The sequence below is a fragment of the Saccharopolyspora terrae genome, assembly GCF_004348435.1.
Lineage (GTDB): Bacteria > Actinomycetota > Actinomycetes > Mycobacteriales > Pseudonocardiaceae > Saccharopolyspora > Saccharopolyspora endophytica.
In genome coordinates this window covers 112812-154432 of sequence record NZ_SMKS01000008.1, presented here as the reverse complement: position 1 = coordinate 154432, position 41621 = coordinate 112812, and the positions used below count along the sequence as shown (strand labels likewise).

General features: G+C 70.5%; 39 protein-coding genes and 1 tRNA gene (1 of these 40 only partly in view). 20 read left to right on the top strand and 20 right to left on the bottom strand.

From position 1 onward, the window contains the following. The first annotated feature begins 470 nt into the window (after positions 1 to 470). A complete protein-coding gene (locus E1181_RS08260) occupies positions 471 to 653 on the top strand; it encodes a MerR family DNA-binding transcriptional regulator (RefSeq protein WP_235876615.1) in 183 nt (60 codons plus the stop codon). 457 nt (positions 654 to 1110) lie between these two features. On the opposite strand, the gene ku is transcribed toward E1181_RS08260, so the two are convergent. Both ku and E1181_RS08245 read right to left on the bottom strand, forming a co-directional pair. Continuing rightward, on the bottom strand, positions 1111 to 1911 hold the full coding sequence (gene ku, locus E1181_RS08250) for a non-homologous end joining protein Ku (RefSeq protein WP_268952443.1): 801 nt from the start codon (positions 1909 to 1911) through the stop codon (positions 1111 to 1113). 704 nt (positions 1912 to 2615) lie between these two features. Continuing rightward, the gene (locus tag E1181_RS08245) at positions 2616 to 3095 is read right to left on the bottom strand and encodes a hypothetical protein (protein ID WP_132673359.1); all 480 of its coding nucleotides are present in this window, start codon (positions 3093 to 3095) and stop codon (positions 2616 to 2618) included. 106 nt (positions 3096 to 3201) lie between these two features. Here E1181_RS08245 and E1181_RS31340 point away from each other — a divergent pair. The 3 genes from E1181_RS31340 (at position 3202) to E1181_RS08235 (ending at position 4515) form a co-directional block, all read left to right on the top strand. Continuing rightward, positions 3202 to 3388: transfer RNA gene (locus tag E1181_RS31340), tRNA-Pro, on the top strand. A 129-nt stretch (positions 3389 to 3517) separates the two neighbouring features. Then, positions 3518 to 3976, top strand: a complete 459-nt coding sequence (locus tag E1181_RS08240) for a TspO/MBR family protein (protein WP_132673358.1) — start codon at positions 3518 to 3520, stop codon at positions 3974 to 3976. A 59-nt stretch (positions 3977 to 4035) separates the two neighbouring features. Then, complete coding sequence (locus E1181_RS08235; RefSeq protein WP_132673357.1) at positions 4036 to 4515, top strand: DUF1203 domain-containing protein; 480 nt, start codon at positions 4036 to 4038, stop codon at positions 4513 to 4515. Here E1181_RS08235 and E1181_RS08230 read toward each other — a convergent pair whose 3' ends face one another. After that, complete coding sequence (locus tag E1181_RS08230; RefSeq protein WP_207922049.1) at positions 4516 to 5433, bottom strand: EamA family transporter; 918 nt, start codon at positions 5431 to 5433, stop codon at positions 4516 to 4518. Between the two features lie 68 nt (positions 5434 to 5501). On the opposite strand from E1181_RS08230, the gene E1181_RS08225 reads away from it, so the two are divergent. The 3 genes from E1181_RS08225 to E1181_RS08215 all read left to right on the top strand — a co-directional run bounded on the left by E1181_RS08225 (position 5502) and on the right by E1181_RS08215 (position 9148). Further along, a complete protein-coding gene (locus E1181_RS08225; RefSeq protein WP_132673355.1) occupies positions 5502 to 6038 on the top strand; it encodes a CGNR zinc finger domain-containing protein in 537 nt (178 codons plus the stop codon). A 46-nt stretch (positions 6039 to 6084) separates the two neighbouring features. Beyond that, complete coding sequence (locus E1181_RS08220) at positions 6085 to 7920, top strand: S9 family peptidase (protein WP_132673354.1); 1836 nt, start codon at positions 6085 to 6087, stop codon at positions 7918 to 7920. Between the two features lie 160 nt (positions 7921 to 8080). After that, complete coding sequence (locus E1181_RS08215; protein WP_132673353.1) at positions 8081 to 9148, top strand: NADH:flavin oxidoreductase/NADH oxidase; 1068 nt, start codon at positions 8081 to 8083, stop codon at positions 9146 to 9148. Between the two features lie 45 nt (positions 9149 to 9193). Here the strand turns inward: E1181_RS08215 and E1181_RS08210 are convergent, their stop codons facing one another. Together E1181_RS08210 and E1181_RS08205 are read right to left on the bottom strand one after the other, a co-directional pair. Continuing rightward, positions 9194 to 9733, bottom strand: a complete 540-nt coding sequence (locus E1181_RS08210; protein WP_132673352.1) for a Dps family protein — start codon at positions 9731 to 9733, stop codon at positions 9194 to 9196. Between the two features lie 82 nt (positions 9734 to 9815). Next, positions 9816 to 10373 carry an NADPH-dependent FMN reductase gene (locus E1181_RS08205; RefSeq protein ID WP_132673351.1) on the bottom strand — a complete coding sequence of 186 codons (558 nt, stop codon included), beginning with the start codon at positions 10371 to 10373 and terminating at the stop codon, positions 9816 to 9818. Between the two features lie 171 nt (positions 10374 to 10544). On the opposite strand from E1181_RS08205, the gene E1181_RS08200 reads away from it, so the two are divergent. Next, positions 10545 to 11612 (top strand): alpha/beta hydrolase, encoded by a 1068-nt coding sequence (locus E1181_RS08200; RefSeq protein WP_132673350.1) that lies wholly within the window; start codon positions 10545 to 10547, stop codon positions 11610 to 11612. Between the two features lie 97 nt (positions 11613 to 11709). Here the strand turns inward: E1181_RS08200 and E1181_RS08195 are convergent, their stop codons facing one another. Both E1181_RS08195 and E1181_RS08190 read right to left on the bottom strand, forming a co-directional pair. Continuing rightward, on the bottom strand, positions 11710 to 14169 hold the full coding sequence (locus tag E1181_RS08195; protein WP_235876612.1) for a helix-turn-helix transcriptional regulator: 2460 nt from the start codon (positions 14167 to 14169) through the stop codon (positions 11710 to 11712). Positions 14170 to 14290: 121 nt separating this feature from the next. After that, entirely contained in the window at positions 14291 to 15646 is a 1356-nt protein-coding gene (locus E1181_RS08190; protein ID WP_132673349.1) for an Hsp70 family protein, read from the bottom strand. Positions 15647 to 15947: 301 nt separating this feature from the next. Between E1181_RS08190 and E1181_RS08185 the strand changes: the two genes are divergently transcribed. The 3 genes from E1181_RS08185 (at position 15948) to E1181_RS08175 (ending at position 21731) form a co-directional block, all read left to right on the top strand. Then, positions 15948 to 17693 carry an IniB N-terminal domain-containing protein gene (locus E1181_RS08185; protein WP_132673348.1) on the top strand — a complete coding sequence of 582 codons (1746 nt, stop codon included), beginning with the start codon at positions 15948 to 15950 and terminating at the stop codon, positions 17691 to 17693. A gap of 175 nt (positions 17694 to 17868) precedes the next feature. Continuing rightward, positions 17869 to 19680, top strand: a complete 1812-nt coding sequence (locus E1181_RS08180) for a dynamin family protein (RefSeq protein WP_132673347.1) — start codon at positions 17869 to 17871, stop codon at positions 19678 to 19680. Then, positions 19677 to 21731, top strand: coding sequence for a dynamin family protein (locus tag E1181_RS08175; RefSeq protein ID WP_132673346.1), 2055 nt, complete (start codon positions 19677 to 19679; stop codon positions 21729 to 21731). Before E1181_RS08180 ends, E1181_RS08175 begins: the two co-directional genes overlap by 4 nt. A 22-nt stretch (positions 21732 to 21753) precedes the next feature. On the opposite strand, the gene E1181_RS08170 is transcribed toward E1181_RS08175, so the two are convergent. The 5 genes from E1181_RS08170 to E1181_RS08150 all read right to left on the bottom strand — a co-directional run bounded on the left by E1181_RS08170 (position 21754) and on the right by E1181_RS08150 (position 26214). Further along, a complete protein-coding gene (locus tag E1181_RS08170; RefSeq protein ID WP_132673345.1) occupies positions 21754 to 23226 on the bottom strand; it encodes a gluconokinase in 1473 nt (490 codons plus the stop codon). Between the two features lie 56 nt (positions 23227 to 23282). After that, positions 23283 to 23588 carry a Uma2 family endonuclease gene (locus tag E1181_RS08165; RefSeq protein ID WP_165944549.1) on the bottom strand — a complete coding sequence of 102 codons (306 nt, stop codon included), beginning with the start codon at positions 23586 to 23588 and terminating at the stop codon, positions 23283 to 23285. Further along, positions 23588 to 23830 carry a hypothetical protein gene (locus E1181_RS08160; protein WP_132673343.1) on the bottom strand — a complete coding sequence of 81 codons (243 nt, stop codon included), beginning with the start codon at positions 23828 to 23830 and terminating at the stop codon, positions 23588 to 23590. Before E1181_RS08160 ends, E1181_RS08165 begins: the two co-directional genes overlap by 1 nt. Before the next feature lie 66 nt (positions 23831 to 23896). Continuing rightward, complete coding sequence (locus E1181_RS08155; RefSeq protein WP_132673342.1) at positions 23897 to 24949, bottom strand: aspartate-semialdehyde dehydrogenase; 1053 nt, start codon at positions 24947 to 24949, stop codon at positions 23897 to 23899. Then, the gene (locus E1181_RS08150; RefSeq protein WP_132673341.1) at positions 24949 to 26214 is read right to left on the bottom strand and encodes an aspartate kinase; all 1266 of its coding nucleotides are present in this window, start codon (positions 26212 to 26214) and stop codon (positions 24949 to 24951) included. The genes E1181_RS08155 and E1181_RS08150 overlap by 1 nt, the downstream gene beginning before the upstream one ends. Positions 26215 to 26619: 405 nt before the next feature. On the opposite strand from E1181_RS08150, the gene E1181_RS08145 reads away from it, so the two are divergent. Both E1181_RS08145 and E1181_RS08140 read left to right on the top strand, forming a co-directional pair. Next, positions 26620 to 27732, top strand: coding sequence for a glycosyltransferase family protein (locus tag E1181_RS08145; protein WP_235876609.1), 1113 nt, complete (start codon positions 26620 to 26622; stop codon positions 27730 to 27732). A 111-nt stretch (positions 27733 to 27843) separates the two neighbouring features. Beyond that, positions 27844 to 28434 carry a nitroreductase family protein gene (locus tag E1181_RS08140; protein WP_207922052.1) on the top strand — a complete coding sequence of 197 codons (591 nt, stop codon included), beginning with the start codon at positions 27844 to 27846 and terminating at the stop codon, positions 28432 to 28434. An 86-nt stretch (positions 28435 to 28520) separates the two neighbouring features. Here the strand turns inward: E1181_RS08140 and E1181_RS08135 are convergent, their stop codons facing one another. Then, on the bottom strand, positions 28521 to 28757 hold the full coding sequence (locus E1181_RS08135; protein ID WP_132673338.1) for a hypothetical protein: 237 nt from the start codon (positions 28755 to 28757) through the stop codon (positions 28521 to 28523). A 3-nt stretch (positions 28758 to 28760) separates the two neighbouring features. Continuing rightward, positions 28761 to 29186 carry a DUF2269 family protein gene (locus E1181_RS08130; protein ID WP_132673337.1) on the bottom strand — a complete coding sequence of 142 codons (426 nt, stop codon included), beginning with the start codon at positions 29184 to 29186 and terminating at the stop codon, positions 28761 to 28763. A gap of 85 nt (positions 29187 to 29271) precedes the next feature. Between E1181_RS08130 and E1181_RS08125 the strand changes: the two genes are divergently transcribed. From E1181_RS08125 to E1181_RS08115, 3 genes are all read left to right on the top strand, one after another. Continuing rightward, entirely contained in the window at positions 29272 to 29601 is a 330-nt protein-coding gene (locus E1181_RS08125) for a PadR family transcriptional regulator (RefSeq protein WP_132673336.1), read from the top strand. Beyond that, a complete protein-coding gene (locus E1181_RS08120; RefSeq protein ID WP_132673335.1) occupies positions 29598 to 30221 on the top strand; it encodes a permease prefix domain 1-containing protein in 624 nt (207 codons plus the stop codon). Before E1181_RS08125 ends, E1181_RS08120 begins: the two co-directional genes overlap by 4 nt. A 224-nt stretch (positions 30222 to 30445) precedes the next feature. Continuing rightward, positions 30446 to 31540 (top strand): aminotransferase class V-fold PLP-dependent enzyme, encoded by a 1095-nt coding sequence (locus tag E1181_RS08115; RefSeq protein WP_235876607.1) that lies wholly within the window; start codon positions 30446 to 30448, stop codon positions 31538 to 31540. 6 nt (positions 31541 to 31546) lie between these two features. Here the strand turns inward: E1181_RS08115 and E1181_RS08110 are convergent, their stop codons facing one another. Together E1181_RS08110 and E1181_RS08105 are read right to left on the bottom strand one after the other, a co-directional pair. Next, a complete protein-coding gene (locus E1181_RS08110; protein ID WP_235876604.1) occupies positions 31547 to 33403 on the bottom strand; it encodes an FUSC family protein in 1857 nt (618 codons plus the stop codon). A gap of 84 nt (positions 33404 to 33487) precedes the next feature. Next, positions 33488 to 33838 (bottom strand): hypothetical protein, encoded by a 351-nt coding sequence (locus E1181_RS08105; protein WP_132673333.1) that lies wholly within the window; start codon positions 33836 to 33838, stop codon positions 33488 to 33490. 251 nt (positions 33839 to 34089) lie between these two features. Between E1181_RS08105 and leuA the strand changes: the two genes are divergently transcribed. Next, complete coding sequence (gene leuA, locus E1181_RS08100; RefSeq protein WP_132673332.1) at positions 34090 to 35883, top strand: 2-isopropylmalate synthase; 1794 nt, start codon at positions 34090 to 34092, stop codon at positions 35881 to 35883. 192 nt (positions 35884 to 36075) lie between these two features. Here leuA and E1181_RS08095 read toward each other — a convergent pair whose 3' ends face one another. Next, complete coding sequence (locus tag E1181_RS08095; RefSeq protein WP_132673331.1) at positions 36076 to 36705, bottom strand: DedA family protein; 630 nt, start codon at positions 36703 to 36705, stop codon at positions 36076 to 36078. Between the two features lie 435 nt (positions 36706 to 37140). Here E1181_RS08095 and E1181_RS08090 point away from each other — a divergent pair, with 435 nt between their 5' ends. After that, positions 37141 to 37353, top strand: coding sequence for a hypothetical protein (locus E1181_RS08090; RefSeq protein ID WP_235876619.1), 213 nt, complete (start codon positions 37141 to 37143; stop codon positions 37351 to 37353). After that, positions 37350 to 38966, top strand: coding sequence for an alpha-amylase family protein (locus tag E1181_RS08085; RefSeq protein WP_132673329.1), 1617 nt, complete (start codon positions 37350 to 37352; stop codon positions 38964 to 38966). The genes E1181_RS08090 and E1181_RS08085 overlap by 4 nt, the downstream gene beginning before the upstream one ends. Here E1181_RS08085 and E1181_RS08080 read toward each other — a convergent pair. Then, positions 38955 to 39866 (bottom strand): LysR family transcriptional regulator, encoded by a 912-nt coding sequence (locus tag E1181_RS08080; RefSeq protein ID WP_132673328.1) that lies wholly within the window; start codon positions 39864 to 39866, stop codon positions 38955 to 38957. The two genes, E1181_RS08085 and E1181_RS08080, sit on opposite strands and share 12 nt — an antisense overlap. A 72-nt stretch (positions 39867 to 39938) precedes the next feature. Here E1181_RS08080 and E1181_RS08075 point away from each other — a divergent pair, with 72 nt between their 5' ends. Continuing rightward, the gene (locus tag E1181_RS08075) at positions 39939 to 40838 is read left to right on the top strand and encodes an EamA family transporter (protein ID WP_207922048.1); all 900 of its coding nucleotides are present in this window, start codon (positions 39939 to 39941) and stop codon (positions 40836 to 40838) included. 220 nt (positions 40839 to 41058) lie between these two features. Here the strand turns inward: E1181_RS08075 and E1181_RS31335 are convergent, their stop codons facing one another. Together E1181_RS31335 and E1181_RS08070 are read right to left on the bottom strand one after the other, a co-directional pair. Continuing rightward, positions 41059 to 41235, bottom strand: a complete 177-nt coding sequence (locus E1181_RS31335) for a hypothetical protein (protein ID WP_165944548.1) — start codon at positions 41233 to 41235, stop codon at positions 41059 to 41061. A gap of 79 nt (positions 41236 to 41314) precedes the next feature. Beyond that, on the bottom strand, positions 41315 to 41621 hold the end of the coding sequence (locus E1181_RS08070) for an ABC transporter ATP-binding protein (protein ID WP_132673327.1). It continues 779 nt past the right edge of the window; the window shows 307 of its 1086 coding nt (coding positions 780-1086); its start codon lies off the right edge, out of view; its stop codon occupies positions 41315 to 41317.

Sequence of the window (41621 nt, the reverse complement as noted above, 5' to 3'; positions counted from 1 at the left end):
AACACCACCGTGCCGTGGCCTGCCGGTACGACAAACTCGCCCTCCGCTACGAAGCCACCGTGCACGTCGCCACCATCGACATCTGGCTCCGCAGCCTCACCAAGATCGGTTCCTAAACAGCTCCTAGCCCGCCTCTTCATCACGCGGCGCTTGAGTCACCTGCTTGGCACTCCTCGTGTTGGTGGAGTCCGGGCGAATCGAGAGGGCCAGCTGGTGAGCGCTACGAACGTGCCAGTCGAGTGCATCCAGACCCATCGCGCCAAGGTCCACCAAAACGCGACCGCAGCGATGCCCTCTAACCGGGCAGACGTACCACTCCCGATTGTCGATCAGTACAACGTCTAGCTCCACCTCGCCCACCCCAAATCGGACAACCGTGGCAATCGTGGTGAACGCGAGTATAGGGCTTGATCACGGCATACATGGCAGATGATGAGCGTTCACTCGAAGGGACGCATACGGTCCGATTCGTGGCGGACGAGCTACTGACGTCAGGTCAGGTCGCGAAGCGTCTCGGAATCAACCCGAGCACGCTCGCCCGCTATGTCCGCGAGGGGAAGCTCAAGCCGTCGTTGACGCTGCCCAGCGGGCACCACCGCTGGACCTGGGAAGACGTGCTCGAACAGCTGAGGACCCAACAGGGCGAGAACTAACCGCGCGAGCGAGGGCTCACCGCGTGCGCTGGCACCCACCACAGGTGCCGAACCCCGCCAGCCTCAGGCGCCACGCCTCGCTGCAGACGAATACGAACCTCGCCCCACCAGCGGCCATCGGTGTCCCGCCGCCAGGCGACCAGCTCGCCGTCCACAGTCGCCTGCATGTCCCATCCGTTGGGCAGCTCTGAGCCGGATTCTGCAGGTCGGACCGCGAATGCCGCAGCGAGGTCCACGCGCACGGGCACGGGCGGGCGTCGCTCCCTATCGTCACCCGGGCGTGGGGGCGGATGGGCTTGGACGCGTTCGAACATGTGGTCTAGTATCGCTGATGTGTGCCTCGACAGCACACCCGTTCACCGAGGTAGGGGAAGTGCCGACGGTGGACACGACAGCGCCCCGCGCCACCTGATCAAGGCGACGCGGGGCGCTTCGTCGTCCGCTCGCCCCTGCTCCTTCACCCGGTCTCACGCTGCCCAGCGCTGCGCGCCTGGCGGGCCTGGTCGAGGCTGACTCGCAGCGCCTCTTCCAGATCCGCAGTCTCCTGCGAGCGGGGCTCCGGTACGGCGATCTGGCGGTGGGCGAGCTTGGCATCGATCAGTGTCTGCAGGGCCTCGCGTGAGTGGTCCCGGTAGCCGATGGGGTCGAAGGTCGCGCTCGACAGCGACAGGACCAGCTGTTCGGCCATCCGCTGTTCCTGCTCTCGGGGTTGCGGTGCCTGGTCGGTGAGCCATCCGAAATCCGGTTCCCGCACCTCATCCGGCCACAACAGCGTGACCAGGCTGATCCCTGGCCCATAGGGCCGCAGCAGCGACAACCGCTCCCGAGTGCGGATCGCCACCCGCCCCAGCCCCACATGACCGGTCTCGGTCATCGCGTCGCGCAGCAGGCCGTAGGCGCCGAGTGCGACCTGGTGCGGCTGCAGGAAGTACGAGCGGTCGAACAGGATCGGATCCACTGCGCCGGTCGGGACGAACTCGGCCACCTCGATGGTGTGCGCACTGGGCAGCGGCAGCTCCGCCAGCTCGTCCTCGGACATGACCACCATGCGGCCGTCGGGCAGCTCGTAGCCCTTGGCGATCTCCTCCCACGGCACCCGGCGATCCTCCGCGGTGCAGACCCGCTCGTGACGCACCCGAGCCCCGTCGGTTCGGTGCACCTGCCGGAAGCTGACCGAGCGCGACTCCGTCGCCGCCGCCAACCCAACCGGGATCGCCACCAGCCCGAAACTGATCACACCGTTCCACAGCGTCCTCACAGCGCCAGCCTGCGCCCAGCCAGCAAGCCCACCCAAGGCCCTTCGACCCTTCACACCCGATACCGTCCGCCGACACTGAATGCCACCTGCCTGCGGGCGGAAGGACGACCAGGCCGCTGGCCGCCCGCCAGTCCACTGACATCGACGATGACCCGTCCCCAGGCAGGGCCATTCAACAGCGACGAAAGCTCACCGAGCTTGGGAACCCGAAGGCCGCCGCTGAGTCCGGGGCGACACGTCCCCCGATGAACAGCCTCCGGTGGCAGTGGCGCGAGAAGATCGCTGCATGAGCTCAACGAACCTGATCGACACTGAGCGCGCCGCACTCGACCGAGCCGCGCAGCGCCAAACCACCAGTGCGCTTGCGGAAATGCTGGCCGAGGCCGACCGGTTGGGCCTGCCGCCCCTGACCTGGACCATCTCGTCGGGCTTGTCCCGCGCACTGGCTGGTCGCGTGCCGGACGTCGACCCTGCCCCGCACACGACCCTGCGGGCATGGGCGGCCTTCTGCGACCTGGGGATGCCGAAACAGCACCGCGCGGTCGGCCACTGCCCGCACGACGAAGAGGTCGTCATCTCGGTCGAGTACGACCCCGAGATCCAGGACCCACCGCAGCGCTGCCCCCGGCCGATTCCGCCGGCGAGCTTGCGCTCACCTCCACACCCGGTCGGTGCAGAGGCAAAGCGCTCGCCGGGTCAGGAGGTCACGGGGACCAGGGCTTGGCGGAGGTGTTGTAGCGATGCCGGAAAGCACCGGCGAGGCGGATGGACACGGCCCGGACCTGTTCTGCCCAGGCGTCGAACACCTGCAGCGGCGAGGTGCTGGTGTGCTCGTTCCACAGGCCCACCACGGACTCGCGCGCGATGATCTCGCCCAGCACCGACCGGACAGGTTCGCTGCAGCCGGCGGCGACGTTGAAGGCGATCAGCGGCAGATCCATGGCGTCGGCGAAGGCATCGCTGTTCACGATGGGCTCCTCCAGCCACTCGCCCGCGCCAGCGATCTGCTGCCCCAGCCCATGTAGTGCGAGTCGCTCCTCGGCGGCATCCAAGACCTTCTTCTGGTCCTCGGTGTGGTGCCGCACGCCGCACTTGTTGTCGTCGTCGGACCAGACCAACAAGCTGGCCAGGTCAATCAGCTGCGTTAGGTCGGTGCGCACGTCATGCCTAATTCCAAGATCCATATCCTGAGCGTAACCACGAGAGGTGACACTCCGTGGCGGTTTCCGTCGTACCCCGGGCGTCACGACTGTGGATTGGAGCGAGGGTTGGCGACGGCACACCGTCGGCCGGGGTGCTGGATCAGCAGTTGGGAGAAATCTGGGAGAGAACTTTCTCCCGGAGGGCAATGCGGGCACCTTGAGACCAACGCAGACCAACGGCTCTACCTGCGAATACGGCAAGCGCGCGTGCTCACCGCCGATCCGGATCTTCGTTCGGGTCGAAGAGGTCGTGGGTTCAAATCCCGCCACCCCGACAAGGCAAAGGGCCTGGTCAGGACTCCACAAGGAGTTCAGACCAGGCCCTTTTCCTATGCCCAATGACCTCGTAGGACGAGCTTGGTTCCGCGTGGGCGGGTTGAGTTTGGTGGGGTGAGAATCGCTGGATGCGGTGGCGTGCGTTGGTGGGAAGCGGGGTTGCGGTCACGGCTGCTGCGGTCGTCGGGGCGAGTGCGGTGGATGCCGATGGGGTGTGGTTCCGGGAGTTGCGCAAGCCCCGGTGGCAGCCGCCTCCGCAGGTGTTCCGGGCGGTGTGGACCGCGCTGTACGCCGACATCGCCGTGTCCTCGGCCGTCGCGTTGTCCAAGCTCCCGCGGCGTTCTGGTTTCGTGCCCGCCCTGACCGCGAACCTGCTGCTCAACGCCGGTTGGACCTGGGTCTTCTGGGGCGCGCGGCGTCCCTCTTGGGCGGCGGTGGAGGCCGCTGCGCTGACCGCGAGCTCGGTCGACCTGCTCGCGCGGACGGCGCGCGCCGATGCGCGAGCCGGGGCCGCCCTGGCGCCCTACGTGGCGTGGTGCGCCTTCGCCACCGCGCTGTCGACGGCGATCGCCCGCCGCAACCCCTGAACCGGCGCGATGGCCGATTTCCGCCGGATTCGGGTGCTCCCGGCGACGACGATCGGGGCATGGATCTTCGAGTGCTGCCGATCGCCGAGGGAGTCCTGGCCGAGCTGCGAAGCGTCGACGACGCAGGACGCGGGATAGAGCCGTTCATCGATGAGGCCGGAGGAGCACCGCTGCGGTGCTGCCTGCGTCGGGTGCGCGCCGGCGAGCGCGTGGTCCTGGTGAGCTACGCGCCGCTGCGGCGGTGGGCCGCCGAGAACGGGGTCGCGCCCGGGGCTTACGACGAGGTCGGGCCGGTGTTCATCCACGCGGACACCTGCGCCGGGCCGGACGATCCGGGCTGGCCGGAGGAGATCCGCGGGTCGCGTCGGGTCCTGCGCGCCTACTCCGCCGAGGGCCGGATCCTCGGCGGCTGCCTGCTCGACGGCAGGACCGGGCTCTCCGAGCAGACCGCTTCCGACCTGCTGATGGATCCGGCCGTGGCGTTTGTGCACGTCCGCGCCGTGGAGTTCGGGTGCTTCCTCTTCGAGGTGCGGCGGTGATCAGGCCATGTCTCGGTCTCCGAGGCGGACCAGGACGACTCCGGTGATGATCAGCAGGGCGCCGACGATCACCGCCGGGCCCGGTCGCTGGTCGAGGAGCAGCCAGGCGAACAGGGCGCTGGTGACGACCTCGATGAGGGCGACGAAGGAGGCCAGGCGGGAACCGAGGCGTCGGGTGGCGGCCGTCCCCGTCGTGTAGGCGATGGCCGCGGCGATCACTCCGAGCGCCACGAGCGGTGCCCACCAGGGGGTTTCGCCGATCGCGTAGACGGCCGGGGCGAAGTTCGCGTGCATGGGCAGGACTCCGATCGCACCGAGGACCGCCAGGATGACCGCGGACAGGACCAGGCCCGCGCCCGCCAGGGTGATCGGCGGGAGCACGCCGTCGGTCTCGCCCGAGACCAGGAAGTACGCGGCGTTGCCGATCATCGCCGCGAACGCCCACGCCGCGCCCGTCCACGCGATGTCCGCGCCCGAGGCCAGGTCCAGCGCGAACACCAGTCCGGCGATGGCCGAGCACGCCCCCAGGACCGTCAGCGGTCGCGGCCGCTGGCCTCGCCGCAGCCACCACCAGCCCACGATCGCCACCGGGGCCGTGAACTCGATGAGCAGCGCGGGAGCCACGTCCATCGTGCTCACCGCGGAGAAGTAGCAGAACTGCGTGCCCGCCATGCCGAGCGCGCCGTAGATCAGCACCGGGCGGGCCTGCGCGCGCAGCAACCACCACCTGCCGCGCAGCGCGATCAGCGCGAACGGAGCCAGCGCCAGCGCGCCGACGCTCAGCCGGGCCAGCACCACCGCGCCCGGGCTCCACCCGGCTTCGAGCAGACCGCGCGCCAGCGCACCCGAGATGCCGAACGAGGCCGCCGAGAGCAGTGCGAGCAGCAGCCCGCTGACCAGCCTCGAAGGAACGCGCACACCAGCGCTGTCATCTGCTAACCGAGTCATGGCAAATGACGCTATGGACGAGGGTGTAATATGTCAACATGATTTTTGGCCATGACACGGAGGCGGCGCTGCAGGCTGCGGTCTCGCTGGTCAACAGCGCCGAGGACCCCGACTCGCTGACCACCGTGCAGGCCGTCGACGCCTGGTTCGCCGAACACCGCTACACCGGGCGCCACGACCGCGACGAGACCGAGCTCGACGAGCTCCGCGCGCTGCGACCGGTCCTGCGCGACCTGCTCACCACCGACCGCGACCGGGCGGCGGAGCTGGTCAACGCCATGCTCGCCGAGGCGGGAGCGCTCCCCCAGCTCGTGCGGCACGGCGACGAGGACTGGCACCTGCACGCGATCGACACCGACGCCCCGCTGGCGCGCCGGGTGATCGTGGAGGTCGCGATGGCGATGGTCGACGTCGTGCGGCTCGACGAGATGTCCCGGCTGTCGGTGTGCGCCGACGAGAACTGCCGGGGCGTGGTCATCGACCTCACCCGCAACCGCTCCCGCCGCTTCTGCACCACCGCCTGCGCCAACCGCAACGCCGTCGCCGCCTACCGGGCCCGAAGCAAGAACCGCTGAGACCGGGTGCACGCACCCGCCGAGCCGATCGGGCAGTATCGGGGACGTGAGCACCTATCCCGAGGCGAAGACCCCCAGCGCGCTGTTCGACGACCCGGAGCGCGAGGCCCGGTGGCGGACGCGGTTCACCGCCCCGCGCGTGTCCCTGCCCGACTGGGCCCGGGACGCGCCGCAGCGCAGCCTGTACGTGTCGAACTTCAGCGGCACCTGGGAGATCTACGCCTGGGACCGCGACTCCGACGAGCACCGCCAGGTCACCGACCGTCCACAGGGGACGTTCCACGGGACGTTGTCGGTGGACGGCGGCCAGATCTGGTGGTTCGACGACACCGACGGCGACGAGTTCGGCACCTGGAAGGTCCAGCCGTTCGAGGCCGGTGACCCCGAGCCCGCCGTCCCCGGAACCCACCCCGGCTACCCGGCCGGGCTGGAGCTGGGCAGCTCGGTGACCGGGCTCGGCATGTCCACCGATGACGGCGTCACCGTGTGGGTGGTGCGCGATGGCGGCTCGCCCGAGGTGCTCTACGAGCACGAGCAGGACGGCGGCCTGTCGGCGATGTCCTGGGACGAGACCATGCTCGTCATCTCGCACTCCGAGCACGGCGACTCCCGCCACCCCGCGCTGCGGGTGCTGCGCACCGACGGCTCCGAGGTCGCCGAGAAGTGGGACGGGCCCGGCAAGTCGCTGGACGCGCTGGAGTTCGCGCCGGTCACCGGCGACCCGAGGCTGCTCGTGCTGCACGAGCGCCGCGGCAAGGAAGAGCTCCTGATCTGGGACGTCGTCACCGACACCGAGACCGAGATCGAACTGGACCTGCCCGGCGAGGTCTCCGCCGACTGGTACCCCGACGGCAAGGCGCTGCTGATCGCACACACCCAGCACGCGCGCACCACCATGCACCGCTACGACCTGGACTCCTGTGAGCTCACCGAGCTCGCCACTCCCCCCGGCACCGTCGCGGGCGCTTCGGTGCGGCCCGACCACGCCGTGGAGTACGTGTGGTCCTCGGCCGCGACCCCGTCGCTGGTGCGCACGGTGTCGTCCACCGGCGACGACCGGGTGCTGCTGACGCCGCCCGGCGAGCGGCCGCCGGGCACCGCACCCGTGACCGACGTGTTCGTCGAGGTCCCGCACGGCCCGAACGACGCGGTGCACGCGCTGGTCGCGCGGCCGGAGGGCGCCGGGGACGGCCCGATCCCGACGGTGTTCAGCCTGCACGGTGGCCCGCACGCGGCCGACGAGGACCGGTTCTCCGCCTACCGCGCGGCCTGGCTGGACGCCGGGTTCGCCGTCGTGGAGATCAACTACCGGGGCTCCACCGGCTACGGCTCCGCCTGGCGGGACGCCATCGAGGGCAGGCCGGGCACGACCGAGCTCGAAGACGTGGCGCTGGTGCACGACTGGGCGATCAAGTCCGGCCTGACCACACCGGCGCTGAGCGTCGTCGCGGGCGCGTCGTGGGGCGGTTACCTGACGCTGCTGGCACTGGGCACCCAGCCGGAGCGCTGGGCGGGCGGTGTCGCGGGCGTGCCGGTGGCCGACTACGTCTCGGCGTTCGCCGACGAGATGGAGCCGCTGCGCGCCTACGACCGCGCCCTGTTCGGCGGCTCCCCGGAGGAGATCCCGGAGGTCTACGAGACGGCCTCGCCGATCACCTACATCGACCAGGTGCGCGCGCCGGTCCTGGTGCTGGCCGGCGACAACGACCCGCGCTGCCCGATCCAGCAGATCCTCAACTACCTGGACCGGCTGGGCGAGCGGGAGATCCCGTTCGAGTTCTACCGCTACGACGCCGGACACGGCTCGCTGGTCGTCGCGGAGACGTTGCGGCAGGTCGCGACCGAGATCTACTTCGCCCAGCGGGCGGTCGGCCTCGCCTGAGGCCCGTCACCGTTCGAATTTCGCGCGAAATTCGAGTCCGAAAGATTCGACTCGAACTTCGCGCGAAATTCGAAGCCCCCCGCCTGGAGGCGCGGTGTCGGGCCGGGTTGTGAGGAAGACCCCTCGTCGGGGCCGGAATATCTCGTTCCGCGCGGTCGTCATGCTCGGTGTGAGCCATCTGTTTGAACCGATCAAGCTGCGTGATCTGACCGTCCGCAACCGCGCGTGGGTCTCGCCCATGTGCCAGTACTCGGCCACCGACGGCGTGCCCAACGACTGGCACCTGGTCCACCTGGGCCAGTTCGCCATCGGCGGCGCCGGTCTGGTCATCGCCGAAGCCTCGGGCGTCGTGCCGGAAGGCCGCATCACCCCGCACGACACCGGCATCTACAACGACGAGCAGGTCGCGGCCTGGCGCCGGATCAACGACTTCGTGCACGCGCAGGGCGCCGCCACCGGCATCCAGCTCGCGCACGCGGGCCGCAAGGCGTCCACCGGTCAGCCGTGGGCCGGCGGCGCCACCGTCGACGAGTCCGAGGGCGGCTGGCAGACGGTCAGCTCCACCGGCAACGCCTTCGGCGACCTGGCCGCTCCGCGAGCCCTGACCGCGGAGGAGGTCGCTGAGCTGCCCGAGAAGTTCGCCGCGGCAGCGCGTCGCGCCGACGAGGCCGACTTCGACGTCGTCGAGCTGCACTTCGCGCACGGCTACCTGGCGCACCAGTTCTACTCGCCGCTGGTCAACGACCGCACCGACTCCTACGGCGGCAGCTTCGAGAACCGGGTCCGGGTGCTGCTGGAGATCACCGACGCGGTGCGCGCCGCATGGCCGGAGGGCAAGCCGCTGTTCGCCCGCCTGTCGGCGACCGACTGGGCCGAGGGCGGCTGGACCGGCGACGACTCGGTGCGCCTGTCCAAGCTGCTCGCCGAGCGCGGGGTCGACCTGATCGACGCCTCGACCGGCGGTGCGATCCCGGACGCGAAGATCCCGGTGCGCTCCGGCTACCAGGTCCCGTTCGCCCGGCAGATCAAGCTGGAGGCCGAGGTCCCGACCGCCTCCGTCGGCCTGATCACCGCTCCCGAGCAGGCGGAGGAGATCGTCGCCTCGGGTTCGGCCGACGCGGTGCTGCTCGGCCGCGAGCTGCTGCGCGACCCGCACTGGCCGCTGCACGCCGCCGACCGGCTGCGCGCCGACAACATCTGGCCCGTCCAGTACGAACGCGCCCGCTGACGTACCGGGTGGGGAAGCTCGGCCCGAACTTCCCCACCCGCTCGTTCAGGCGAGCTGGGCCTGCCACATCCAGTGCGACTTCTCCAGGTCGCTGGAGATGGCGATGAGCAGGTCCTGGCTGACCAGGTCGGTCTTGTCGGTTTCGTCGATGCGCTTGCGCAAGCGCGCCACGACCTCTCCCAGGGTGTCCACGATCGCCTCGATCACCTGCCCGTCGGTGCGCCAGTCCGCGGGGAAGTCCGGCAGTCCGGAGCCCTTGGCGACGGTTGAGGCGCGACCGTCCGGGGAGACGCCGATGGTCACCGCGCGCTCGGCGACGTCGTCGGCGAACCCCCGCGCCGAGGTGACCAGCTCGTCGAGCTGGAGGTGCACGTCGCGGAAGAACTTGCCGACGACGTTCCAGTGTGCCTGCTTGGCGACCAGGTGCAGGTCGATCAGGTCCAGCAGCGTGTCCTGCAGCACCCGACCGGTGATGTCGCGGTCGGAGTTGCTGAGCGGACTGGTGATCGGCGCCGCGTTCTTCGCGGAGCTCTTCTTCGGCGCGCTCTTCTTCGGAGCGGCCTTGGGTGCACTCTTCTGAGCCATGGGTTTCGCACAACCTCCTCGACGAGAACGTGCAGACCGGAATCAGGGTGCTGCCCAGGAGGTACCCGCGCACTTCGGGCGACTACACCCGCTGCTCGGCGAACTCCACCACTTGTCGCCCGATGGTGCGCAACGTGGCGCCGACCTTCTCGTCATCGCACGCGCCGCCCGGGCCGAAGCGGGTCTCGGCCGAATTCACCGCGCCGCCCAGCGGCGTCGGCCAGCCGCGCAACGCGTGCACGACCGAGCGCAGCGCCTGCAGCGTGGTGACGGTGGCCTGCCAGCCGTAGGCGACGCCGATGCAGCCGACGGCTCGTCCGTCGAAGTAGGGGCGGGAATCGCCGCGCAGGTCCTCGACGTAGTCGAGGGCGTTCTTGACCAGGCCGGACACCATTCCGTGGTAGCCGGGCGAGGAGATCAGCACCCCGTCGGCGCCGCGCAGCGCTTCGACCAGCTCGGTGGCCAGCGGCGAGCGGTCGGTCACGTGCGGGTCGTAGAACGGCAGGGCCAGGTCGGCACCGGTGATCGCCCGGACCTTCGCCCCTGACTCCCTGGCGCCCTCCAGCGCGGCGTGCAGCACGCGCTCGGACTGCGAGTCGGGGCGGACCGAGCCACCGATCCCCACCACGGTCACCGTCATGTGCCGATCCTTTCACCCGAACCTGGGAACTGTCGCCCCCGATGTGCCTGTGCGGGTCACGCTAGAACCTCCAGTCCGCTGGAGGTCAAGATCGGCGAACTGACGCCGAGATCTTGGCTACTTGCGGGTAACCTACTAGCCGTCCACCACCTTCGCGGGAAGGTCACGCCCATGCCCAACGTCATCGAAGCGCTGCAACCGACGCTCGAAGGCGCCGCGATGCGCGCCGTTTTCGCACTGCCCCAGCCCATTCGCCGCCTCATCGCAGGCGCGCCGATCCGGATCGACGGACAGGAACTCGCGCTCGACGCGCAGCTGCTGCTGAAGCTGCAGAAGCTGACCGGCCAGACCGGTCTGGCCGCCTCGACGGCGGAGAAGGCGCGCGCCGGCATGGCGCACGCGACGAAGATCACCGCGGTGGCTCCGCTGGGCGGCGTGGTCGTCGCCGAACGGACCATCCCGACCGACAACGGCGACCTGCCCGCGCGGCTCTACCGGCCCCAGGACCTCACCGAGACGGGTCCGCTGCTGGTCTTCTACCACGGCGGCGGCTGGGTGATCGGCGACCTCGACAGCCACGACGACCTGTGCCGATTCCTCGCCAAGCACGCCGGGATCCGGGTGCTGTCGGTCGACTACCGGCTGGCACCGGAGTACCCGTTCCCCGCCGCTCTGGACGACGCGCTGGCGGCCTACTCCTACGCCGTGAACAACGCCGCGGACCTCGGCTCCTCCAGCGACGCGATCGCCGTCGGCGGCGACTCGGCGGGCGGCAACCTCGCCGCCGCGGTCGCGCTGCAGACGACCCGATCGGGTGAGCAGAAGCCGGTGATGCAGCTGCTGCTCTACCCGGCGGTGGACGCGACCCGACGCCGCCGCTCGCGGGAGCTGTTCGGCAACGGATTCCTGCTCACCGACCACGACATGACCTGGTTCATGGACCAGTACTCGCCCGTCGAGTCCGAGCGCGGCGACCCGAGGCTGTCGGTGCTGCTGGCCGACGACCTCACCGAGCTGCCCACGGCCTACGTCGTGACCTGCGGGTTCGACCCGCTGCGCGACGAGGGCGAGGCGTACGCCAAGGCGCTGTCCGACGCGGGCGTGCCGGTGGTGGCGCGGCGCTTCCCGGACCTCATCCACGGGTTCGCCAACATCCGCCCGGTGGGTCACCGCTTCGAGGAAGCGCTCTTCGAGATCGTCGGCACGGTCCGGGCGGCCCTGGACCTCCGCAAGGTCTGATCCGGGGAACGCCTCGTCACCGCGGGGCAGTTCTGGTCCGAACCGTCCATGGCATGTTCGGGCCAGAACTGCCCGCTGGTGAAGCCTCCACCCCGGGTCATTCGGGTTTGCCGAGGAGTTCTCGGAGGCGGGTGAGGAGCTCTTCGCGGTTCGCCGAGCCGAGCCGCTGCTTGATCCGGCTGATGTGGTGCTCGACCGTCTTCGCCGAGATGAACAGGCGCTTGCCCACCTGCTTGTAGGTCAGGCCCGCGACCACCAGCTCGGCCACTTCCTTCTCTCGCTCGGAGAGCAGTTCCGAGTCGGCGCCGCCGGTGTTCACGGCCCGGGGGCGCGGCGGCTTGCCCTGCAGCGCGCGGGCGCACTCCAGGAGCGCGAGCATGGCGCGGCGGTCGTGCGTGCGGATGGCGGCCTGCCCGGCGAGGCGGGCGCCGTCCCAGGCCAGACCCGCGCCGTGCAGGCCGCGAGCGATGCGTTCGACCTCGTCCTGATCGACCTCGCCGCCGAGGACCCGCAGCCACATCCGGGCGGCCTCGGCCATCGCGGCCGCCAGCGCGTTGTGGTGCGCCAAGGCGTCGAGCTGGTCGGCGAAGCGGGCCGCGGAGTCGTTCTCCTCCAGGACGATGGCCGCCTGCAACCGCTTCCACAGCAGCATCGACGTCCACAGCGGAGGGTTGCCGAGCCGCTCCAGCAGCGCCTTCGCCTCGTTCAGGTACGGGGTGATCCACTCCTGGTCGCGCAACCGGGCCGCGGCCACCACCAGCTCGCCCAGCGGCAGCAGCGAGAACAGGTCCACCGAGTGCTCCGCGGCGACCTGCCTGGCCTGCGCGCGAGCGGTGGCCAGGGCGGTCATGTCGTTGTCCCGGCTGGCGATCCCGGCTTCGATCGCGGTGGCCATCAGCCGGTCGCGAGCGGCCATCTCGCTCGCCTCGGGCAGTTTCGCGCGTGCGGTGACGGTGTCGCCCTTGACCAGCGGCAACCAGGCCGCGAGCAGCCGGTGCCGGTTGTGCAGCAGGGCGCCGCCCGCTCCGGTCTCCACCGCGCGGTCCAACGTGGATTGCGCGACGTCGAGCTCACCGCAGTGCAACGCGACCAGCGCGGCCACCGCCGCCGGGGTGTCGGGCACGAACACGCCGCGCCCCAGCGGTTCGGACAGCGAGGCGGCGCGCACCAGCGTGGACAGCGCGGTCGTGGCCGAGCCGACGACGGATTCGCGCACGCCGGCGGCCATCTGGGCCGCCGCACCGGTCATCGAGGTCGGCGGGCCCGCGTCGTCGCCGGTCTTGAGCAGCTCGTCGGCATCGGCCAGGCGGCCAGCGCCGATCAGACCGACGGCCGCGAACGCCCGGTCCCCCGGCCAGCGCAGCTTCGCCGCCGACCAGCGACACAGCTCCGCCGAGCGCTCCAGCAGTCCGCGGTGCGCCAGCACGCCCGCCGCGACCTGGACGCCCAGTTCCCGGTCCGGCGCGTTCTCGTCGACGATCACCCGGTCTGCCAGCCGCAGCGCCTCGTCGAGGTTCCCGGCCACGGCGGCCGCGCGCGCCTGGCGCGCGATCACCGAGCCCGCGGGCACGCCGGCCGACACCGCGGCGGCGAGCATCCGCCCGGCCAGGTGCGGGGCGACCTGCACTGCCTCCTCACCGGCGCGCTCGAAGGCCGTGGCCAGCGTCGCTTCCGGCAGCAGCGCCATCGGCGCCTCCAGCAGCGGCGCGACCAGCGGCAGCACCGGGCCGCCGCGGGAGAGCTGGAGTTCCACCAGTTTTCGCGTGATGCGCAGCCGGAGTTCCCACGACGTCAACCTCAGGACCGCGGCGCGCACGATCGGCAGGAGCACGTCCTCGGAGCCGAGCATCGCGCCGGAGCGCATGGCCGCCAGCACGGCGCCGACCGCCGAGCTGTCGGTGCCGACGACGACGGCGAGCAGGTCGGGGTGCGGGGTGGCGCCGATGGCCATCGCCGTCGCGCACCCCCAGCCGATCTCGCCGAGCTGGTCCAGGTCGTGCTGGAAGTGGTCGAGCGCGCGGGCGGGCAGCTCGGCGCGTCCGGGAACGGCCTCGGCCAGCAACCGGGAGACGTAGCGCGGAACACCGCCGGTCTGGGTCTGCACCCAGCCGACCCAGTCCAGCGCGCTGCCCTCGGTCCGCTCGGCGATCTCGTCCAACCCGAGGGCCGCGAGCAGCACGGGAGCACCGAGCTCGCCGATCAGCTCGCCGAGCGCCGCGCTGCGCGGGCCGGGCCGGTAGGCGACCAGCAGCCGGATCCCCGGGCGGCGGGCGATCTCGCTGAGCCGCAGCAGCAGTTCGTCGTCGAGCCGGTGGGCGTCGTCGACCAGCAGCGCGCCGTGCTCAGCGCGGTCGAGGTCCCGGACGCCGAGCACCGGTACGTCGGCCTCGCGGTAGGCCGCGGCGATGGCGTCGAGCAGCGTGGTCTTGCCGAACCCGCCTGCGCCCTGGATGCCGGCCACGATCGGCGAGCCCGGGGAGGCCTCGATGGCCGACCGCAATCCGGCCGCGTGCCCGTCCGTGACCAGGGCGGCGCTGGATGTCGTCGGGTGATTCACGCCTGCCTTCCTTGTCGTCCGGTCACCTGGGTCTAGCGGTCTTGATCAGTTGGCTGACGGTGGTGGGGGCGGATCCAGTTGCGCGGTATGCCGTTCCGTTAACGAAATAACGATCACGGAGCTACTTGAGGAGATCCATCACGCCGGTGATCGAGTGGTCCTTGGTCATGAAGGTGATCACGATGCCCACGGCGATCAGCAGTGCCGCGACCACGAGCTTGATGATCTTCATGCGCTTCGCCCGCGCTTCGTCGGGGGGCTCGATCGGCATCGGCTCGACGTCGATCGGCGGGCGCTCGACGGGTTCGGGCTCGTCATCGACGTCGTCGTCGGCGTCGAAGCCCTCGACGCGCATCAGCACGCTGGTCTCGGCGACCGAACCCCGGTCGGTGTGGGTGGACAGCACCTGCTGCGCGGCCAGCGCAGCTCCGCTGGCCGCGGTGAGCTCGGGCGCCACGTCGACCAGCGGCGGGGTCTGCAACCGCTCGGCGACCAGCTGCTTGAGCATCGGGGTGCGCGCGGTCCCGCCCGCCAGCACCACGGTCTCGACGTCGTCGGGGCGCAACGACGCCGACTGCACGGCCTGCGAGATCAGCTCGGGCACCCGCTCCAGGTGCGGGCGCGCCAGCTGCTCGTAGCGGGCGCGGGAGATCCCGAACTCGGTGCGCACGCCCGGCAGGTCGACCCACATCGACACACCTGCCTGGTGCGACAGCGCCTCCTTGGCCCGCACGCACTCGCCGCGCAGCTTGGCCAGCGCCGCCCGGTGTTTGACGTCGGAGGGGTCGAGCTCGCCGATCTGCGCCGGGAACTGCTCGCCGATCAGCCCGAACAGCGCGTCGTCGAGGTCCTGGCCGGAGGGGTGGTCGGTGCTCAGCGGCGAGCCGACGACGTCGAAGGTGGGGTGGCGGCGGCGCAGCACGGTGGCGTCGAAACCGCTGCCGCCGACGTTGGCGACCACGATCGGATGCTGTTCCTCCACTCGCTGCTTGCTGGCGTAGTCGAGGGCGACGGCGGTCGGCTCGGGGATCAAGGTGACCTCGGTGATCCCGAGCTGGGCCAGCGCCTGCTGGACCAGGTGCACCCGGTGCGGGCCCCAGCTGGAGCTGTGGGCCACGGCGATGTGCTCGGGCGGGTACCCCTGCCGCTGGGTGACCGCGTCGGAGACCCACTCGATCATCGCGGCGACCAGGCGCTGCGCCGGGACGAACTCGCTGCCGACCACCAGCGGCAGGTCGTCGCCGAGCCTGCTGGTGAAGCCGCGAGCGACCCACTCGTGGTGGCTGATCTCCTGGCGGGCGGCGGCCTCCCCGGCCACGAAAGATCCGTCCTGGACCTTGCACAGCACCGTCGGCACCACCGGGCCGTTGGTCGCCAAGGGCACGGGAACGGTCGCCGTCCAGCGGCCACCGTCGCGCCTGGCCGTGGCGGCGGTCGTCACCGTCGCGCCCAGGTGAACGCCCAGGACGTAAGGCATGCAATCCCTTCGTGTCACCGACTCGCGTGTGCCTTGCCAGGTTCCCCGATCGAGGGTCTTGCGCGCGGCCGGGGTGCCCACAATTTAGCGGCATTCGATTACGGAGCGGTTCCGGACTCCCCTAGCTACCCCCCAACGGCCTACCTAACCGACCCCCTAATAGAGATCTCGATAACTAGGAGTCGTACCCGATGGCTGGGGGGTGTCCCGTCCCTACTGTGATCAACACAGGAGTGAGGGAACGGCACGACCTCACTCGGTCCACCTAGCCGAGTACCGCTGAGCATCGGGAGGTCCGACGATGGCGAACCCTCAGCACCCCTCTGGTCAGGCCGAGTCCCCCATCTCCGACCCCGGGACGCACTCCAACTCCGGCCTGTCCGCGGAACCGACGCTGCACGAGTTCCTCACGCGCCTCGTCAGCGATCCGGCCGCACGGTCGGCCTTCGACGCTGATCCGCAAGCCACGCTGGATCAGGTCGGACTCGGGGAAATGAGCGCGACAGACGTGCTGCAAGCCACGTCGCTGGTCCTCGACTACGCGCCGGTCGAGGTGGTCAACGCGTACGAACGCTCGCTTTCGAGCAGCGTCGAGAAGTTCGCGGCGAGCAACCAGCATGTCGCGATCAGCGAACTGCATCCCGCACATCCACACGAGCAGGAAGAACTCAGCATGCTGCAGAACACCCCCTCTGACGACTTCGGCCCCGGCGGCGACGTCGACGCTCAGATGCCTGCCCCGGCCCCGGCTCCGAGCGGCGACACCAACGTCGACATCGAGCACACCGACGTCGACTCGCACAACGTCGTCAACGTGCACGACGTGCTCTCGGGCAACGAGATCCTGTCGGGCAACTCCGTCAACATCGGTGACAACCTCGACCTGTCCTCCACCGTCGGTTCGGTCACCAGCACCGCCACCCACGTGTTCGACAGCTCGCTGAACGTCGGCGCGGCCACCGGTTCGCTGGTGCACGGCGACGTCACCAACGTGGTCGGCGACGTGGCCTCGGGCAACGTCACCGACGTGGTCACCAACGCCCCGGTCGTGGGCGACGTGGCCGCCAACGTCACCCAGGTCGTGGGCGACGCCCCGGTCGTGGGCGACGTCGTCGGCGACGTGACCTCGGGCGACATCACCGGTGTTGCCGGTGACCTGACCTCCACCGTTTCCGAGGCCCCCGTCGTGGGCGACGTCGTCGGCAACGTGACCTCGGGCGACGTGACCGGCATCGCCGGTGACCTGACCTCGACCGTCTCCGAGGCCCCGGTCGTCGGCGACGTCGTCGGCACCGTTGCCGGTGGCGACGTGACCGGCATCGCCGGTGACCTGACCTCCACCGTCTCCGGCGGAGACGCGCTGGGCGTCGTGGCCGGCCTCCCGGTCGTGGGCGACATCGCCTCCACCGCCACCAGCACCATCGGCTCCGTGCCGGTCGTGGGCGACGTGGCCGCCAGCGTGACCTCGGGCGACGTGACCGGTGTGGCCGGCACGCTGACCGACGCCGGCGCGAACGTGCCGGTCGTGGGCGACGCCCTGGGCGACGTGACCTCGGGTGACGTCACCGGCGCCGTCTCCAACGTCCCGGTCGTCGGCGAGGTCGCCGACACCGCCACCGGCGCGCTGAGCAACGTCCCGGTCGTGGGCGACGTGGCCGGCGGTGCCGCTGGCGGCAACCTGGTCAACAACGTCCCGGTCGGCCCGGAGGCCCTCGGCGACGTGACCGGCACGGTCACCGACGCCGTTGCCAACGTCCCGGTCGCCGGCGACCTCGCCAGCTCCGTGACCGACACCGTTGCCGGTGGCGACGTCACCGCGCTGCCGGTCGACGACCTGTCCTCCGCGCTGCCCACCGACGCGCTGCCGGTCGAGGACGTCACCTCGGCGCTGCCGCTGGACGCCGCTCCGCTGGCCCCGGTCGGCGACGTGGCCTCGCACCTGCCGGCCCCGAGCGACCTGCCGGTCGCGGGCCCGATCGTCGGCGAGCCGCTGGAGGACCTGACCAGCACCGCCACGGACGCGCTGCCGCTGGACGGCCTGCTCTGATCGCTCTCCGCGACTGAGCATTGAAGATGCCGGGATCCGCTCCCTGAGTGGATCCCGGCATTTTTCACATTCCGGAAAATTTCGCGCGCCTCATCAACACGGCGAGTGCGCGCCAGCGATGTGAGTTCAACCGATTGGGTTTCTCTAACCGCCGCGGCACGACACAATGGCCGCCGTGATCGAGACGGCGTTGGTGGAACTGATCGATCGCGCTACTGCCGAGTGCGCCGAGCAGCAGCGCGCCGATCTGCATGGCCGCCTGCGCCAGATCAGGACCAGAGTCCTCGACCCGACCCAGCTCGTGCTGGTCGTCGGAGAGTCGAAGCAAGGAAAGTCCGCGCTGGTCAACGCCATCGTGAACGCTCCCGTGTGCCCGTCCGGCGACGACGTCACCACGACCGTGCCGACCCTCGTGCGCTACGCCGACGAGCCCACCGCGCTGCTGATCGAGCAGGAACCCGCGCGCGGACCGATCGCGCTGGACCGCACTCCGGTGCCGATCGACCAGGTCCGCGAGCACATGGAACGCGCCGTCGCCAACGGCCGTCCGGTCACCCGGGGTGAGATCGGCATCCCCCGAGCGGTGCTGCAGAACGGTCTGGCGCTCATGGACACCCCCGGTGTGGGCAGCGTCTCATCTTTTCTCACCAGCACGACGCTCTCCGTGGTCGCCGAAGCCGACGCGCTGCTGATGGTGTCCGATTCGACCCAGGAACTGACCACCAACGAGCTGGCGTTCCTCAAGCAGGCCACCGCGCTGTGCCCGAACATCGCGCTGGTGATGCCCAAGATCGACCGGACCCCGCACTGGCGGAAGGTCCTGGAGGTCAACCGGAAGCACCTGAGCAACGCGGGCGTCTCGGCGAAGCTGTTCCCGGTCTCGGCCGACATCCGGATGCGCGCCATGCAGTCGCGCAACACCAATCTCAACGCCGAGTCGGGATTCCCGCAGCTGCTGGAGTTCCTGCAGACCGAGCTCGCCGGCCAGCACGAGCAGTTCACGCGAAGGCTGGTGGCGCACAACGTCTCCGAGGCGCTGACCCAGATCAACGACTCGCTGCGCGCCGAGCTCGCCGCGCAGAACCCGCGCACCGCCGCCGAAACGCTGGTCGAGCTGGAGACCGCGCAACGCCGGGCCGAGGACCTGCGCCGCATCTCGCAGCACTGGCAGAAGACGCTAAACGACGGCATCTCCGAGCTGTTCACCGACATCGAGTACGACTTCCGGGAACGCACCTGGGCGGTGCTGCACGAGGTCAACGAGATCTTCGAGGTCGCCGACCCGCTGATGATCTGGGACGACTTCATCCGGTGGATGCAGGCCCGGCTCACCGATGCGATCAACGAGACCTTCGGCTGGCTGGAGCAGCGCCAGCAGCGGCTCGCCGAGATGGTCGCCGAGCAGATGCCGCCGCAGCAGCTCAGCCGCCCGCCCGAGCTGAACCCGGTGCTGGCACCGGACCCCCTCGACGAGGTCCCCGGCCCGAAGCTGCCGACGGGCGCCGACTACAAGAACTCCGACAAGGTCCTCACCGGTCTGCGCGGTTCCTACGGCGGCGTGCTGATGTTCGGCCTGATCACCACGATGGCCGGGCTGCCGCTGATGAACGTCGTGTCGATCTCGGCCGGTGTGCTGCTGGGTTCCAAGAGCCTCAAGGAAGAGAAGGACATGCGGCTGCGCCGCCGCCAGACCGAGGCCAAGAGCAACGTGCAGCGGCACATCGAGCAGGTGATCTTCCAGGTCAACAAGGACTCGAAGGACACCATCCGCGCGATCCACAAGGCGCTGCACAAGCACTTCACCCGGATCACCGAGGACGCCCAGATGGAGATCAGCCAGTCCATCCAGGCGATCAAGCGCTCCGCGGAGCGCAGCGCGGTGGACCGCGACCAGCGGGCGCGGGAGATCAAGCAGAAGCTGGAGGAGATCACCGTGCTCCGCCGGCGGGTCACCCAGCTCACGCAGAACCGGATCACCGCCGCATGAGCACCGAAGCACTGCTGGAGCGGGCCAAGGGCCTGCTGATGCGGACGATGACGTTCTACCGCGACGACCCGCGCACGTCGACGTGGCTGCGCGACCGCCTGGAACGGCTCGACCAACCCCTGCGGATCGCGGTCAGCGGGCGGGTGAAGTCGGGCAAGTCGACGCTGATCAACGCGCTGATCGGCACCGACCTGGCGCCCACCGACGCCGAGGAGCGCACCCAGGTCACGACGTTCTACCAGTACGGGCCGGAACCGAAGATCCTGGTGCACACCCCGCACGGCGCGGTGCAGAACGTCCCGGTGTCCACACTGGACTCGGCGACGATCCGGGATCTGCAGCACTGGCGTCCGGACGAGGTCTCCCGGCTGGTCATCGAATCCCCGACACCGGGCCTGCAGGCCATCACGCTGATCGAGACGCCCGGCGTGGCCTCGGCGGCCGTGCAGGAGACCGGCCGCTCCGCGCTCGCTCAGATCCTCTCCGAGTCCGACGCGGTGCTCTACCTGACCCGCTACCCGCGCCAGACCGACCTGCAGTTCCTGCAGTCGGTCAACGAGCTGCAGACCGCGCGCTCCGTGCCGATCAACACCATCGTCGCGTTCTCCCGCGCCGACGAGACCGGCGACGGCGGCGCCGATGCGCTGGCCGCCGCCGAGCGGATCGCCGACCGCTACCGCTCCGACCCGACGCTGAGCGCGTTCGCCCAGCACTTCATCCCGGTCGTCGGCCTGCTCGGGCAGGCGTCGTCGACGATGACCGAGGACGACTTCAAGATCCTCGCCTACTTGGCGCGGCTCTCCGACACCGACCGGGACACGCTGCTGCTGTCCGCGGAGCGGTTCATCAAGGCGGGACTGGAGGCCGTGCCGTCGGAGATCCGGCAGCGGCTGCTGGAGCGCTTCGGCCACTACGGCATCGCGCGCTCGCTGGACCTGCTGCGCGGCGGGGTCGGCACGGCCCAGCAGCTGCAGCAGGAGCTGCTGGAGGCCAGCGGGCTCACGACCCTGCAGGAGACGCTGCACTCGCAGTTCGTGGAACGCCAGGACGCGCTGCGCGCCCGGTCCGCGCTGCTCGCGGTGGACATGGTGCTGCGCGCCAACCCGCGTCCCGGGGTGCAGCAGCTGCTCGGCGAGTTCGAGCGGGTGCTCACCAACGCCCACGAGTGGGACGAGCTGCGCGCTCTGTCCGCTCTGGACGCCGGGCAGATCCGCTTCGCCCGCCCGCTGCAGGCCGAGGCCAAGCGGCTGCTCGGCGCCTCCGGGCACTCACCGCACCAGCGGCTGGGCCTGGACGAGACGGCGATGATCGCCGACGTCGCCGACGAGGCCACCGCCACTCTCTCCCGCTGGCGCGAGCAGGCCGTCAACCCAATGCTCGACCGGGCTCACCGCGACGCCGTCCGGACCGTCCTGCGCAGCGCGGAACGCGTGATCCTGCACCAGATCCAGAACCAGGGGAATCCGCAGCAGGCCGCCCAGGCCCAAGCCCAGCAACAAGCCCGCGCCGCTCAGGCGCAGGCCCAATCCCAGGCGCAGGCGCAGGCCGAGCGTGCGCGGCAGGCCGCAGAGGCCGAGCAGGCCCGGCGCGCAGCGGAAGCCGAGCAAGCACGCCAAGCCGCCGAAGCGGAACAGGCCCGCCAGGCCGCGGAGGCGGAACGGGCCCGTCAGGCAGCCGAGGCCGAGCGCGCCCGGCAGGCCGCTGAAGCCGAGCAGGCCCGGCAGGCCGCCGAGGCGGAACGGGCCCGCCAGGAGCAGGCCGCCGCCCAAGCCCGGCAGGGCGAGTGGTCGACCTCGGCGCGCAGCACGGACACCCCCGGGAAGACCCCGGCCACCCAGTTCCTGCAGCAGAACGACCACCCGACCGGGCGCCGAGCGCTCCGCGAGGTGGGCACCAGCACGGGCCGCCGGCGGCGGGCCGAGCCGGAGCAGGGCGAGTCCCGCACCCGCTCCGCGGTCAACCCGCCCACCGGCAGCCACGCCAGACCGGACCCCGAGGAGTCCTCCCACCACGTCGATCCGACCCCCTCGGGCCGCCATTCCCGAGGCTGATCCCCCTCAGGGCCGGTCCGAGTCAGAGGGACAGGTCGCGGAGGGTTCGGTGGAGCTGGTCGATGAGAGGACGGCGGCGGGCCAGGAGATCCGCTGCGGCCGGATCCGGGGCGACCTGGGACTCGACGGCGACCAGCTCCGCTGCGTGGGCCAGGGAGTCGATCTCGCCCAGGGCTCGCCAGGCCAGCAGCACCGCACCCAGACCCGATCCGCCGCTGCCCTCGGCCAGGTCGAGGTTCATGTTCAGCGCGGAGGCGATGGTCTCGGCCCAGATGCGGCTGCGGAAACCCCCGCCGGTGGCGCGCACCGCGCGGACCTCGGCGCCGGATTCGGTGACCGCGTCGCGGACCAGGGCGAGCTGCTGGGCGACGCCCTCGATGACGGCGCGAGTCATCTCGGCGCGGCCGTGCGAGCGGCGCAGACCGAGGAAGGCCCCGGTCAGGCCCGGTTCCCACCAGGGGGCGCGCTCGCCGAGCAGGTACGGCAGGGCCATCAGGCCGTCGGCGCCGGCCGGGACCCGGGCGGCCTCGTCGAGCAGGTCGGCGACGTCCACGCCGAACGCCTCCGCCGCCCACTGGCCGGCGACGCCGCCGTTGCTCACCGCGCCACCGATCACCCACAGGCCGTCGGCGATCGCGTAGCTGAAGGTGCGGCAGCGGTCGTCCACACCCGGCTTGTCCCGGGTCACCCGCAGCGCACCGCTGGTGCCCAGCGACAGCGCCGCCACGCCGGGAGCCACCGCGCCCACACCGAGGTTGGCCAGCGGCCCGTCACCGCCGCCGAGCACGACCGGCAACCCGGCCGGGAGCCCGACGGCCTCGGCGACCTGCGGCGCGAGCGGGACCGAGGCCGTCGGCTCGCGGAGTTCGGGCAGCTGCTCGGCGCGGATGCCCGCCACCTCCAGCGCGGGTTCGTGCCAGGTCAGCGAGTGCATGTCCTGCAGGCCGCTGCCGGAGCTCAGCGAGTGCTCGGTGACGAACTCGCCGGTGAAGGCGGTGACGACGAAATCCTTGAGCGCGCACCAGCGTTCGACCTCGCCGACGTCGGCTCCGCCCGAGGTCAGCCAGGCCAGCTTCACCATGACCGACTGGGTGTGCACGGGAGTTCCGGTCGCCCGGTGCAGCGCCGAGGAGGTCTCCGGCTCGGCGCGCAGCCGCGCGGCGGCGTCGGCGGCCCGCGTGTCGGCCCAGTTGAACGCGCGCGTGGCGGGTTCGCCACGGGAGTCCAGCCCGACCAGGGTGTGCATCGCGCTGCTGAACGACAGCCCGGCGACCTCGTGCCCCTGCTCCCGCGCCCACGCCGCGCAGTCGGCCAGCGCCTCGATCGCGGCCCGCAGCACCTCCGCGGCGTCCTGGGTGGCCTCACCCGACTCGTCAGTGCGCAGCGGGTAGCCGCGCTCGGTGGTGTGCAGCACCCGCGCATCGGTGCCTGCGGCGACGACCTTGGTGGCAGTGGTGCCGAGATCGACACCCAGAACGACCGGGACAGAGCTCATGCCCCGAACCTATCCGCCCGATTCGCACCCGTTCGGCCCAGGCGGCGTGCCCAGGATCACTCCCGCTTCGGCACGACCCTGGCTCTCAAGGCGTCGAGATCGATCCGCAGGTCGAAGGGCTGGTCGGTCATGAACACCCCTGTGCCGTTGAAGTCCTGCTCGTAAACACCGTCGACCAGCCGATACGCGGTGAGCTTCGGCTGCGCGGCGATGTCGAGAATCCAGTAATGGGGAATGCCCGCCTCGGCGTACTCGGCATGCTTGGCACCGAGGTCATCGACGGGTGGCACCACCTCAACCGCTAGCAGGACGTCGTCGGCGTAGATGTGCGCCGGGGCGGCCAGAATCCGTTCCAGGCTCATCAGCGAGCACATCGGGAAACACGAACCGTGGCCGGGAACGTCCCATCGACCACGACTTCAGGCGCGAGAACTGCGGTCCACTCCGCAGGCGCGACCAGATCCAACGCAGCGCTGGTCCGCGAGAGCACGAGCTGGTGGAAAGCCCCCGCCTTCGGAAACACACCTTCACGCAGCTCGTAGAGCTGCGAGTTGTCCTCAGGGAGCGCGGAGAACTCCGCCAGACTCATTCGCCGATCGGTCACCGGGCGAAAATAGGGGCGCCCACTCCCTCTGGTGAAGGAGTGGGCGCCCTTGAGTGCCTGATCAGGTCACTTGGCGAGAGTTTCGGCGATCTCGTAGGTGTTGAGGGCCGCGCCCTTGCGGAGGTTGTCGCCGCAGACGAAGAAGTCCAGCGTGTTCGGGAAGTCCAGCGCCTGGCGGACGCGACCGACGTGGGTCGGGTCGCCGCCGACGACGGCCGCCGGGGTCGGGAACACGCCGTTGTCGTGGTCGTCGTCCAGCACGATCGTCGGCTGCTCGGAGAAGAGCTTGTGCGCCTGCTCCACCGACACCTCGCGCTCGAAGGTGGCGTGCACCGCCAGCGAGTGCGTGGTCAGCACCGGGACGCGGACGCAGGTCGCGGAGACCTTCAGTCCTGGGATCCCCAGGATCTTGCGGGACTCGTTGCGGACCTTGAGCTCCTCGGAGGTCCAGCCGTCGTCCTTGCGGGAACCCGCCCACGGGACCACGTTGAGCGCCAGCGGCGCCTTGAACGGGGTCTCGGCGGACAGACCGGCCGCGGCCAGGGCCTCGGCGACGTCACCGGCGCGGACGCCGAGCTGCTTGCCCGCCACCGCCTCCAGCTCCGCGTAGAGCCGGTCGATGCCGTCCTGACCAGCACCGGAAGCGGCCTGGTAGGAGGAGACGACCAGTTCGCGCAGGCCGAACTCGCGGTGCAGCGCACCCAGAGCCGCCATCATCGACAGCGTCGTGCAGTTCGGGTTGGCGATGATGCCCTTGGGGCGCTCGTGCACCTTCTCCGGGTTGACCTCGGGCACCACCAGCGGCACCTCGGGGTCCATCCGGAAGGCGCCGGAGTTGTCGACCGCGACGGCACCGCGCGAGGCGGCCACCGGGGCCCACTCGGCAGAGATCTCGTCCGGCACGTCGAACAGCGCGATGTCCACGCCGTCGAACGCCTCGGGGGCCAGCGCGACCACGGTGTTGTCCTCGCCGCGGACGGTGATCTTCTTGCCCGCCGAGCGCTGCGAGGCGATCAGCCGGATCTCACCCCACGGCACGGAGTCGCGGTTGTTGATGATGTCGATCATGACCGTGCCGACGGCACCGGTGGCGCCGACGATCGCGAGCGTGGGTGCCATCAGCGACCACTCCCCGCGTACACGACCGCTTCCTCGTCGCCACCGAGCTCGAAGGCCGCGTGCAGGGCCTGCACGGCGGTGTCGAGCTGGGTGTCCTGGATCAGCACCGAGATGCGGATCTCCGAGGTGTTGATGATGTCGATGTTCACGCCCGCGTTGGACAGCGCCTCGCAGAACGTGGCCGTCACGCCGGGGTGCGAGCGCATGCCCGCGCCGACCAGCGAGACCTTGCCGACCTGGTCGTCGTAGACGACCTCCTCGAAGCCGACCTCACCGGAGATCTTCTCCAGCTCCGCCACGGCGACCGCACCGTTGCTGCGGGCCACTGTGAAGGTGATGTCGGTCTTGCCGGACGCGGTGCCGGAGATGTTCTGCAGCACCATGTCGATGTCGATTTCGGCGTCAGCGACCACGCGGAAGATGCGGCCCGCGACGCCCGGGTTGTCCGGCACACCGCGCACGGTGACCTTGGCCTCCGACCGGTCGTGCGAGACGCCGGTGATCATCGCCTGTTCCACGGAAAGGTCCTCCACTGAACCGGACACTGTCGTGCCGGGCTTGGGCGAGTAAGACGAGCGGACGTGCAGCGGCACGCCGTAGCGGCGGGCGTACTCCACCGCGCGCAGGTGCAGCACCTTCGCGCCGGTCGCCGCCATCTCCAGCATCTCCTCGTAGGTGATGTGGTCGAGGTGCTTCGCGTCGGGCACGATGCGCGGATCGGCCGTGTAGATGCCGTCCACGTCGGTGTAGATCTCGCACACGTCGGCGTTCATGGCCGCGGCCACCGCGACGGCGGTGGTGTCCGAGCCGCCACGTCCGAGCGTGGTGATGTCCTTGGTGTCCTGCGAAACGCCCTGGAACCCGGCGACGAGCGCGACCTGGCCCTCGGCCAGCGCCTCCTGGACGCGGCCCGGCGTGACGTCGACGATCCGCGCGTTCTGGTGCGCCGAGGTGGTGATCATGCCGGCCTGCGAGCCGGTGAACGACTGGGCTTCCACGCCGAGCGACTCGACGGCCATCGCGACCAGCGCGTTGGAGATCCTCTCCCCGGCGGTCAGCAGCATGTCGAGTTCCCGCTCCGGCGGTGCCGGGTTGACCTGTTTGGCGAGGTCGAGCAGCTCGTCAGTGGTGTCACCCATCGCGGAGCAGACGACCACGACGTCGTTGCCCGCTTTGCGGGTCTCGACGATGCGTTCGGCGACCCGTTTGATGCGATCAGCACTCTCGAGTGAGGAACCGCCGTACTTCTGGACGACGAGCGCCACGTGAAACAAACCTCCTCGACCGCTGCGGCCGTCCCGGGCACGGGTTGTCCCCGTGCTGACACCGGGTGGACGAAGAGCAGTGGGACATCCGCTGGTGGGATGCGTCCTCCGCCCCGCGACCGGCGGGAGACAGCGTCGGTCGATCACGACCGAAACGGCCTTCTACCAGGTCGCTCCGCTGCCGGACTAGCCTACCGACCACCGGGGGTGAACCCCAATCACGAACGTCACGTCTACCCTGTTGGACGCGATTGTCGACAAGAGCGGAGCGTAGGGTTGTCCACCACGCAGGGCGCGCTGGAACCACCCCTGGGGGATACCGGAAACACTGCGGCTACGCAGCGGAAACAGCAGACGTCGCGAGTGAGCGGCGGCACGCGACCGGGTACACCGCAACAGCGTCGGATGATCATCGCGCTGACCCCGGCTGTGGTCTACCTCGCAATTCGGCTGGTAGGACTGCTCGTACTAGCTTGGCTCTCCGCAGTCAACGACGAATCTCTGCTGGACAACCTCAACGCCTGGGACGGGCAGTGGTACACCGAGATCGCCGCCCACGGCTACGGCGGCGTGAACCGGAGCATGGTGGACGGCTTCGGGCACCGGTACCCGGAGACCCCGCTGGCGTTCTTCCCCGGTTACCCGCTGCTGATCATGGCGATCGCGCTGATCCCGGGCGTGAGCACGATCGGCGCGGCGATCACCGCGAGCCTGATCTGCGGCGTCGTCGCCGCCTACGGCCTGGCGCGGCTGGGCGAGCGGCTCGGCGGCACCCGCAGGGTCGGGCTGCTGCTGGTGGTGCTGTTCGCCGCGGCACCCATGTCGGTGGTCCTGTCGATGGCCTACTCGGAGGCGCTGTTCTGCGCGCTGTCGATCTGGGCGCTGATCGGCGTGGTCGAGCGCAACTGGCCGCTGGCCGGGCTGTGCTGCGCGGCCGCCGGGCTGATCCGACCGACCGCCGCCGCCCTGATCGGGGTGATCGGGCTGGCCGCGGTGATCGCGATCGTCCAGCGCCGGGACTCCTGGCGGCCGTGGCTGGCCGTGCTGCTCGCACCGCTGGGCATGATCGCCTACATCGGCTGGGTGGGGCTGCAGACCGGCAAGATCAACGGCTACTTCGAGCTGCAGGCCCGCGGCTGGTCGTCGGCGTTCGACGGCGGCGCGAAGACCGCGCAGTTCGTGGTCGAGGCGCTGACCGAGGACAAGTCGGTCTTCGAGACCTTCACGGTCTGGGTGGTGCTGGCGGCGATCGTGCTGCTGGCGCTGTGCGTCTGGCACCGGCTGCCGTGGCCGCTCGTGCTCTTCGCCGCCGCCGTTCTGGTGCTGGACCTGGGCTCGGACGGCCTGATGTACTCCAAGGTGCGGTTGATGTTGCCCGCGTTCCCGCTGCTCATCCCGGTCGCCATCGGCCTGAGCAAGCGGACTCCGGCCACGGCCGTCACCACAGCGGTGCTGCTGGTGTTCTTCGGCTCCTGGCTCGGTGCCTACTCGCTGACGGCCTGGGAGTACGCCATCTGACTCGTCCCGCTCGGCGGTGCGGGTGGTGGAACCTCGGCGGCTGAGCTGCGAGGGTGGTCCTCGCGGCTCCAAGCGCGACCTTTAGCTGTCGGGAGGTTTTCGGTGACCGAACTGGACAAGACCGCGGACACCTCGGTTCCGCTGCACCCGCTGCTGGCGAAGCGCTGGAGCCCGCGCGCGCTGGACCCGGCGGCGAGGATCGACGACGAGCAGTTCACGGCGCTGTTCGAGGCCGCCCGGTGGGCTCCGTCGTGGGGGAACACGCAGCCCGCGAGGTTCATCGCCGCCCGCCGCGGCGAGTCGACCTTCGACCGCATCCACGGCACGCTCTCGCGCGGCAACAAGGGCTGGGCCGGCGACGCGGCCGCGCTGGCGATCGGCGTCGCGCAGTCGGTCAACTCCGACGGCGAACCGATGCCCTACGGCGAGTACGGGCTCGCGCTGGCCGCCCAGAACCTGGTCCTGCAGGCCGTGGCGGTGGGCTTGCACGCGCACCAGATGGCCGGTTTCGACCGCGACGCGGCCCGCGTGGAGTTCTCGGTCCCGGACGACTTCGAGCCCATGGTGGCGATCGCGATCGGCGACCTCGGCAACCTCGACGACATGCCGGAGCGCCTCGTGGAGAAGGAGCTCCGCCCCCGGGCCCGCAAGCCGCTCACCGACCTCGTCTTCACCGAGTCCTGGGGCAAACCACTCTTCTGACCTGCGATTTCGAGGTCCATTTCGAATTTCGCGCGAAATTCGGGTCCGAAAGATTCGACTCGAATTTCGCGCGAAATTCGACATGCTCACCCGGCCGGGTGGCGCGAGAGGGCTAGGAGGCCTCCGACCCCTGGGATGACGGAGAGCCAGCGGGCTCGGGTCGGGATGGTCGCGAGGGCCATCGCGATGGTGATCAGGTAGGCCGTGCCGTGCAGCGGGCCGACCAGCGAGCTGACGCCCTGCGCGTGGATCGTGGCCAGGTTGAGCAGCAGAAGCGCCAGGGTCAGGACCTCGGCGGCCGCGGCGATCTTGAGCGCGCGCACGCCTCAGGCTCCCGTCGACGAGCCGGGGCGGACGATCATGAGCACGACCACGACCGCCCACAGCAGGTTGAAGACGCCGGTGGTCGCGGTCAGCCGCTTGGCGGCCGAGGCGACCGGTTCGGTGAGCATCGCGGCCTGCGCGGGCAGGATCACCAGCGCCAGCAGCGCCGCCGCGATCACCGTCAGGACCATCGAGATCAGCAGCCACGGGTCCCCCAGGACGCCCATCTGCAGGCCGGTGGCCAGGCCGAACACCGGGACCGCGATGCCGGCCAGCGCGTAGCCGCGGCAGATCCGGTGCAGCAGCCGGGCAACGCCGGAGTCCGGTTCGGTGCGGGCGTGGCGGGGGAACAGCGAGGCGGCGACGGCGATCGGGCCGATCAGCACGATCGCCGCCAGGACGTGCACGGACAGCAGCAGCGCGGTCATCTCAGGACCTCCGGGGTCATCGCGCAACCAATAGGTAGACAAGCAATATATACCCTGCCTACCTTCACCCGATATGATGAGAAGCATGAAGGCGGACGCGGTTCGAGGGCACCTGGACGGACTCCTGCTCGCCGTGCTCGAACCAGGACCGCTGCACGGTTACGCGATCATCACCGCGGTCATGAACCGCAGCGGCGGTGCGCTCGAACTGCGCACCGGGACCATCTACCCCGCCCTCAAGCGCCTCGAACGACTCGGCCTGCTGACCAGCAGCTGGGAGTCGATCGGCGAACGGTGTCGGCGTTGCTACCGGCTCACCGACGAAGGCAGGCGCAGCCTGGCCGGGGAGCGGGCCGACTGGCGGCAGTTCACCGCCGCGATCGGCGCCGTGCTCAACCCCGGGAGCGATGCGTGAACGCGATCGAGAGCTACGCCGAGGAGCTCGCCGCCGAACTGCGCGGGCCCGCGCGCGTCAAGGCGCGCATGGTGCAGGAGATCCGAGACGGCCTGGCCGACACCGCGGCCGCGCGCGTCGAAGCCGGACTGCCTCCCGAGGAAGCCGTGCGGGACGCGGTGCGCGAGTTCGGCACGCCCGCCGAGGTCGCGCCCAGCTGCCAGCGGGAACTCACGCTCGCCCAGACCCGGCACACCGCGTTCGCGCTGCTGGCGACCGTGCCGGTGCTGCTCGGCTGCTGGCACCTGGCGTGGACGATCGGCCGCGATCAGGGCATCCCGCCGTCGCAGACCGCGCAGCTGCTGGCCACCATCGCCAGCACCGCCGCGGTCGTCGGCTTCGCCGCGCTGCTGATCACCCGGCGGCTCTCGGTGCCGGACCGGCTGCCGCTGATCATGGCCTGGACCGGCACCGCCGCCAGCATCGCGATGCCGCTGACCACGATCGCCCTGGCCACCGCACTACCGCTGGCGGACAACTGGCCGCTGCTGCTGATCATCGCCGCGGGCACCGCGGCCGCGCACTCGACGCTGGCGAACTCGGCGAAGACGTGCCGGGAGTGCGCGGAGCAAGCGCGCTGAACCGGTGGCGAATTCCCGGAATCGGCGGGAGTTCAACGGGAACATCCCCCACGACATCCGACCGGAGCTGAACGGACCACAACGATGGTCCGGTCGCATTACGCCCGCTTCCAATTTTCGGCAATTGATCACCGCTTTGGTTACATGTGGTTCTCTGATGCGGTATGACTTCACTCGTGTGGACGAGTATCAGAACGACCGCGGAAGCGCTTGATGACGCCGACGTGCTCGCTGGACTGCGCCTGCGCTACGACCTCGTCCCCGGAGTCATCCGCCTCGACGGCCACAGCGGTGGCCCGATGCCCCGCACCTCGCCCGCGCGACTGCGCCGGTTCGTCCAGCACCGCTGGGAACCGCGCAGCGGCCGCACCTCCGGCGAACCGGAGTGGCGCCGCGAGGCGCGGCTCGCGGCGCACGCCCTGGCCCCGCTGGTCGGCTCGGCCGCCGGCGAGCTCACCGTCGCCGAATCGACCTCGATCAACCTGTTCAAGGCCCTGGTCGCGGCTGCCGGGCTCCGCCCCGGACGGCCGGTGCTCGCCGTCGGACGCGACTGCTTCGGCATCGACCGCTGCCTCGCCCAGTCCGCCGCCGACCACATCGGCGGCCGGTTGCAGCTGATCGACGCCGTCGACGACCTCGCCTCGCTGCCGCTGGAGAAGATCGCGGTGGTCGCGCTGTCGCACGTGGACCTGCGCACCGGCGCGGTGCGCGACGCTGAATCGATCACCGCCCGGATCCACGGTGGCGGAGCGCTGACGCTGTGGGACCTCAGCCACTCGGCCGGAGCGCTGGACGTCGACCTGCACAGGTGGCGCGCGGACTTCGCGATCGGGTGCGGGCACAAGTTCCTGGGTGGGAGCACGACCGCGCCGTCCTTCGGCTTCGTCGCCGAACGGCACATGGCGACCTCCCCGACCGGCGGCCTGCGGCACCCGCTCGCCGACGGCTTCGCCGGACCGGCCGCGACCCTCGCGGCGGCCGAACTGCGGGACGTGCTGGCCAACCTCGACGGTGTCCCGGTCGGAGCGCTCGCGGCGAAGACGTCGGGCCTGGTGGAGCTGTTCCTGGAGCGCATCGGCGAGTTCTGCCCGGAGGCCGCGATCGAGGTGCGCACCGCCGGTTCCCCGCGCGGCGCCCAGGTCTGCCTGCGGCACGAGCAGGCGCAGCGCATCGCCGATCTGCTGTCGGACCGCAGCGTGCTGGTGGAGTTCGCCGAGCCGGACCTGATCCGCTTCAACTTCGCCCCGGCCTGGCTCTCCCACGTCGACGTCTGGCAGGCCGCGGAACGGCTGCACGCCACCCTCCACGAGATCGCCTGACTCCGATCACCTCGCCATGTGGTGGTAGATCGCGTCGATCTCGGCGTGCAGCGAGTCCGGGCGGACCTCGGGATCAGCGCGCAGACGGCGGTTGACCGTGCGCATCGTGGAGACCAGGCGCTGCGCCTGCTGCAGGTCGGTGTCGCCGGCCCGGACGGCCTGCTCGGTGGCCGCGTCGACGACCCGCTCCAGCACGGCGATCGTCGGCCACCACGCCTCGGCCTCGGCGTGGCGGTCCGGGCTCATCAGCAGCTGCTGCAGCCGGGAGCGCAGGTCGGCGAGCTGCCGGTAGGTGCGGCGGCGCAACGCCGGACGCCCGTGCTCGGCACCGGCCAGCGACCGGGAGAGGTAGTCGGCCACCGACTCGACCGCGTCGGCGACACCGTCCCGCAGCGACGGCCCGCCCCGCACGCCGCGCAACAGGTACCCGACCACCAGCACGATCGCGCAGCCGACGAAGGTGTCCACCAGCCGGGCCGCGGGGTAGAACTGCGCCTGCTGGCTCATCTGAAGCAGCACCAGCGCCGTCACCACCGCGCTGAACAACCCGTAGTGCCTGCTCAGCGCTACCGGCAGCTTCCCGGCCAAGGCGACGATGAACGGCACCAGCCACCACCCGGTCGGCAGCAGCGCCAGCAGCGCCCACGCCACCAGCACGCCCAGGATCGTGCCGAGCGCGCGCAGCACGGTCCGGGCGAACACCGATCCGGAGTGGGGGCGCAGCACCAGCGCGACCGTCAGCGCGATCCAGTAGCCCTGCTCGAAGCCCGCGAGCACGGCGAACCCCTCGGCCAGCGCCAGGCACAGCAGCATCCGCAGCACCTGCCACCAGGTCGTGGCACCGATGCTCAGCCGCTCCCGCTGCCTGCCCGGCGCCGGGGAGCGCTTGGCATCGCGGAACGCGTCGACGAGCTCGGCGATCCCCTCGTCCAGCGCCCTGACCAGTGCGGATTCGGTCGGGCTCGGCTGGAACCGGGGCGGGATCTCGCCGGTGCGGACGCAGCGGGCCAGTCCGGCCAGCGCTTCGCGGGTGCGCAGCGGCGGGGTGATCCCGGCGTGCGCGACCGACACCGCCGCCTCCACCACCGGAGTCGCGCGCAGGTAGATCAGGTGCAGCCGGTCGCGGACCCGGCTGCGCGACATCGACGCGCCACCGATGAGCACGTCGTGCGCGGTGTCGAGCGCCTTGGTCAGCCGCTGCCGGGCGGTGACCGTGTTGCCGGGCCCGAACATCCGCAGGATCGCGGTGAAGATGTCCGCGACCGCGTCCCTGGCCGGGGCCGTTCCGCGCACCGGCCACGTCGCCGCCGCCAGCGCCAGGACCAGCAGCTCACCGGCCAGGAACCAGGCGACCTGCTCGTGCAGCGCGAGCACCGGGGAGCGCTGGCCGGTCGCCACCACGCAGAAGGTCAGCATGTGCGCGCCGCCGGAGGACCACAGCTCCCCCAGCCTGCTGGCCAGCACCGACGGGACCGACACCGCCAGCACGGCCACCACCGCCCACAGCGGGTCGGGGGCGGCAGCGCCGGCGGCGAAGCCGATCGCGCCGAGCACCACGGCGATCGCCAGGCGCCGCAGCCGGAACCGGTAGGAGCCGGTGACGTCGGAGAAGCTCGCGCACAGCGCGCCGACCGAAGCCAGCACGGCTTCGTCGATGCGTCCGGTGAGCAGGCCGACGACCTGCGGGGACCCGACGCCGACGGCGGCCGCGACGACGCGGGTCCAGTCGGTCGGGATGGCGATGGGTCGCAGCATCCGCCGCAGCCAGGCAGGTGCTTCGAGTCTCGGGAGCGCGCCGCTGGTCAACCGCAATCCCTTCGGGTCGCCGGGGCCTGCGCTCCACGCCGAGCGACCGGGGGTCACCCCGATCCTGCCAAGCCGAGCTGCCGCGGCGGTCTCCGCGAAGACGGGATCACACGACGGTGTGCGTCACACCGCCAACGCCGATCAGCGCAGGGCGGCGAGGATCCGCCGGGCGATGGAGGTGATGACCAGCCAGAAGAGGGCCGCGATGCCGTAGTTGAGCAGGACCGCCAGCTGCGGGTCGGCCGGGGTGAACAGGTCCTGGAAGCCGAGGGCCAGCGGATCGGCGACGGAGGCCACGAACTGGGTGATGCCGTTGTCCGGATTCGCGCTGCCGATGGTGAGGATCACATGGATCGCCAGCAGCGAGGCGCACACCAACCCCGCCCAGCGCACCACCAGGATCAGCACGTCGACGAAACGGCCCCACCCGCGTCGCAGGTCAGCGCGTCGCACGCCGCTCTCGTGGGCACCGGTACGAACTTCCTCGGTCACGATCACAGTGTGGCACGAGAACCGGCGAAATCGGCAGGGTTGTTCGCCCGCGAACAGCCACCCGGTCCCACGATCTGGAAAGGCCGCTTGCGTTGCAGGCCCTTGTTGCGGTTAGCCTTGCTCCGTGGCTCGCGTTCTCCTGCTTCGCCGCCGCGACGGGGTCTCCTAGACCGGCCCCTCGTCGCGGGGTACGAACGCGCCGGTCTCCCATGCAGTCCGAGAACCGGTAAGCGACCAGGAGAACGCCTCTCATGAGCAGCAACAACCCCGACGCGCAGGCCCCGTTCACCGGCCGTGTGCGCAAGCCGTCCAAGCCCGCGCCCGCCGGTCAGCCGTCGTGGAACCCGCAGCGGGGCAGCTCGATGCCCTTCCACCGGTACAAGCCGTTCCACGAGCTCGTCGAGGACGTGTCGCTGCCCGACCGCACCTGGCCGGACAAGCGGATCACCCAGGCCCCGCTGTGGTGCGCCGTCGACCTGCGCGACGGCAACCAGGCGCTGATCGACCCGATGTCGCCCGCCCGCAAGCGCCGCATGTTCGAGCTGCTCGTGCAGATGGGCTACAAGGAGATCGAGGTCGGGTTCCCGGCCGCCAGCCAGACCGACTTCGACTTCGTCCGCGAGATCATCGAGGACGGCGCCATCCCCGAGGACGTGCGCATCCAGGTGCTGACCCAGTGCCGACCGGAGCTGATCGAGCGCACCTTCCAGGCCCTGGAGGGCGCGCCGAAGGCCATCGTGCACATCTACAACTCGACGTCGATCCTGCAGCGCCGCGTGGTGTTCCGCGAGGAGCGCGAAGGCATCAAGAAGATCGCCAAGATGGGCGCCGAACTGGCCCTGGAGCTGGCGGGCAAGTACCCGGACACCGACTTCCGGTTCCAGTACTCGCCGGAGTCCTACACCGGCACCGAGCTGTCCTACGCCGTCGAGGTGTGCGACGCGGTCACCGAGATCTGGCAGCCCACCCCGGAGCGGCCGGTCATCCTGAACCTGCCCGCCACCGTCGAGATGGCCACCCCGAACGTCTACGCGGACTCCATCGAGTGGATGCACCGCAACCTGGCTCGCCGCGACTCGGTGATCCTGTCGCTGCACCCGCACAACGACCGCGGCACCGGCATCGCCGCCGCGGAGCTGGGCTACCAGGCCGGCGCCGACCGCATCGAGGGCTGCCTGTTCGGCAACGGCGAGCGCACCGGCAACGTCGACCTGGTCGCGCTGGGCATGAACCTGTTCAGCCAGGGCATCGACCCGCAGATCGACTTCTCCGACATCGACTACGTCAAGCGCACCGTCGAGCACTGCAACCAGCTGCCGGTCGCCGAGCGGCACCCGTGGGGCGGTGAGCTCGTCTACACCGCGTTCTCCGGCAGCCACCAGGACGCCATCAACAAGGGCCTGAACGCGCTGAGCGCCGAGGCCGAGAAGGCGGGCCGCTCCGTCGACGAGCACCCGTGGGAGGTCCCGTACCTGCCCATCGACCCCAAGGACGTGGGCCGCAGCTACGAGGCCGTCATCCGGGTCAACTCGCAGTCCGGCAAAGGCGGCGTGGCCTACGTGATGAAAACCGAGCACCAGCTGGAGCTGCCGCGCAAGCTGCAGATCGAGTTCTCCAAGGCCGTGCAGGCCCACACCGACGGCGAGGGCGGCGAGGTCAGCCCGGCCGACATGTGGACGGCGTTCTCCGCCGAGTACCTGGAGGCCGACGCTCCGCTGAAGCTGGTCCGGCAGAGCTCCTCGGGTGAGTCCGGCGACGAGACGATCACCGCGTCGGTGGTCGTGGACGGCGAGCAGCGCGAGATCACCGGTCGCGGCAACGGGCCGGTATCGGCGTTCGTCGACGCCTTGAGCACCGTGGGCTACGACATCCGCGTCCTGGACTACCACCAGCACGCGCTCACCTCGGGCGACGACGCGCGTGCGGCGGCCTACCTGGAGTGCACCGTCGGAGACGACGTCTTCTGGGGTGTCGGAGTGGACACCTCGACGATCGCGGCCATGCTCCGCGCAGTCGTCTCGGCCGCCAACCGGGCCTCCCGCTGACCCGACCCAGCCGTACCCGGCTCGGCTGACCCGATTACCGCCGTAATCCGGCACCCGAATACTGCGATATTCCGGGTCCTGATTACGGCGGTATTCCGTTCACCACCCGGATTACCGCCGTAATCGGGGGACCGAATACCGCCGTATTCCGGTCGCCACCGTGCCGGGGTGAGGTGGTTCTGGCCAGGAGGGTCAGGTGGATTGGGCCGGTTCTGGTTCTTCCGCTGCTTCAGCTCGTTCCACTCGCTTCTGGATGATGCGGGTGCTCCACCAGGCGAAGGCGACGGCGATGACCAGGCCGATCCACGAGAAGCGGTGGAACCACTGGCCGGCGACCAGGCCGAACCCGTAGGACAGGGCGGTCACCAGGCCCGCCCACGCGATGCCGCCGGTCGCGTTGGCCAGCAGGAACTTGCGGTAGGGCATGCCGAGGCTGCCCGCGAGCGGCCCGGCGAGGATGCGCAGCAGCGCGACGAACCGGCCGCCGAAGACCGTCCAGGCTCCCCAGCGATCGAAGAGCTTCTCCGCCTGGGCCAGCGGCTTGGGGCCGAAGTGCTTCGGCAGCTTGGTGCCCAGCCAGGTCAGCAGCTTGCGGCCGAAGCGCTTGCCGACGGCGTAGCCGATCGAGTCCCCGACGATCGCCCCGATCGAGGCGAAGGTGGCGAGCAGGATCGGGTTGATCACCCCGTGCGAGGCCGCGACCCCGGCGCTGACCAGCAGGATCTCGCCGGGCAGTGGGATTCCCACGCTCTCCAGCCCGATGATCCCCGCGACCACCAGGTAGATCACCCCGGCTGGGATCGTGTTCAGCCACTCGATCATGGAAATCCGTTCTGTCGGGGGCAAGCGCAGTTCGGCTCCTGCAAGGGTACGGACTGCCGCTCGATCGCCACCGGGCACCGGGTGGCGGGAAATCGCCGGTCACGGGCACAACTCCGGTAACAGGGCAGAGCGGACGGGACCCGGGGATCCATTAGCCCGCACGGCCCATCGGCCGAGCACGACCCTCACGCTAAATCGGGGAACGGACTCGACCAAAGTCGGTATTGCCCGGCGCCGCGAACGGGCATCATGGACGCACGTCGCAGGGATGCAGGCGGCGCCCCCTGGGGGAGAACTAGTTGAGGAGAAGCGGCGCAGACGGGGGAAACGTCGGGGCATGGCCGCTTCTCCTCTTCTATCTCCGCCAGCAGATCATCACTCGAACGGTCTATGAAACTTGATGTTCGAGAGTTCGCACGGTTCAGTGATGTGGCTATGTGGCCGACCGAAGATCCGACGGAGCAGCTGCGGTGGCGCATCGAGTGCGCCACGTCGAACGGCTGCGGGAACGTGACCGTGCTGGTCATGGGTGACCGCGTCGGAGTCGTGCTACCGCCCGGGGACACCCTGATCTTCACCGCGGAGGAAGCCGAGAGCCTGGCCTACCTGGTGGAGAAGGCGATCGGCTACACGTCGGTGCCGAGATGAGCCTGATCGACACCGATCTGAGCTTCGACCCCCGCGATCCGCGCTTCCCCGTGCCTGGCGGCCCGCTGAGCTGGTCGGTGCAGGTGTTCACCACCACCAACGGCTACGGCCTGCGACCCGCCGAACCGCTCGTCGACGCCGGTCGCGTGCACCTGCGCACCGGCTACGCCGCGCTCGGGCAGCAGCGCACCGTCGACGCGGGTGTCGTCGACGTCGAGGTCGCGCTCCGGGACGGCGTGCTGAGCTGGTCGATCACCGCGGAGCACACCGAGCCGATCAAGGCCGTCAAGCTGCTGCTGCGGGGTCTGCCGGAGCGGCAGCTGAGCGCCGGCTGGTGGGCGCCGAACACCGGCCGCTCGCACAGCCACCACGAGCGCTTCCAGCTGGAGTACCCGAGCCCGGACTGGGCGACGCCGTGGGTCGCCGTCGGCGCGGAGTCCGACTGCTCGCTGCTGAGCGTCCGGGACCCGTCGGTGCGCAGGCACGTGCTGCACGTCAACACGCCCGTCCACTCCCCAGAGCCGATCGTGGAGCTGCTGCACGTGCCCGCCGCGTCGGCGCGCGGGACGACCTGCCGGGTCCCGGAGGTCCGGCTGCGCCAGGACGCCTCGTCGCCGGACCAGGACCTGGACGAGCACCTGCGGTTCGTCGAGGGCGCGCACGGGCTGCGGCCGTGGGAGTCCCGGCCGGACGTGCCCGGCTGGCTGCGCGACACCGCGCTGGTGGTGACGCTGCACGGCCAGCACTGGACCGGCTACGTGTTCAACACGTTCCCGCAGATGAGCGAGGCCCTCCGCTTCATCGCGCAGCACATCGACCCGCATCGCGTGCTCGCCTACCTGCCCGGCTGGGAAGGCCGCTACTACTACGCCTACCCGCGCTACCGGCCCGGTGCTGATCTCGGCGGCGACGAGGGGTTCGCCGAGCTCGTCCGCACCGCGCACGAGCTCGGGTTCCGGTTGATGCCGATGTTCGGCGGGCACGGCGCCAACGTCGCGCAGTACCCGGACTGGGAGCGGGCGGTGATGCGCAACGACACCGACCGCTACGTGGAGCTGCTCAACCGCCCCGACTGGGACTCCGACCGCTCCGGCGAGGGCGATCAGGTCTTCCTCAACCCCGCCGAGCCCGGGTTCCGCGCGCACCTGGTGGAGTCGATCTCCGCGCTGGTCGACGAGTTCGGCGTGGACGCGGCGTTCCTGGACACCGTGGGCTACTACTTCAACGACCCGCGCCACGACGTGTTCGACGGGTACCGGCTGCTGGTCGAGGAGCTGCACCGGCGGCATCCGGGTCTGGTGCTGGCCGCCGAGGGCTGGTGGGACGCGCTCAGCGCGCTGTTCCCGTTGAGCCAGCAGTGGTTCGGAACCGACCGCGACCTGCGCGAACCCCGGGTCCTGTCGCGCTACGCCCGGACCACCGGACACCTCGCCGAGGGCACTCCGGGACCGGGCAGCACGGGTGTGCACGAGAAGGGCTACGTCCCGAGGCCGCCGGACGTGGTGCGCGAAGGCCACCTGCCCGTCGTGGGCGTCGTGGACGGCACGCTCGCCGAGCACGGCGACGAACTCGCCGCGATCTGCCGCTGGGCCGCCGCCAACTCACCCCGGTGAGTTGGCCTCGGTCCGAGCGCGGGCCTCGGCGGTGAGCGCGTCCAGGGCGACCTGCACGGCCGGGCGCTCGGTGGCGCCCTTGCGGGAGACGACCTCGATGTTGCGGCCCGCGCGGACCCCGGCGAGCGGGCGCATCACGAGCTGCGAGCTGTTCACCGTGTACCTGGGCAGCAGCGCGATGCCGTGACCTGCGGCGACGAGCGCTTCGGTGACCCGGAAGTCGTTGATGCGCTGGACGACCGTCGGGCGCACACCGGTGCGCACCGCCAGCGAGCGCAGCACGTCGTCGACCGGGAAGCCGATGTCGACGCTCAGCCAGGGTTCGCCGACCAGCTCGGTGAGCTCGACGCGTTCGCGGCCCGCCAACGGGTGCCCGAGCGGCATCGCCACGTCCAGCGGCTCGCGCAGCAGCGGCGTGACCGCGACCCGCTCGCCGTCGTGCGGCGGTGCCTGGTCGTCCCGGTGCGTGACGACCAGGTCGAAGTCGGCGGTGAGGCGGGGGACCTCCGACGGCACCATGTCGATGTCGCGAGCCTCCAGCCGGACCTTCGGGTGCTCGGCGATGCGCCGCAGCACGCCCGGGAGCAGCAGGAACGCACCGGAGGGAAACATCGCGACGCGCACCACGCCGCGCGGTGACGAGCGGTAGGTGTCGAGCTCGGCCTCGGCCCGGTCCAGCGCGGCCAGCACCTCGTCGGCGCGGGTGGCCAGCGCCCAGCCGGCGTCGGTGAGGCGCAGCCCACGTCCGGCCGGTTCGGTCAGCCGCACCCCGACCTCGGCCTGCAGGGCCCGGATCTGCTGCGACACCGAAGAAGGCGTGTAGGACAGGGCGTTGGCGACCGCGGTGACCGTGCCGCGATCGGCCAGCTCGCGCAGGAGTCTCAGCCTGCGAACGTCCATAGAGGAATATTACACAGTACCTGCAAATAGTATTGCTTGTGCTTCACAGACGGCCCCCGCAGGCTGAGCGGTATGACCACGAGAGATCGCCTGCTGGCGGTGGTCGTCGCAGTGTTCTGGGGCGGCAACTTCATCGCGTTGGACCAGGGGCTGGGGCACTTCCCGCCGTTCTTCTTCGCCGGGCTGCGCTTCGCCGTGCTGCTGCCGATCCTGTTCTTCGTGCCGTTCCCGCGGGTGAAGTGGCGCTGGCTGATCGGCTACGGCCTGTTCTTCGGGACCTTGCAGTTCGCGTTCCTGTTCGTCGCGATGAAGATCGGCATGCCGACCGGGCTGGCCTCGCTGGTGCAGCAGGGGTCGGCGCCGTTCACCGTGCTGCTGGGTGCGTTGCTGCTGCGCGAGAAGCTCACGCCGGTGCAGGTGCTGGGCATCACCACGGCGGTGCTGGGCATGGTCGCCATCGGGTGGCACCGCGCGCAGACCGCGACCCTGCTGCCGATGCTGATCACGCTGTGCGGCGCGTTCTCCTGGGCGCTGGGCAACCTGTGCAGCCGCAAGGCCGAAGCGCCGAACCCGCTGCACCTCTCGCTGTGGATCGCGATCGTCCCGCCGGTGCCGATGTTCGCGGCGTCCGCGGTGTTCGAGGGGCCGACGACCGGTTGGCACGCGGTCACCACCGTGCTGGACTCCCCGACCGGGACGGTTGCGCTGGCCGGTCTCGCCTACACGTCGCTGCTGGCCACCCTGGTCGGATCCGGGCTGTGGACGACGCTGCTCGGCAGGTACCCGGCGAGCACGGTGGCCCCGTTCTCGTTGCTGGTTCCGGTGGTCGGGTTCAGCACGGCCTGGCTGATCCTCGGCGAGCAGCCGCACCCGTTCGAGCTCGCCGCCGGGGCGGTGGTCGTCGGCGGGGTGCTGCTGGGCAGCATGCGGATCGCCCGGCGCCGGCCGGCGCTGGAGCCGACACCCGTGTGACGCGCAGAAGGGCCCGATCTGTCGACCTGGTCAGGATTGCGGCGGAGCCGCTGTTCCAGGTGTGGGACTCAACTCGCACCGCCGCGGGCTCTGACGCGTCGCCTGGGTGAGGACGACGCGACGCCGTGTATTGGCATACATCAGTCGTGGCGCCCGGAGGCCAGGCGGCGCGTCAGGTTCCGCCACCCGCACCGCCACGCAAAGGAACCCTCACCACACATCAAGCAATCGGGCCCTTCTCGAATTCCGGATTCCTGACGTGCACGCCATTTCCCACCGGGCAGTCGTAGAGCACCAGCGCCTGGTTGGTCTCGGCGACAAGCCGGGTGGCGACGGTTCGGTCCAGGATCGCCCGGTGCTCGCAGGCCGAGCACCGGAGCGCGCTGCTGTACCTCACGCGCGACCTCCCTCCTCCAGCCGAAGATCCTATGTGGACGTCGGCCGCGACGGAACGGGCTCGCGAGAAACCGTCAGGATCACGCCGTCGGGACGACCTCTTCCGGCGCCACCGAGCGGGGCTGGAGCTCGCCGTCGCGGATCGCCTCGGCGAAGTGGCAGGCGACCCGGTGACCCGCTCCGATCTCCCGCAGGACCGGGCGTTCGCTGTCGCAGCGCTCCTCCTGCCGCCACGGGCAGCGGGTGTGGAACCGGCAGCCCGACGGCGGGTTCGCCGGTGAGGGCAGGTCGCCGGTGAGCAGGATCTGCTCGCGAGCGTCCTCGACCTGCGGGTCCGGCACCGGAACCGCCGACAGCAGCGCCTTGGAGTAGGGGTGCAGCGGCTGC

Coding starts and splice junctions, on each gene's coding strand:
- E1181_RS08175 (WP_132673346.1), top strand. CDS start 19,677: ATGAGCACCGAAGCACTGCTGGAGCGGGCCAAGGGCCTGCTGATGCGG.
- E1181_RS08125 (WP_132673336.1), top strand. CDS start 29,272: ATGAAGGCGGACGCGGTTCGAGGGCACCTGGACGGACTCCTGCTCGCC.
- E1181_RS08095 (WP_132673331.1), bottom strand. CDS start 36,705: ATGATCGAGTGGCTGAACACGATCCCAGCCGGGGTGATCTACCTGGTG.
- E1181_RS08200 (WP_132673350.1), top strand. CDS start 10,545: ATGCCCAACGTCATCGAAGCGCTGCAACCGACGCTCGAAGGCGCCGCG.
- E1181_RS08240 (WP_132673358.1), top strand. CDS start 3,518: ATGCGGTGGCGTGCGTTGGTGGGAAGCGGGGTTGCGGTCACGGCTGCT.
- E1181_RS08155 (WP_132673342.1), bottom strand. CDS start 24,949: ATGGCACCCACGCTCGCGATCGTCGGCGCCACCGGTGCCGTCGGCACG.
- E1181_RS08075 (WP_207922048.1), top strand. CDS start 39,939: ATGACCACGAGAGATCGCCTGCTGGCGGTGGTCGTCGCAGTGTTCTGG.
- E1181_RS08170 (WP_132673345.1), bottom strand. CDS start 23,226: ATGAGCTCTGTCCCGGTCGTTCTGGGTGTCGATCTCGGCACCACTGCC.
- E1181_RS08085 (WP_132673329.1), top strand. CDS start 37,350: ATGAGCCTGATCGACACCGATCTGAGCTTCGACCCCCGCGATCCGCGC.
- E1181_RS08235 (WP_132673357.1), top strand. CDS start 4,036: ATGGATCTTCGAGTGCTGCCGATCGCCGAGGGAGTCCTGGCCGAGCTG.
- E1181_RS08080 (WP_132673328.1), bottom strand. CDS start 39,866: ATGGACGTTCGCAGGCTGAGACTCCTGCGCGAGCTGGCCGATCGCGGC.
- E1181_RS08165 (WP_165944549.1), bottom strand. CDS start 23,588: ATGAGCCTGGAACGGATTCTGGCCGCCCCGGCGCACATCTACGCCGAC.
- leuA (WP_132673332.1), top strand. CDS start 34,090: ATGAGCAGCAACAACCCCGACGCGCAGGCCCCGTTCACCGGCCGTGTG.
- E1181_RS08225 (WP_132673355.1), top strand. CDS start 5,502: ATGATTTTTGGCCATGACACGGAGGCGGCGCTGCAGGCTGCGGTCTCG.
- E1181_RS08215 (WP_132673353.1), top strand. CDS start 8,081: ATGCTCGGTGTGAGCCATCTGTTTGAACCGATCAAGCTGCGTGATCTG.
- E1181_RS08145 (WP_235876609.1), top strand. CDS start 26,620: ATGATCATCGCGCTGACCCCGGCTGTGGTCTACCTCGCAATTCGGCTG.
- E1181_RS08130 (WP_132673337.1), bottom strand. CDS start 29,186: ATGACCGCGCTGCTGCTGTCCGTGCACGTCCTGGCGGCGATCGTGCTG.
- E1181_RS08185 (WP_132673348.1), top strand. CDS start 15,948: ATGGCGAACCCTCAGCACCCCTCTGGTCAGGCCGAGTCCCCCATCTCC.
- E1181_RS08205 (WP_132673351.1), bottom strand. CDS start 10,373: ATGACGGTGACCGTGGTGGGGATCGGTGGCTCGGTCCGCCCCGACTCG.
- E1181_RS08190 (WP_132673349.1), bottom strand. CDS start 15,646: ATGCCTTACGTCCTGGGCGTTCACCTGGGCGCGACGGTGACGACCGCC.
- E1181_RS08090 (WP_235876619.1), top strand. CDS start 37,141: ATGTGGCCGACCGAAGATCCGACGGAGCAGCTGCGGTGGCGCATCGAG.
- E1181_RS08245 (WP_132673359.1), bottom strand. CDS start 3,095: ATGGATCTTGGAATTAGGCATGACGTGCGCACCGACCTAACGCAGCTG.
- E1181_RS08210 (WP_132673352.1), bottom strand. CDS start 9,733: ATGGCTCAGAAGAGTGCACCCAAGGCCGCTCCGAAGAAGAGCGCGCCG.